This window comes from Streptomyces sp. NPDC088252, assembly GCF_044740965.1.
Classification (GTDB): domain Bacteria; phylum Actinomycetota; class Actinomycetes; order Streptomycetales; family Streptomycetaceae; genus Streptomyces.
The window spans coordinates 284,993-341,462 of record NZ_JBIURS010000010.1; the positions used below are offsets into that span (position 1 = coordinate 284,993).

The 56,470-nt window shown below is 70.9% G+C and carries 44 protein-coding genes (1 of these 44 only partly in view); 37 read left to right on the top strand and 7 right to left on the bottom strand.

Annotated features, from left to right (window positions below):
* From ACIOHC_RS22615 to ACIOHC_RS22695, 17 genes are all read left to right on the top strand, one after another.
* Window positions 1-460, top strand: partial view of a TIGR00730 family Rossman fold protein gene (locus tag ACIOHC_RS22615; RefSeq protein ID WP_365690975.1) — the 3' portion only. 80 nt of this gene lie to the left of the window's left edge; 460 of the gene's 540 nt are visible here — the last part of the coding sequence; its start codon lies off the left edge, out of view; it ends in the stop codon at window positions 458-460.
* A gap of 27 nt (window positions 461-487) precedes the next feature.
* Window positions 488-1,177: an SDR family oxidoreductase gene (locus ACIOHC_RS22620; RefSeq protein WP_351074567.1), complete on the top strand. Its 690-nt coding sequence runs from the start codon at window positions 488-490 to the stop codon at window positions 1,175-1,177.
* Between the two features lie 142 nt (window positions 1,178-1,319).
* Window positions 1,320-2,345, top strand: coding sequence for a methionine synthase (locus ACIOHC_RS22625; protein ID WP_351074565.1), 1,026 nt, complete (start codon window positions 1,320-1,322; stop codon window positions 2,343-2,345).
* Window positions 2,346-2,375: 30 nt separating this feature from the next.
* Window positions 2,376-4,568 (top strand): NAD-dependent DNA ligase LigA, encoded by a 2,193-nt coding sequence (gene ligA / locus ACIOHC_RS22630; RefSeq protein WP_351074563.1) that lies wholly within the window; start codon window positions 2,376-2,378, stop codon window positions 4,566-4,568.
* 393 nt (window positions 4,569-4,961) lie between these two features.
* A complete protein-coding gene (locus ACIOHC_RS22635) occupies window positions 4,962-7,127 on the top strand; it encodes a bifunctional diguanylate cyclase/phosphodiesterase (RefSeq protein ID WP_351074562.1) in 2,166 nt (721 codons plus the stop codon).
* 304 nt (window positions 7,128-7,431) lie between these two features.
* A complete protein-coding gene (gatC, locus tag ACIOHC_RS22640; protein ID WP_015036350.1) occupies window positions 7,432-7,728 on the top strand; it encodes an Asp-tRNA(Asn)/Glu-tRNA(Gln) amidotransferase subunit GatC in 297 nt (98 codons plus the stop codon).
* 5 nt (window positions 7,729-7,733) lie between these two features.
* Window positions 7,734-9,236: an Asp-tRNA(Asn)/Glu-tRNA(Gln) amidotransferase subunit GatA gene (gene gatA / locus ACIOHC_RS22645; RefSeq protein ID WP_351074560.1), complete on the top strand. Its 1,503-nt coding sequence runs from the start codon at window positions 7,734-7,736 to the stop codon at window positions 9,234-9,236.
* Complete coding sequence (locus tag ACIOHC_RS22650) at window positions 9,233-9,472, top strand: hypothetical protein (protein WP_351074559.1); 240 nt, start codon at window positions 9,233-9,235, stop codon at window positions 9,470-9,472. Before gatA ends, ACIOHC_RS22650 begins: the two co-directional genes overlap by 4 nt.
* Window positions 9,473-9,487: 15 nt before the next feature.
* Window positions 9,488-10,996 carry an Asp-tRNA(Asn)/Glu-tRNA(Gln) amidotransferase subunit GatB gene (gene gatB / locus ACIOHC_RS22655; RefSeq protein WP_365690974.1) on the top strand — a complete coding sequence of 503 codons (1,509 nt, stop codon included), beginning with the start codon at window positions 9,488-9,490 and terminating at the stop codon, window positions 10,994-10,996.
* Window positions 10,997-11,098: 102 nt separating this feature from the next.
* A complete protein-coding gene (locus ACIOHC_RS22660; protein ID WP_401843749.1) occupies window positions 11,099-12,358 on the top strand; it encodes an SLC13 family permease in 1,260 nt (419 codons plus the stop codon).
* Window positions 12,359-12,490: 132 nt separating this feature from the next.
* On the top strand, window positions 12,491-14,617 hold the full coding sequence (locus tag ACIOHC_RS22665) for a phosphocholine-specific phospholipase C (RefSeq protein WP_351074555.1): 2,127 nt from the start codon (window positions 12,491-12,493) through the stop codon (window positions 14,615-14,617).
* Window positions 14,618-14,715: 98 nt separating this feature from the next.
* Window positions 14,716-16,179 carry a hypothetical protein gene (locus ACIOHC_RS22670; protein ID WP_351074554.1) on the top strand — a complete coding sequence of 488 codons (1,464 nt, stop codon included), beginning with the start codon at window positions 14,716-14,718 and terminating at the stop codon, window positions 16,177-16,179.
* A 288-nt stretch (window positions 16,180-16,467) separates the two neighbouring features.
* Complete coding sequence (locus ACIOHC_RS22675; protein WP_401843710.1) at window positions 16,468-18,714, top strand: MMPL family transporter; 2,247 nt, start codon at window positions 16,468-16,470, stop codon at window positions 18,712-18,714.
* Window positions 18,714-19,268, top strand: coding sequence for a GNAT family protein (locus ACIOHC_RS22680; protein WP_365690972.1), 555 nt, complete (start codon window positions 18,714-18,716; stop codon window positions 19,266-19,268). The genes ACIOHC_RS22675 and ACIOHC_RS22680 overlap by 1 nt, the downstream gene beginning before the upstream one ends.
* A gap of 87 nt (window positions 19,269-19,355) precedes the next feature.
* Window positions 19,356-20,114, top strand: a complete 759-nt coding sequence (locus ACIOHC_RS22685) for a hypothetical protein (RefSeq protein WP_401843713.1) — start codon at window positions 19,356-19,358, stop codon at window positions 20,112-20,114.
* 280 nt (window positions 20,115-20,394) lie between these two features.
* Window positions 20,395-20,580, top strand: coding sequence for a hypothetical protein (locus tag ACIOHC_RS22690; RefSeq protein ID WP_351074548.1), 186 nt, complete (start codon window positions 20,395-20,397; stop codon window positions 20,578-20,580).
* A 70-nt stretch (window positions 20,581-20,650) separates the two neighbouring features.
* Window positions 20,651-23,809, top strand: coding sequence for an AAA family ATPase (locus ACIOHC_RS22695; RefSeq protein ID WP_401843752.1), 3,159 nt, complete (start codon window positions 20,651-20,653; stop codon window positions 23,807-23,809).
* A gap of 58 nt (window positions 23,810-23,867) precedes the next feature.
* Here the strand turns inward: ACIOHC_RS22695 and ACIOHC_RS22700 are convergent, their stop codons facing one another.
* The 3 genes from ACIOHC_RS22700 to ACIOHC_RS22710 form a co-directional block, all read right to left on the bottom strand.
* Window positions 23,868-24,272: a DUF6191 domain-containing protein gene (locus ACIOHC_RS22700; RefSeq protein ID WP_401843715.1), complete on the bottom strand. Its 405-nt coding sequence runs from the start codon at window positions 24,270-24,272 to the stop codon at window positions 23,868-23,870.
* 22 nt (window positions 24,273-24,294) lie between these two features.
* Window positions 24,295-25,467 carry a PQQ-dependent sugar dehydrogenase gene (locus ACIOHC_RS22705; protein ID WP_351080838.1) on the bottom strand — a complete coding sequence of 391 codons (1,173 nt, stop codon included), beginning with the start codon at window positions 25,465-25,467 and terminating at the stop codon, window positions 24,295-24,297.
* Between the two features lie 181 nt (window positions 25,468-25,648).
* The gene (locus ACIOHC_RS22710; RefSeq protein WP_351080828.1) at window positions 25,649-26,641 is read right to left on the bottom strand and encodes an aldo/keto reductase; all 993 of its coding nucleotides are present in this window, start codon (window positions 26,639-26,641) and stop codon (window positions 25,649-25,651) included.
* Between the two features lie 283 nt (window positions 26,642-26,924).
* Between ACIOHC_RS22710 and ACIOHC_RS22715 the strand changes: the two genes are divergently transcribed.
* From ACIOHC_RS22715 to ACIOHC_RS22745, 7 genes are all read left to right on the top strand, one after another.
* Window positions 26,925-27,875 (top strand): 2-hydroxyacid dehydrogenase, encoded by a 951-nt coding sequence (locus tag ACIOHC_RS22715; protein ID WP_351080826.1) that lies wholly within the window; start codon window positions 26,925-26,927, stop codon window positions 27,873-27,875.
* Between the two features lie 407 nt (window positions 27,876-28,282).
* Entirely contained in the window at window positions 28,283-31,120 is a 2,838-nt protein-coding gene (locus tag ACIOHC_RS22720) for an EAL domain-containing protein (protein ID WP_365690966.1), read from the top strand.
* 217 nt (window positions 31,121-31,337) lie between these two features.
* The gene (locus ACIOHC_RS22725; RefSeq protein WP_351080822.1) at window positions 31,338-33,194 is read left to right on the top strand and encodes an acetolactate synthase large subunit; all 1,857 of its coding nucleotides are present in this window, start codon (window positions 31,338-31,340) and stop codon (window positions 33,192-33,194) included.
* Window positions 33,195-33,216: 22 nt separating this feature from the next.
* The gene (gene ilvN, locus ACIOHC_RS22730) at window positions 33,217-33,744 is read left to right on the top strand and encodes an acetolactate synthase small subunit (RefSeq protein ID WP_351080820.1); all 528 of its coding nucleotides are present in this window, start codon (window positions 33,217-33,219) and stop codon (window positions 33,742-33,744) included.
* Window positions 33,745-33,894: 150 nt separating this feature from the next.
* Entirely contained in the window at window positions 33,895-34,896 is a 1,002-nt protein-coding gene (ilvC, locus tag ACIOHC_RS22735) for a ketol-acid reductoisomerase (protein WP_037690024.1), read from the top strand.
* A gap of 274 nt (window positions 34,897-35,170) precedes the next feature.
* Window positions 35,171-36,763, top strand: a complete 1,593-nt coding sequence (gene serA / locus ACIOHC_RS22740) for a phosphoglycerate dehydrogenase (protein ID WP_351080818.1) — start codon at window positions 35,171-35,173, stop codon at window positions 36,761-36,763.
* Between the two features lie 78 nt (window positions 36,764-36,841).
* Window positions 36,842-37,429: a TetR/AcrR family transcriptional regulator gene (locus tag ACIOHC_RS22745; RefSeq protein ID WP_351080816.1), complete on the top strand. Its 588-nt coding sequence runs from the start codon at window positions 36,842-36,844 to the stop codon at window positions 37,427-37,429.
* Window positions 37,430-37,660: 231 nt separating this feature from the next.
* Here ACIOHC_RS22745 and ACIOHC_RS22750 read toward each other — a convergent pair whose 3' ends face one another.
* Window positions 37,661-38,803 (bottom strand): helix-turn-helix domain-containing protein, encoded by a 1,143-nt coding sequence (locus ACIOHC_RS22750; protein WP_351080814.1) that lies wholly within the window; start codon window positions 38,801-38,803, stop codon window positions 37,661-37,663.
* A gap of 179 nt (window positions 38,804-38,982) precedes the next feature.
* Between ACIOHC_RS22750 and ACIOHC_RS22755 the strand changes: the two genes are divergently transcribed.
* The gene (locus tag ACIOHC_RS22755; protein ID WP_351080812.1) at window positions 38,983-39,909 is read left to right on the top strand and encodes a proline dehydrogenase family protein; all 927 of its coding nucleotides are present in this window, start codon (window positions 38,983-38,985) and stop codon (window positions 39,907-39,909) included.
* 47 nt (window positions 39,910-39,956) lie between these two features.
* Window positions 39,957-41,588 (top strand): L-glutamate gamma-semialdehyde dehydrogenase, encoded by a 1,632-nt coding sequence (gene pruA, locus ACIOHC_RS22760; protein ID WP_365690961.1) that lies wholly within the window; start codon window positions 39,957-39,959, stop codon window positions 41,586-41,588.
* Between the two features lie 112 nt (window positions 41,589-41,700).
* On the opposite strand, the gene ACIOHC_RS22765 is transcribed toward pruA, so the two are convergent.
* Complete coding sequence (locus tag ACIOHC_RS22765) at window positions 41,701-42,411, bottom strand: nitroreductase family protein (protein ID WP_351080808.1); 711 nt, start codon at window positions 42,409-42,411, stop codon at window positions 41,701-41,703.
* 223 nt (window positions 42,412-42,634) lie between these two features.
* On the opposite strand from ACIOHC_RS22765, the gene ACIOHC_RS22770 reads away from it, so the two are divergent.
* Window positions 42,635-43,189, top strand: a complete 555-nt coding sequence (locus ACIOHC_RS22770; protein ID WP_389636681.1) for a GNAT family N-acetyltransferase — start codon at window positions 42,635-42,637, stop codon at window positions 43,187-43,189.
* A gap of 60 nt (window positions 43,190-43,249) precedes the next feature.
* On the opposite strand, the gene ACIOHC_RS22775 is transcribed toward ACIOHC_RS22770, so the two are convergent.
* Window positions 43,250-44,113: an NAD(P)-dependent oxidoreductase gene (locus tag ACIOHC_RS22775; protein WP_351080836.1), complete on the bottom strand. Its 864-nt coding sequence runs from the start codon at window positions 44,111-44,113 to the stop codon at window positions 43,250-43,252.
* Window positions 44,114-44,260: 147 nt separating this feature from the next.
* Here ACIOHC_RS22775 and ACIOHC_RS22780 point away from each other — a divergent pair, with 147 nt between their 5' ends.
* Window positions 44,261-45,106: a helix-turn-helix transcriptional regulator gene (locus ACIOHC_RS22780; RefSeq protein WP_351080804.1), complete on the top strand. Its 846-nt coding sequence runs from the start codon at window positions 44,261-44,263 to the stop codon at window positions 45,104-45,106.
* Between the two features lie 456 nt (window positions 45,107-45,562).
* Window positions 45,563-45,691, top strand: coding sequence for a hypothetical protein (locus ACIOHC_RS22785; RefSeq protein WP_351080802.1), 129 nt, complete (start codon window positions 45,563-45,565; stop codon window positions 45,689-45,691).
* Between the two features lie 166 nt (window positions 45,692-45,857).
* Here ACIOHC_RS22785 and ACIOHC_RS22790 read toward each other — a convergent pair whose 3' ends face one another.
* Window positions 45,858-46,328, bottom strand: a complete 471-nt coding sequence (locus ACIOHC_RS22790) for a hypothetical protein (protein ID WP_389636680.1) — start codon at window positions 46,326-46,328, stop codon at window positions 45,858-45,860.
* Between the two features lie 129 nt (window positions 46,329-46,457).
* Here ACIOHC_RS22790 and ACIOHC_RS22795 point away from each other — a divergent pair, with 129 nt between their 5' ends.
* The 8 genes from ACIOHC_RS22795 (at window position 46,458) to cimA (ending at window position 56,324) form a co-directional block, all read left to right on the top strand.
* Window positions 46,458-47,501, top strand: coding sequence for a 3-isopropylmalate dehydrogenase (locus ACIOHC_RS22795; RefSeq protein WP_351080798.1), 1,044 nt, complete (start codon window positions 46,458-46,460; stop codon window positions 47,499-47,501).
* Between the two features lie 236 nt (window positions 47,502-47,737).
* Window positions 47,738-48,826, top strand: a complete 1,089-nt coding sequence (locus ACIOHC_RS22800; RefSeq protein ID WP_351080796.1) for a branched-chain amino acid aminotransferase — start codon at window positions 47,738-47,740, stop codon at window positions 48,824-48,826.
* 172 nt (window positions 48,827-48,998) lie between these two features.
* Window positions 48,999-49,679 (top strand): urease subunit gamma, encoded by a 681-nt coding sequence (ureA, locus tag ACIOHC_RS22805; RefSeq protein WP_376273244.1) that lies wholly within the window; start codon window positions 48,999-49,001, stop codon window positions 49,677-49,679.
* Window positions 49,676-51,364: an urease subunit alpha gene (locus ACIOHC_RS22810; RefSeq protein ID WP_401843728.1), complete on the top strand. Its 1,689-nt coding sequence runs from the start codon at window positions 49,676-49,678 to the stop codon at window positions 51,362-51,364. The genes ureA and ACIOHC_RS22810 overlap by 4 nt, the downstream gene beginning before the upstream one ends.
* 18 nt (window positions 51,365-51,382) lie before the next feature.
* Window positions 51,383-52,396: an agmatine deiminase family protein gene (locus tag ACIOHC_RS22815; protein WP_351080792.1), complete on the top strand. Its 1,014-nt coding sequence runs from the start codon at window positions 51,383-51,385 to the stop codon at window positions 52,394-52,396.
* Window positions 52,397-52,399: 3 nt separating this feature from the next.
* Window positions 52,400-53,023: a TetR/AcrR family transcriptional regulator gene (locus tag ACIOHC_RS22820; RefSeq protein ID WP_401843730.1), complete on the top strand. Its 624-nt coding sequence runs from the start codon at window positions 52,400-52,402 to the stop codon at window positions 53,021-53,023.
* An 81-nt stretch (window positions 53,024-53,104) separates the two neighbouring features.
* Window positions 53,105-54,439 (top strand): MFS transporter, encoded by a 1,335-nt coding sequence (locus tag ACIOHC_RS22825; protein WP_351080789.1) that lies wholly within the window; start codon window positions 53,105-53,107, stop codon window positions 54,437-54,439.
* A gap of 277 nt (window positions 54,440-54,716) precedes the next feature.
* Window positions 54,717-56,324 (top strand): citramalate synthase, encoded by a 1,608-nt coding sequence (gene cimA / locus ACIOHC_RS22830; RefSeq protein ID WP_351080787.1) that lies wholly within the window; start codon window positions 54,717-54,719, stop codon window positions 56,322-56,324.
* Window positions 56,325-56,470: the final 146 nt, after the last annotated feature.

Here is a 56,470-nt window from a genome sequence, read left to right on the forward strand (position 1 = left end):
CGGCAGGGGCGGCCACACGCTGGTCTGGGGAGGGTCGGAGAGCGGCCTGATGAAGGTCGTCGCCGACGGGGTGCAGGAATCGGGCGGCCGGTTGGTCGGGGTGTCGGTCGACTTCCTGGCCGCCAAGGCCCGGAGCAACGCGGACGAGATGGTGATCGCGCGCGATCTCGCCGAGCGCAAGGCGCTGCTCCTGGAGAAGGCGGACGCGGTCGTGATCATGGTGGGCGGTACCGGGACGCTCGACGAGGCGACCGAGATCCTGGAGCTCAAGAAGCACGGCAAGCACGACAAGCCGGTCGTCCTGCTCAACACGGCGGGCTTCTACGACGGGCTCCGCCAGCAGTTCCAGCGGATGGAGGACGAGGGTTTCCTGCCCCTCCCGCTGACCGACCTGGTGTTCTTCGCGAAGGACGGCGTGGGCGCCCTGGCCTACCTGGAGGAGTGGTCCGGCCTGCGGTGACGCGATGACGGGTGAGATCATGGCGGGATGTCCACCCATGTCATCACCGGCGCCGGCTCCGGCATCGGCGCAGCCGTCACCCGTCGTCTACTGGAGCGCGGCGACGAGGCCGTGCTGCTGGCCCGTGACGCCGGCCGCGCGAAGGAGCTGGCCGCGCTCCACCCCGGCGCCCGTACGCTCGTCGGTGACCTCTCCAACCCGGACCGGCTCTCCTGGGCGTTCGCCCAGCAGGCGATGCCGGAGCGGGTCGACTCGCTGTTGCACGTCGCGGGCGTCGTCGAGCTCGGCAGGGTCGGTGACCTCACGCCCAAGGCGTGGCACTTCCAGCTGAACGCCAACCTGGTCGCACCCGCCGAGCTGACCAGGCTCTTCCTGCCGCAGCTGCGCGTCTCCCAGGGCCATGTGCTCTTCGTGAACTCGGGTGCCGGCCTCGCCGCGCACGCCGAGTGGAGCGCGTACGCCGCGAGCAAGCACGGCCTGAAGGCGCTCGCCGACTCGTTGCGCCAGGAGGAGCACGCCAATGGCGTCCGGGTGACCTCCGTCTACCCGGGGCGCACCGCCAGCCCCATGCAGGCCAAGGTCCACCAGCAGGAGGGCAAGGAGTACGACGCCTCCCGCTGGATCGACCCGGAGTCGATCGCCACCACCATCCTGATGGCCATCGACCTCCCGCGCGACGCGGAGGTCAACGACCTCACGGTGCGCCCCGGGCACTGAGCCCTGGGACCCGGCGGTGCCGGGGTGTCGCGCGCGATGCCGTCCCCAGGAGCCCCGGGCCGCCTCGTGGGGGCCGGACCGCCCTCGCCCGTGACGGGCCGCCCCGCGACGGGCGCGGGCGCTCGGACCGTAGGCTTCCCACGTGAGCGACAAGAGCAAGTTCAGCGGGTGCCCGGCCACCGGGATCGGTTCCATGCCCGGGGGAGACGCACGGGAGGCGGCGAAGACCGTCACCGGGTCCTTCGGGGACGGCGAGGGCCTGCCGCATCTGGCGGAACTGCCGGCCCGCGGGCCCGGTGCGGACATGATCGGGCGGACCATCGGGCTCCTCGTCGACCTGTACGGGCATGTCGAGCCCAGCGGCTGGCGGATCAGCGACCGGCCCGGACGCGACACCCGCCGGGCCAGGTCCTGGCTCGGCGAGGACCTCGACGCGCTGGAGGAGTTCACCCAGGGCTACGAGGGGCCGCTCAAGGTCCAGGCCGTCGGGCCCTGGACCCTGGCCGCCGCGCTGGAACGGCGGGGCGGCGAGGCCGCGCTCGGGGACCCGGGGGCCTGCCGGGACCTGGCGGGCTCACTGGCCGAGGGGCTCCGCGACCACCTCGGCGAGGTACGGCGCAGGGTGCCCGGCGCCGAGGTGATCCTCCAGCTCGACGAACCGTCACTGACCGCCGTACTGCGCGGACGGATCAGGACGGCGAGCGGGTACCGCACCCACCGGGCCGTCGACCGCCAGATCGTGGAGGGGACCCTGCGCGATGTCCTGGCCGCGGGCGGGGACGGGGCGACGGTGGTGCACACCTGCGCGCCCGAGGTGCCGTTCGGGCTGTTGCGCCGGGCGGGGGCCGACGGCATCTCCTTCGACTTCTCGTTGCTCACCGAGCGTGACGAGGAAGCGATCGGGGAAGCGGTCGAGGGCGGCACCCAGCTCTTCCTCGGGGTGGTGCCGGGCACCGACCCGGCCTCGGGCGCATTGTCCGACCCGGGAGGTAGCGTCATGGGTGTCAGGACGCTGTGGCGCAGGCTGGGGCTGAATCCGGGGACTCTGTCGCAGTCCGTGGTGATCACCCCTTCGTGCGGGCTCGCGGGTGCCTCGCCCGCGTACGCGCGCGCCGCGCTCGCCCACTGCGTCCGGGCCGCGAGATCGCTCGCAGACAACCCTGAGTAACGGGGCAACGGGTAACGGGAGGACGAGACGATGGCCGGCGAACAGCAGATGGCGGTGCCCGCACAGGCCCGGGAGCAGCACGCGCTCCTGGCCGAGCAGATCGAGGAGCACCGCTTCCGGTACTACGTGAACGACCAGCCGGTCGTGAGCGATGCCGAGTTCGACCGGCTGATGCGTGGGCTGGAGGCCCTGGAGGAGACGTATCCGCAGTTGCGTACGCCGGATTCGCCGACGCAGAAGGTCGCGGGGCCGTACCAGACGCAGTTCACCTCCGTCGAGCACCGCGAGCGGATGCTCTCACTGGACAACGCCTTCAGCGACGTCGAGTTGGCGTCCTGGGGCGAGCGGATCGCCAAGGACGTCGGCACCACCGACTACCACTTCCTGTGCGAGCTGAAGGTCGACGGTCTCGCGGTCAACCTCACCTACGAGCACGGGCGGCTGACCCGGGCGGCGACCCGTGGTGACGGCCGTACCGGCGAGGACATCACCCCCAATGTCCGCACGATCGCCGAGATCCCGCACCGGCTGAAGGGCGACCGTGTCCCGGCGCTGGTCGAGATCCGCGGTGAGGTCTTCTTCCCGATGGAAGCCTTCGAGGAGCTCAACGCCCGGCTCGTCGAGGCCGAGGACAAGCCCTTCGCCAACCCGCGCAACGCGGCGGCCGGTTCGCTGCGTCAGAAGGACCCGAAGGTCACCGCCACCCGCCCGCTGCACATGGTGGTGCACGGCATCGGCGCCCGTGAGGGCTTCGACATCGACTGCCTCTCGCACGCCTACGAGCTGCTCCACGAGTGGGGTCTGCCCACCGCCAGGCACAACAAGGTGGTGGCCTCCCTGGACGAGGTACGGGAGTTCATCGCGTACTTCGGCGAGAACCGGCACTCCGTGGAGCACGAGATCGACGGCGTCGTCGTCAAGCTGGACGAGATCCCGCTCCAGGGCCGACTGGGCTCCACCTCGCGCGCACCGCGCTGGGCGATCGCGTGGAAGTACCCGCCGGAGGAGGTCAACACCAAGCTGGTCAACATCCGGGTCGGCGTCGGACGCACCGGGCGGGTCACGCCGTACGCGCAGGTCGAGCCGGTCGAGGTGGCGGGTTCCGAGGTCGAGTTCGCCACCCTGCACAACCAGAACGTGGTGAAGGCGAAGGGCGTCCTCATCGGGGACACGGTGGTGCTCCGCAAGGCCGGCGACGTGATCCCGGAGATCCTCGGTCCGGTCGTCGATCTGCGCGACGGCACCGAGCGGGCGTTCGTGATGCCGACGCACTGTCCCGAGTGCGGCACGGAGCTGCGGCCCATGAAGGAGGCCGACATCGATGTCCGCTGCCCCAACGCGCGTTCCTGCCCGGCACAGTTGCGCGAGCGCCTCGCCTATCTCGCGGGTCGTAAGAGCCTCGACATCGATCACTTCGGCTATGTCGCGGCAGCGGCTCTGACGAAGCCCTTGGAGCCCGCCGAGCCACCGCTGCGCGACGAGGGCGATCTCTTCGGTCTGACCGTCGAGCAGTTGCTGCCGATCCGGGCCTATGTCCTGGACCAGGACAGCGGATTGCCCAAGCGCGACCCGAAGACCGGCGAGGAGAAGACCGCGTGGGTCTTCGCCAACCAGCAGGGCGAGCCGAAGAAGAACGCCCTCGCCATGCTCGACGCCGTGGCCGCGGCCAAGGAAGCCCCGTTGGCCCGGATTCTCACCGGCCTCTCCATCCGTCATGTGGGCCCGATCGCGGCCGAGGAGCTGGCCCGTCAGTTCCGCTCCATCGACCGGATCGACGAGGCGTCCGAGAAGGAACTGGCCGAGGCCGACGGGGTCGGTTCCACCATCGCCGCCTCGGTGAAGCAGTGGTTCGCCGAGGACTGGCACCGGGAGATCCTGCGCAAGTGGCGGGAGGCCGGAGTCCGGATGGAGGACGAGGGGCCGGGGGAGGACGTGGGTCCGCGCCCGCTCGAAGGCCTCACCGTCGTCGTCACCGGCACGCTGTCCGGACACACCAGGGACGGCGCGAAGGACGCGCTCCAGAGCCGGGGGGCGAAGGTGACGGGATCCGTCTCGAAGAAGACCTCTTTCGTGGTCGTCGGTGACAACCCCGGTTCGAAGTACGACAAGGCGATGCAACTGAAGGTGCCCGTGCTGGACGAGGGCGGTTTCGCCGTGCTGCTCGAAGAGGGGCCTGACGCGGCGCGCGCCGCGGCCGTGACTGTCGGGGAACCTGCGGAATAGGACAGATCGCTGACCGAAAACAGGCGGAATATGGCGGGATCTTCGCGGAAGAATTAACGCAATGGGACAGATCCCCGTCGGAGAACCCCACATCGTGATCGATCGATGGGTGAACAGTGAACAAGGGTGTACAGAAAGGGTGTAGGGGGACGGACGGGGGCAGAGGTCGTCGCCGGTGGATCGGGTTCACCCGATCGGCGCATAGCAGATGCTGACGGACGGTTGGTTCGCATTCGGGCAAGAGCTGTAGAGCGCTGCCCGTGGAAGCGTTCCGCGGCCTACTGTTGAGAGATGCAACTGCCGTGCCCGGCCGCGAGGTGGGAAATCGGGTCGTGGTGGCATGGAGCTGAACCATCAGGCGACATCGGCACCGCCGGCTGTGAGAGGGACGGAATGAAACCGACCGAGAGCGCCGCACCGGTGTCGCGGCTGCAAGGTTTCGTCGGCCTCACGCCCAAAGTGGGTGCCGTCTTCGTGGTGATCGCCGTTGTTCAGCTCACGACCGGTTTCTACCGGACCGTGAGCGAGGGACGCGCGCTCTTCCCCGACGGCAGGGTCGGGTGGTCCCTGGCCGTCCTCACCGGAATCGTCGTCGGCCACCTGGTCGCGCTCGGACGCGACCGATGGTGGGGCGGCACCGGTTCCGGGGCCGCCCTCACTCTCGCCGTGCTGCTCCTCTACGGCTGGGTGCCCGCCGGTCTGGTCAGCCTGGTCGTCGTCGTCCTCGTCGGCGCGGCCCGCAGACACCGCTGGTGGCAGGGGCTGCTGCACGGCGCCGTGGACATCCTGGGGATAGGCGCGGCGGCCCTGGTGCTCGCCGCGTTCGGCGACGTCCAGACCGTCGAATCGCCCTGGCGGCCACTCGACTGGGGCATCGCCGCCGTCCCCGAGGTCCTTCTGGCCGCCTCCACCTATCTTCTGGTCACCCGGGTCCTGCTGTGGTACGCACGGGCACCCCAGGGCGGCGGACTGCCCACCGTCGCCCGCACCGCGCTGCTGCGCCAGGGCCTCGTCGCGGTCGCCCTCCTCGGCATCGCACCGTTGATCTGCGTGGTGGCGATGGCCATGCCCGTACTCCTGCCGCTCTTCGCGGTCCCCCTGATCGCCCTGGACTCCACCCTCTGGATAGCCCGCGCGCGGGCCGAGGAGCAGCTGCGCGACCCGCTGACCGGACTGCCCAACCGGCAGTGGCTGCTGGAGCGCACCTGGACGGCCCTGGAGGACGCCGCGTCCGTCGGCGCCAGATCCGCTCTCGTCCTGATCGACCTCGACCGGTTCCGTGCGGTCAACGACACCCTCGGGCATCTGGCGGGGGACCGGCTGCTGCTGCAGATAGCGGAACGCCTGCGACTCGCGCTCCCACGGGGGGCGGAGGCCGCGCGGCTCGGCGGTGACGAATTCGCGGTGCTCCTGCCGACCGCGGACTCGACCACCAGCGCCCAGCGGGTCGCCCGCCACCTCGTCGCCGAACTGTCCTCCCCGCTGGACCTCGACGGTCTGACCCTGGTGCTGGAGGCCAGCGCCGGGGTCGCCGTCCACCCGGACCACGCGCTGGACGCCGAAGGGCTGCTCAGGCGCGCGGACGTGGCGATGTACCAGGCCAAGCGCGACCGTACGGGTGTCGAGGTGTACGAGTCGAAGCGGGACAGCAACACCCCGGACCGGCTCGGGCTGCTCGGTGATCTGCGGCGCGCGCTGGACGCCGGCGAGGTGGAGCTCCACTACCAGCCGAAGGTCCGCTTCGACGGACAGGTGGCCGGCCTCGAAGCGCTGGTCCGCTGGGTGCATCCGGAGCGCGGGCGGGTCCCCCCGGACGAGTTCATCGCCATCGCGGAGTCGTCCGGCCTGATGCCGCACCTGACGGAGTACGTCCTGGAGACGGCGCTGGCGCAGGTCGCCCGGTGGCGGGCGCAGGGGCTGTTCGTGCCCGTGGCGGTCAACGTCTCCCCGCGCGACGTGCACACTCCCGGATTCGCGGGCGGTGTGGCGGCCCGGCTCGCCCGGCACGGCGTCCCGGCCGGGGCACTGCAGCTGGAGATAACGGAACATGTGCTGCTGGAGGACCCGCAGCGGGCCGCCGACACCCTCGCCGGGCTGACCGGGCACGGCGTGAAGATGTCCCTCGACGACTTCGGCACGGGGTACTCCTCGCTGGTCCATCTGCGTCGGCTGCCCGTCAGCGAGCTGAAGATCGACCGCTCGTTCGTGGCCCGTCTGGCCGTGGACAACGAGGACGCGGAGATCGTCCGCTGCACCATCGACCTGGCCCACTCGCTCGGCCTGCTGGTCGTCGCCGAGGGGGTCGAGGACGACGAGACCTGGGAGCGGCTGCGGGATCTGCGGTGCGATGCGGTGCAGGGGTGGCTGGTCGCCGCGGCCATGCCGCCGCAGGAGGCGACGGCCTGGCTGCGGGCGCGGGGCGAGCACGGCTGGCGTCGGCCGGCGGAGCTGGCCGCGGCTGCGGCGGCGGCCGCCGCCGCGGCAGCCGCGGGCGCGAAGCCCGAGCTGGAGCAGCGGGCGTCCGGGCGGGCGGTCAAGCCGAGGCCCGCGACGACGTGAGCGCGGGGCACCGGCCCGGCGCCGAACCACTCGCCGGGCGCGAGGCCGCTACCGACGTGAGCGCGGGGCACCGGCCTGCGTCGAACCCCATGCCGGGCGCGACGCGGCGACGGTGCGAGCGCGGGGGACGGGGGCGCGCGATCCGGAGGCGCGTACCCGGGTGTCGGCGGCCGTTGTGCCGCCCGATCCCGGGCGGACCCGAATCCGGCGTCCGACCAGGGCGTTCGCCCGGGTGGCGGGAGCGGCCGCGGCCGACACCATAGGATTGGGCCAAAACCACACACCAACCCCTGAGGATCGCTGCATGCCTGGCATCACGCGCGAGGAGGTCGCCCACCTCGCCCGGCTGGCGCGTCTGGAGCTGAAGGGCGAAGAGCTCGATCACTTCGCCGGTCAGCTCGACGACATCATCGGCGCGGTCGCCCGCGTCTCCGAGGTCGCCGACCAAGACGTACCGCCGACCTCCCACCCGCTGCCGCTGACCAACGTCATGCGCGCGGACGAGGTCCGTCCGTCGCTCACCCCCGAGCAGGCGCTCTCCGGCGCCCCGGCCCAGGAGCAGCAGCGTTTCAAGGTGCCGCAGATCCTGGGGGAGGACTAACAGCCATGACGGACAACAGCACCATCATCAAGCTCACCGCGGCCGAGATCGCCGAGAAGATCGCGTCCGGCGAGCTCACGGCCGTCCAGGTCACCGAGGCCCATCTGGCCCGGATCGACGCGGTCGACGAGAAGGTCCATGCCTTCCTGCACATCGACCGCGAGGGGGCGCTCGCGCAGGCCCGTGCCGTCGACGCGAAGAAGGCCGCCGGCGAGAAGCTGGGCCCGCTGGCCGGTGTCCCGCTGGCGCTGAAGGACATCTTCACCACGGAGGGCATGCCGACCACCGTCGGTTCCAAGATCCTCGAAGGCTGGATCCCGCCGTACGACGCGACCCTCACCAAGAGGCTGAAGGCCGCCGACGTCGTGATCCTCGGCAAGACCAACATGGACGAGTTCGCCATGGGGTCCTCCACCGAGAACAGTGCCTACGGCCCGACCGGCAACCCGTGGGACCTCACCCGTATCCCGGGCGGTTCCGGCGGCGGCTCCTCGGCCGCGCTCGCGTCGTACGAGGCCCCGCTCGCCATCGGCACGGACACCGGCGGTTCCATCCGCCAGCCCGCCGCCGTCACCGGCACCGTCGGCGTCAAGCCCACCTACGGCGGCGTCTCCCGCTACGGCATGGTGGCGTTCTCCAGCTCCCTGGACCAGGGCGGCCCCTGCGCCCGTACCGTTCTGGACGCGGCCCTGCTGCACGAGGTGATCGCCGGGCACGACCCGATGGACTCGACGTCCATCGACGCCCCGGTCCCGCCGGTCGTCGAGGCCGCCCGCAACGGCAGCGTCGAGGGCATGCGCGTCGGAGTCGTCAAGCAGTTCGCCGGTGAGGGCTACCAGGCCGGTGTCGTCCAGCGCTTCAACGAGTCGGTCGAGCTGCTGAAGTCGCTCGGTGCCACGATCGTCGAGCTGGACTGCCCCTCCTTCGACCTCGCGCTGTCGGCGTACTACCTGATCGCGCCGTCCGAGTGCTCCTCCAACCTGGCCCGCTTCGACGCCATGCGTTACGGCCTGCGCGTCGGCGACGACGGCACGAGGTCCGCCGAGGACGTCACCGCGCTCACCCGTGAGGCCGGCTTCGGTGACGAGGTCAAGCGCCGCGTCATCCTCGGTACGTACGCGCTCAGCTCCGGCTACTACGACGCGTACTACGGCTCGGCACAGAAGGTCCGCACCCTCATCACGCAGGACTTCGAGAAGGCCTTCGAGCAGGTCGACGTGATCGTCTCCCCGACGACGCCCACCACCGCCTTCCCGATCGGCGAGCGCGCCGACGACCCGATGGCGATGTATCTCGCGGACCTGTGCACCATTCCGACCAACCTCGCCGGGAACTCCGCCATGTCGCTGCCCTGCGGCCTGGCCCCGGAGGACGGTCTGCCGGTCGGACTGCAGATCATCGCCCCCGCCATGAAGGACGACCGTCTCTACAAGGTCGGAGCCGCCGTCGAGGCAGCCTTCGTGGAAAAGTGGGGACACCCGCTGCTGGAGGAGGCTCCGTCACTGTGAGCGCACTGACCAAGGCCAAGGGCTTCAAGAAGTCCAAGACCGGTACGTACCTGTCCATCGGCACCACCGCCTTCGGAGCGGTGGGCGTCATCAAGCAGGCCAGGAAGGCCCGCGTCGAGCACGACACGCTCCAACTGATCGACGCCGTTGTCTCCGCCGCCGCCATCGCCACCGGTCTCGCCCTGCTGCTGCGCGAACTCAAGCGCCTCGGCGATGACGACGTACTGCTGGGCTGAGAGGGAAGTTTCACCGTGACTGTCACCGACCTGGTGTCGTACGAGGACGCGCTCGCGTCCTACGACCCCGTCATGGGCCTGGAGGTCCATGTCGAGCTCGGCACCAAGACCAAGATGTTCTGCGGCTGCTCGACCGAGCTCAAGCAGGACGCCAACTCCCAGACCTGCCCGGTCTGTCTCGGCCTGCCCGGCGCGCTGCCGGTCGTCAACGAGATCGGCGTCGAGTCCGCCATCAAGATCGGTCTCGCGCTGAACTGCGAGATCGCCGAGTGGTGCCGCTTCGCCCGGAAGAACTACTTCTATCCGGACATGCCGAAGAACTTCCAGACCTCCCAGTACGACGAGCCGATCGCCTACAACGGCTATCTGGACGTCCAGTTGGAGGACGGGGAGATCTTCCGGGTGCAGATCGAGCGTGCCCACATGGAGGAGGACACCGGCAAGTCGACCCACGTCGGCGGTGCCACCGGCCGTATCCAGGGCGCGTCCCACTCCCTGCTCGACTACAACCGCGCCGGCATCCCGCTCATCGAGATCGTCACCAAGCCGATCGAGGGAGCGGGCGCACGCGCCCCCGAGGTCGCCAAGGCGTACGTCGCCGAGCTCCGCGAGCTCATCAAGGCGCTCGGCGTCTCCGAGGCCCGGATGGAAATGGGCCAGATGCGCTGCGACGTCAACCTGTCGCTGCGCCCCAACGGCACCGAGACGTTCGGCACGCGCTCCGAGACGAAGAACGTGAACTCGCTGCGTTCCGTCGAGCGCGCCGCCCGCTTCGAGATCCAGCGCCACGCCGCGGTGCTGAGCTCGGGCGGCACGGTCGTGCAGGAGACCCGGCACTTCCACGAGGAGGACGGCTCCACCACGGCCGGCCGCATCAAGGACAACGCCGAGGACTACCGCTACTTCCCCGAGCCCGACCTGGTGCCGGTCGCCCCGGCCCGTGAGTGGGTCGAGGAGCTCCGCAAGGGACTCCCCGAGATGCCGCGGGTGCGCCGCAACCGGCTGAAGGAGGAGTGGGGTGTCTCCGAGCACGACATGCAGTCCATCCTCAACGCGGGCGCGGTCGACCTGATCGTCGCCACGACCGACGCGGGCGCCCCCTCGGACCAGGCGCGCAAGTGGTGGATGGGCGAGCTGGCCCGTAACGCCAACGAGACCGGCCGCGGCCTCGACGAGCTGCCGATCACCCCGGTGCAGGTCGCCAGGGTGGCCGAGCTCGTCACCTCGGGCGACCTCAACGACAAGCTGGCACGCCAGGTGATCGAGGGCGTCCTCGCGGGTGAGGGCGACCCGGACACCGTCGTCGAGAAGCGCGGCCTGAAGGTCGTCTCCGACGAGGGCGCGCTGGGCGCCGCCGTGGACGAGGCCATCGCCGCCAACGCGGCCATCGCGGACAAGATCCGCGGCGGCAAGGTCGCGGCCGCGGGCGCGCTCGTCGGCGCGGTCATGAAGGCCACCCGCGGCCAGGCGGACGCGGCCCGGGTGCGTGAGCTGATCCTGGAGAAGCTCGGCGTCGAGGGCTGATCCCGGCCCCTGCGCGGGCGGTTTCCGCACGTCCTTGAAGGGGCGGCGCATCCGTGGGACGGGTGCGCCGCCCCTTCACCCGTCCAGAGAGTCCCCGGTCCGCTGAACACCATCACTGCCGAGATCGTCTCCGTCGTGCTCCTGCTCGGCGTACTGGCCTTCGCCGTCGTACGCCCCCGGGGGCTGCCGGAGGCGACCGTCGCCGTACCCGCGGCCGTGCTGGTGACCGCGGCCGGTGCGGTCCCCTGGTCCCAGGCCCGTGATCAGGTGGACAGCCTGCTGCCGGTCGTCGGCTTCCTCGCGGCGATCCTGGTGCTGGCCCAGCTCTGTGCGGACGAAGGGCTGTTCACGGCCGCCGGTGACCTGGTCGCACGGGCCTGCGGCGGCCGGACCGGCCCTCTGCTCGGCGGCGTCTTCGTCCTCGCCTCGGTGATCACCGCCGTGCTCAGCCTCGACGCGACGGTGGTTCTGCTGACCCCCGTCGTCCTCGCCACCGCCGCCCGCGTCGGCGCCCGGCCCCGCCCGCACGTCTACGCCTGTGCGCACCTGGCCAACTCGGCCTCCCTGCTGCTGCCGGTATCCAATCTCACCAACCTCCTGGCGTTCACCGCGAGCGGCCTCTCCTTCACCCGCTTCGCCGCGCTGATGGCCCTGCCGTGGCTGGCCGCCGTCGCCGTCGAGTACGTCGTCTTCCGCCGGGTCTTCGCCGCCGATCTGGCAGCCGGCGCGTATCCGCCGAAGCCGCAGGAGGAGCGTCCCGACGCCCCCGTCTTCACGCTCGTCGTCCTCGCCCTGACCCTGGGCGGCTTCGTCGTCACCTCGTTCGCGGGCGTGGAACCGCTGTGGGCGGCGCTGGCCGGTGCCGGGGTGCTGGCGGTCCGTGCGCTGGTGCGGCGCGAGACCACGGTGAAGGGCCTCGTCCGCTCCGCGAACCCGCTGTTCTGCCTGTTCGTGCTGGCGCTGGGCGTCGTGGTCGAGGCCGTGGTCGACAACGGCCTCGGCACCGGCGTCGAAACCTTCCTGCCGGACGGCTCGTCACTTCCCGCCCTGCTGGCGGTGGCCGCGGTGGCGGCCGTGCTCGCCAACCTGATCAACAACCTGCCCGCGATCCTCGCCCTGCTCCCGGTCGTCGCGGCGGCCGGTCCCGGACCGGTCCTCGCGGCCCTGATCGGGGTGAACCTCGGCCCGAACCTCACCTACGTCGGCTCGCTCGCCACCCTGCTCTGGCGCCGCATCCTGCACAGCCACGGTGCCGCGCCCGACCTCGGCCGCTTCACCCGGCTCGGGCTGCTGACCGTACCGGCGACACTCGGCGTGTCGACCCTCGCGCTGTGGGGGGCGCTGCGGCTGATCGGGGTGTGATCCGTCCCGGAGCGCGGTTGGACTTTCCCGGCCGACCTGTTGGACGTTCACCACGGGGCCGTACGAAATCCTTCCCGGCGCCACCTGGCTTGATTAGTTTCCGGGCTGTACGACCGGACTCGGGAGGCTCACTTGACCACGGACATTTCACGGCGGCGGCTCTTCGCGCTCGGCGGCGGTGCGCTCGGCGTCGCGGCGGCGGGATCGCTGCTGCCGCCGTCGCTGCAGGCAGCGATGGCCGCGCAGCCGGCGCACTCGGCGGGGTCCGGTGGCGGCGACGGGCTCGGGGCCATCAAGCATGTGGTGATCCTGATGCAGGAGAATCGTTCCTTCGATCATTACTTCGGGACGCTCCGGGGCGTACGCGGCTTCGGTGACCGCAACGCCGTCGAGCTTCCCTCCGGCAAGCCGGTCTTCGAGCAGCCCGCCGCGGCGGGCACCTCCGTGCTGCCGTTCCCGGTGCGCGACGCCGCCGAGACGCAGAAGAAGGACCTCCAGTACATCGGCGCGCTCGACCACTCCTGGAGCGGTGGCGGCAAGGCATGGGCCGGGGGGTGGATGAACGGCTGGGTGACCGCGAAGACGGCCGCCACCATGGCGTACTACGACCGCCGTGACATCCCGCTGCACTACGAACTGGCCGACACCTTCACGGTCTGCGACGCCTACCACTCCTCCATCCACTCCTCGACCAGCCCCAACCGCAACCACCTGTGGAGCGGGAAGACGGGCAACGAGGCGAACGGCAAGCGGGCCGTCGGGAACGACGCGTACGACGAGGGCACGCACCCCGGCTACGGCTGGGGCACGTACGCGGAGCGGCTGGAGAGGGCCGGGCACAGCTGGCGTACGTACACCGAGTGGGAGAACTTCACCGACAACCAGATCGAGTTCTTCGCCACCTTCAAGGCGATCGCCCGCAAGGCACTCGCGAAGACCGGCGGCCATACGTACATGGAGTCGTTCTACTCCGCGATACGGGACGCCGGTGCCGCGGAGCGGGAGCGGCTGTTCGGTCTGCTCGAAGAGGGTGTCGCCACCCTGGACAAGGCCGAACGCAGCCTCTTCGAGCGGGCGCTGCGCCGGGTGGAGACCGGAACGCTGGCCGATGAGTTCGCCAAGGACGTGGCGGCGGGGACGCTGCCCGAGGTCTCGTATCTGGTGCCGTCGGCCGTCGACTCCGAGCACCCGAGCGTCTCCTCGCCGATCCACAGCGCGACGATCGTCTACAAGGTCCTGGACGCGCTGGGCAAGCACCCCGACGTGTGGCGCCACACCGTCGTCCTCATCAACTACGACGAGAACGACGGCTTCTTCGACCACGTGCCGCCGCCGGTCGCACCGCCCGAGGTCACGGAGGAGCAGTGGGAGGGCAAGCCCACCGGTCTCGGGATGCGGGTGCCGCTGCTCGTCGTGTCGCCGTGGACCGTCGGCGGTTACGTCTGCTCCGAGGTCTTCGACCACACCTCCGTGATCCGTTTCCTGGAACGCTGGACCGGGGTGAAGGAGCCGAACATCAGTGACTGGCGGCGCACCGTCACCGGTGATCTGACCTCCGCCTTCGACTTCACGCGCGGGCGTCGCCGGCCGGAGGTGGAACAGCCGGGCGTCATCCCGCCGTTCAGCGGACGCTGGGCGCCGAAGCCGCCGCTCGTGCAGCAGATGCCGGTACAGGAGCCCGGGGCGCGCCCGGCCCGTGCGCTGCCGTACCAGCCGGACGCCCAGGCGAAGCTGGTGGACGGGGCGGTGCGGGTGGCCCTCAGCAACACGGGGCGCTCGTCCGCACACTTCGCGCTGTACCCGTACGCGGGTGAGTTCCCCGCTCCGCAGCACCGGGACGTAACGGGCACCGCACAATGGACGGTGCCGATCACCGGTGCGGCGTACCGGTTCACGGTGACGGGACCGAACGGCTTCCGGCGCGAGTTCGCCGGGCCCGGGAAGGACGGTGTCTCCGCCGGGGCCGAGGTCGCCTCGCGGATCGACGCGCACGAGCGGGACCTGCACCTCACCCTGCGCAACACGGGACGGACCACGCTCACCTTCACCGTACGGCCGCTCGGATACGTCGAAGAGGCGGATCTGCGGGACTGGACCAGGAAGGTCAAGGTCAAGCCCGGCCGCAGCCGTACGGTGGTGCACTCGGCGGCCGACGCGCACGGCTGGTACGACCTGGCCGTCACCGTCGACGGGGACGACGCCTTCCGCCGCAGGCTGATGGGGCACATCGAGAACGGCCGGGTGAGCGTCTCCGGCTGACGGCTGACGGGCCGGCAGGTCCGGTCGGCGGGGCCCTTTGCGTACGGGAGTTCGATGCTCGACGGAACCGCCGGAGCGCGGGCCGCGTTTCCTCGATCATGAGTGAACTGATCGAGAAATGGGCCGGGGTCGCGCCGGACGCCGCTCCCGAGGAGGCGGACCCCGTCGTTCTGGAGTGCGCCCGCCTGCTCGCCGCCGAACCGGGCGGCGAGCAGGCGGTCCAGCTCACCCTCGGTCTGGTGCACATGGCGCCGTACGTCCTCGGACGGCGCGGCGCTCCCGTCGAGCGGGCCGTGGTGGACGCGCTCGCCGCCGCGGCGAAGGCCCTGGACGCGCGGTTCCCGGGGGCCGACGGCTGCGGGCACGCGGCTCACCCGTACACCGGGACCCTGGAGAGGTGGGACACGGACGCGAGCGCGCTGCGCGACGCGCCGGACGTCCGGGTTCCGCTCGCCCCGGACGGGGCCGAGACCTGCCCGCGCAACGCCGCCGGCTGGGCGCGGACAGCCGCCGATGTGATCCTGCCGGGCAGTGTGGAGGGCATTCCCGACATCGTCCCGGAGGACCACCGGAGCAGCATCAGCAGCCTGGGGAGCGTGCTCAACGACTATCCGAACGGCGATCCGTTCCGGGACCTGGACGTCCATGCCATGCCGCCTGCCACCCTCTCGCGGGCCGCTCTCGCCGGCTATGTCGTCGTCGCCCACGCCAACTGCTGGTACGCGGCGTCGGGCCGGGTCAGGCAGCGGTCGCTGCTCGACGACATGATCGAGGGCCTGGAGTCCGTACTGCAGCTGCTGCCGGACACGGCGTGCGCGCACGGCGACGGCGAGCACCCGGCGCTGAGCTCCGGCAGCGACCAGCAGGCCGCCGAGGGCATCCACCTGCAGAGCCCCGGCGGCCGGGCGCTCCTGCGCGAGGAGCACGAGGACGGATACGGTGCCTCGCTGGAGGCATGGACCTGCACCACCTTCCTGCGCGCCCTCGCCGTCGAGGCCCGTGACCATCTGCGCGGGGCGGTCGACGCACTCTTCGGCACCCGGGAGACGGCCCATCTGGACGCGGTGTACCTGCGCCCCGACGGCCGCCTCGACATCGGACCGCTGAGCGAGCGCCATGTCCCGTTCAAGGACGAGAACGCCTCCGCGGAAGCGGCGCTCTGGGCGGCCAGGCGGTACGAGGAGCTCGGCCCCGACGGACCGGCGCTCGACCGGTCCGTGCTGCTGCTCCTGATGGGAACGGCGGCCGAGTCCCTGGAACTGCCGTACGGGGCGGCCCGGGAGATCCTTGATGTCCTGCGTACCGCTGTCGCCACCCCGCCCGGCGAGGCGTGCGCCCACGACGACGGCCACGCGCCCCGGTACGAGCGCACCGCCGACCGCATGGCCCGCATCGCGCACCTCTACGCCCCCGACATCTGCCCCGCCCCCGACCCGGCCTCCGACAGCGGGCCGCTGGCCTGCCCCGTCCACCTGGCGGAGGTCGTGGCGAAGGGCATGGCGGAGATCGAGGAGCGGTTCGAGGCGGAACCGGAGGCGGAGGAGGAGCGGCTGACCGGCTGAGAGCCGGTCGCCGGGGTGGGGCCCGATACGGCGGTGCGCGACGAGGTCGAGGCGGGGCCCGACGCCTCGTGCGTCCGGAGGCCACGGTCCCCAAAGGTCGTCGCGCGTCCGGAGGCCACGCGAGCCGGGAATCCGCGGTGTGTCCCGAAGCCATTGTGAGTATGGCCACGAAAGGGACAAATGATCACCAACGGCTGCCAGAGTGGCAGTTCTCAGGTCATGTGTTCTTTGCGGACAATTCATGTTTTGTTCCGCTGATGAGCCGCGAACCCTCAGGGAGCACATCCGTTGGCTGCCATTGCCCGCTGGTGCATCAGGCACCGCCTCGTCGCCGTTCTCATCTGGCTCCTCGCCCTCGGCGGTGCGGCCACCGCGGCGGGCTTCGCGGGTTCCGCGTACTCCAACGACTACGAGGCGCCCGGTACGGAGTCCGGCCGGGCCGCCGAGCTCCTCAAGAACGGCTTCACGGACCTCGGCGGTGACACCGACACCATCGTCTGGCACACCACCGACTCCACCGTGCGGGCCGCCGATGTCCGCCAGACGATGACCCGGACCCTGCATGAGGTCGAGGCACTGCCCGGCGTCGGAGCCGTCACCGGGCCGTACGGGGAGTCCGGAGCCGGGCAGATCAGCGAGGACGGACACACCGCCTACGCCACGGTCACCTTCGACCATCAGTCCGAAGACATCCCAGTGCAGCAGGCGCAGGCAGTCGTCGACACCGCGAAGGCGGCCGCGGGCGACCATCTCCAGGTGGAACTGGGCGGCTCGGCCGTGGCCCTCACCGATGCGCCTTCCGTCCACTTCAGTGAGGCCATCGGGGTCGTCGTCGCGGCGGTCGTGCTGTTCCTGGCCTTCGGCTCGCTCGCCGCCAGCATCCTGCCCATCGCCACCGCCCTCGTCTCCGTCGGAACGGCGTACGCGGGCATCGTGCTGCTCGGCCATGTGATGACCGTCGCCGACTTCGCACCCATGCTGGGCATGCTGATAGGGCTCGGCGTGGGTATCGACTATGCGCTGTTCATCGTCACCCGGCATCGCACCGGCCTGCGCAGAGGCATGACGGTCACCGAGGCGGCGCGGAACGCCGTCGCGACGACCGGGCGGGCCGTCGTCTTCGCCGGAGCCACCGTCTGCGTCGCACTGCTCGGCATGCTGATCCTGCGGCTCGGCTTCCTCAATGGTGTGGCGGTCGCCGCCTCGCTCACCGTCGTCCTGACCGTGGCCGCCTCCGTGACCCTGCTGCCCGCCCTGCTGTCCTTCATCGGCATGCGGGCGTTGAGCCGGCGTGAGCGCAGACAACTCGCCGAACGCGGGCCGCAGCCCGAACTGCCCACCGGCTTCGCCGCCCGCTGGTCCGCCTTCGTCGAACGCCACCCCAAGCTGCTCGGGGCGTGCGCCGCCGTGGTGATGCTGGTCCTGGCGCTGCCCACGTTCTCCCTGCATCTGGGCACCTCCGACCAGGGCAACAACCCCTCGTCGTCGACCACCCGGCAGGCGTACGACCTGCTGGCCGACGGATTCGGCCCCGGGGTCAACGGCCCGTTGACGATCGCCGCGAAGCTCGACGGCGCGGGCGACCGGCTCGCGATGGACGGCCTGCCGGCCACGCTGCGGGCCACCCACGGGGTGGCCTCGGTCGGCCCGGTCACGTACAACGCCGACGGCGGTACGGCCTTCGTCACCGTCGTACCGAAGTCGTCCCCGCAGTCGCAGGAGACCAGCGCGCTCGTCGACCGGCTGCGCACGGACGTCCTCCCACGGGCCGAGGCGAACACCTCGCTCCGGGCCCATGTGGGCGGGGTGACGGCCAGCTACGACGACTTCGCCCGGATCATCATCGGCAAACTTCCGCTCTTCGTCGGTGTCGTCATAGGGCTCGGCTGTCTGCTCCTGCTGATGGCCTTCCGGTCGATCGGTATCCCGCTGAAGGCCGCCGCGATGAACGTGGCGGCGGTCGCCTCCTCGTTCGGAGTCGTCGTCGCGATCTTCCAGTGGGGGTGGGGGAGCGAGCTGCTGGGACTGGGCAGTTCCGGTCCCATCGAGCCGTTCCTTCCGGTGATCATGGTGTCCGTGCTCTTCGGGCTCTCCATGGACTACCAGGTGTTCCTGGTGGGGCGGATGTACGAGGAGTGGCTGGAGACCGGCGACAACAGACGGGCGGTCCGGGTCGGCCTCGCCGAGACCAGCCGCGTGATCAACTCCGCGGCCGTGATCATGATTTCGGTCTTCCTCGCGTTCGTCCTCAGCGGGGACCGGGTCATCGCCATGTTCGGCATCGCGTTGGCCGCGGCCGTGGCACTCGACGCCTTCGTTCTCCGCACCCTGCTGGTCCCCGCGGTCATGCATCTGCTGGGCGGCGCGAACTGGTGGCTGCCGGGCTGGCTGGACCGGCGGCTGCCGCGGATCAGCATCGAGTCCCCCGACTGCCGCGCGCCGCGTGCGAAGATCCCACAGGCCGCACAACCGGTGGATCCGGTGGACGTGGCGCAGTCGGCGCACGCGGTGGAAGCGGTTCGAGAAGGAGCATGATGTTCGCGATATCCCTGGGCGACGACGGAGCCGAACTGCGGCCGTTGGAGATCTGGCAGGCGGAGGAGTTCCTCGCCCACGTGGACCGGGCCCGCGAGCTCGTCGATCCCTGGATCGCCTTCGCCTCCTTCGCCACCGACCTGGACTCGGCGCGTGCCCTGCTCCGGCGGTACGCGGAGAAGCAGGCGGCCGACACGGGACGGCTCTACGGCATCTGGCTGGACGGCACCCTCGTCGGCGGCGTCCTTTTCCGGGTCTTCGACACGGAGTCCGGGAACTGCGAGGTCGGCTGCTGGCTGGAACCGGCGGCGCAAGGGCGCGGGCTGATCACCCGGGCGGCTCGGAAGCTGATCGACTGGGCGGTGTTCGAGCGCGGCATGCACCGCGTGGAGTGGGACGCGTCCGCCGCGAACACCCGCAGCATCGCCGTGGCCGAGCGGCTCGGCATGAAGCGGGACGGGGTCATACGCGAGAACTACCTGTATCGCGGCGAGCGGCACGACTCGGAGATCTGGTCCGTGCTGGCACCGGAGTGGCGGGCACGGAACGCCTGACGGCGGCCGGAGGGGTCGCGACGGGCTGAGGGCGGCCGGAGGCGGGCGTTAAGAGGGTTCTCATCCGGGCCGCCTAGCGTGCGGGACATGAACCCCAGGACTCCCACCAGCCCCACTGACCTCACTACCCCCACCGGCCCCGTTGCTTCCGATACCGAGAAGACGGGTGCCGAGGAGACCGCCCACGAGGACACGGCGCACAGCCTCGACAAGGGAGCGGCCGAAGCCGGGGGAGCGCGCGCGGTGGCCGCCGGAGACACGGCGGCGGCCGCCGCCCCGGAGCCCGCGCAGGATCTCGGCCCGGACGCCGGACCCGGGGAATCAGGCCCCACGGACGGCGACCGCAAGGACCCGGGCCTCAAGGGCTCCGAGTCCGAGAGCTCCGAGTTCACGGACTTCGAGATCGAGGACTCCGGGTTCGAGGACTCCGACAAGGGGCCGTCCGGTCGCGGCGCGGCCGCCGCGGCCGTGGCCGCCGCCGGTCTCGGCGTCGTCGCGCTCAGCGGGTCCTGGACCGGCAAGATCGCCGCCGAGCGCGAGACCCTCATCGGGCAGATCAAGACCTCGACCGGCGGTTCCGCGGCCCAGCAGATCTCCGAGATCTACGGCGACGCCTGGCACGCCACGGCGCTGGTCAACGGCCTCTTCGCGCTGCTCGCCGTCCTGGTCGGCGTCTTCGCCCTGGTACGCCCGGCCTTCGGCGCGCCCTCCCCGCACCCGCAGCCCGGCTGGGTGCGGGCCGTGGCGACCGCCGGCATCGCGCTCGGCGTCCTCGGTGTGGTGCTCTCCATCGGTATGTACTTCGACCTCATCGTGTCCCTGCCGACCACGGCCATCAGCAAGTGAGTACGCACCGCCCCGGACCCTGAGGTCTTCTGTTCGGATCATGCCGGGCTCGCGTGCCCGATCGCTGATCCGGCCTGGTCCGAACGGAAGGCCCTAAGGCATCGAGCCGGCATGCCCCGCGCCGTATGCGGCGGTGTCCGCACCCGGCTAAGGCCCCCCGGCCCCAGAAGATGCGGAACTCGCCCGATGTGGCGGCACCCCCTGGCAGACGAGAGTGGGAGCACGGCAGAGGCACTGCCGCCCCCAGGCCCGAACGGGCCGTCGTCCTCAGGGAGAAGACATGTACACGCTCGAACTGCACCAGGTGAAAGCGGCCGAACTGCTGCGCCGGGCCGAGCGGGAGCGGCTCGCCGGGGAAGCACGCCGCGCCCGCCGGGCCGCTCGCCGGACCGCCCGGGATGCCGTGCGCAAGGAGGCGGAGAGGCCGGTGAGTACGGACAGGGACCGGTTCGTCCACGCCGCGTAGCGGCCGTGTGACGGCCGTCGTCATGTCGGACGAACCGATTCCGTTGCCCGGACCGTCGGACCCGTGTGCGATGCTCGGCGACGTGGAGACCAGGTCCGTCAGTCCGGTGTTCGTCGGCCGCGCAGGTGAATTCGCCTCGCTCGTCGACGCGCTCACCCGCGTCGGCGCCGAGGGCACCGGCCGGGCCGACCACCCCGGCGGCGAGCCGCAGGCGCTGCTCGTCGGGGGCGAGGCGGGGGTCGGAAAGACCCGGCTGGTCGAGGAGTTCCTCGCGGCGGCGGTGCGCCGCGAGGCCGTCGTCGCCGTCGGCGGCTGTGTCGAGATCGGCGCCGACGGTCTGCCCTACGCCCCGTTCTCCACGGCCCTGCGCGCCCTGCGCCGTACCCTGCCCGACGAGATGGCCGCGGCCTGTGCCGGTCAGGAGGGCGAACTCGCCCGGCTGCTCCCCGAACTCGGCGAGGCCGACCGGGACGCGACCGACGAGCACAGCACCGCCCGACTCTTCGAACTCACCGCCAGACTCCTGGAGCGCATCTCCGCGCAGCGCGCGATCGTTCTCGTCCTGGAGGACCTGCACTGGGCCGATGCCTCCACCCGGCATCTCCTGGCCTACCTCTTCCGCACCGTGCGCAGCGGGCGCCTCGTCGTGATCGGCACCTACCGCTCCGACGACATCCACCGCCGCCACCCCTTGCGCCCCCTCATCGCCGAACTGGACCGGCTCCGTACCGTCCGCCGGATCGAACTCGCCCGTTTCAACCGGGCCGAGGTCTGCCGCCAGCTCACCGGCATCCTCGCCGCCACCCCCGAGGCCGCCCTCGTGGACGAGATCTTCGAACGCTCCGACGGCAACGCCTTCTTCGTCGAGGAACTCGCCTGCAGTCTGGAGAGCGGCGACCGCTCCCGGCTCTCCGACTCACTGCGCGACCTCCTGCTCGTCCGCGTCGAAGCGCTCCCCGAGGACGCGCAGAAGATCGCCCGGATCGTGGCCGAGGGCGGTTCCGCCGTCGAGTACGAACTGCTCGCCGCGGTCGCGGGCCTGGGCGAGGACGAGCTCATCGGGGCGCTGCGGGCGGCCGTCGGCGCCAATCTGCTGCTCACCACCCCGGAGGGCAACGGCTACCGCTTCCGGCACTCCCTGGTCCGCGAAGCCGTCAGTGACGATCTGCTGCCCGGCGAGCGCTCCCGGCTCAACCGGCGGTACGCGGAAGCGCTGGAGATCGACCCCGCACTGGTCCGCGCCGGTGAACGCGCCACCCGGCTCGCCAGCTACTGGTACGGCGCGCACGACGCGGCCAAGGCCCTGCCCGCCGTACTGAAGGCCTCGGTCGAGGCCCGTCGGCGCTACGCCTTCTCCGAGCAACTCCGTCTGCTGGAGCGGGCGATGGAGCTGTGGGACGACGCTCCCGACAGCGTGCGCCGCACCCTGCGCCCCATCGACTACGCCGAGGGCTACCCGGCCTGCGGCTGCGACCCCGAGACCACCCCGCTGCGCTATATCGACCTGATGGCCGAGGCCACCGTCGCCGCCCGGTTCGGCGGCGAACGCGAACGCGCCCTGGCCATCGCCAAGAAGGCCATGCGCGTTCTCGACGGCGAGGACGACCCGCTGCGTGCGGCCTGGTTCTGGGTCCAGCGCTCCCGGCTGATGCAGGACCTCACCCGTGGTGACGGATGGCAGGAACTGGCCAACGCCCAGGAGTTGGTCCGGGGCCTGCCCCCGTCCGTCGTCCATGCCGACGTCCTGATGAGCGTGGCGGGCTGGGGCGCCCTGCACCGGCCGGGCCCCGAGACGCTGCGCGCCGTCGACCGTGCCGTGGAGTACGCCCGACTCGTCGGCGACGAGTACATCGAACTGCACGCCAGACTGACCCGTGGCTGGCTCACCGCCGACGCGGGTGGTGTCGACGAGGGCATCGCCGAGATGTACGCGGTCCGCGACCGCGCCGACGAACTGCACCTGGTCGGCATCATGAGCCGGGCCGGCATCAACCTCCCCTCCACCCTCGAAGCCATGGGGCGCTCCCTGGAAGCCGTGGCGGCCGCCGACCACGGCATCGAGATCAGCCGCAGCCACGGCATCGTCGACATGGAGGCATGGGTCCGCTGCAACCAGGCGACCTCGCTCTTCTCCCTCGGTCACTGGGACGAGAGCCGGGCCACCACCGACGCGGCGGCCCGCGCCGCCCAGTCCAGCAAGGCGCAGGGGTTCGTCGCCGCACGCCGTACCGAACTGGCCCTCGTCCGGGGTGACCTGGCCGAGGCCGAGTTCCAACTCGCCCTGACCCGGCGCTATTTCGGATCACGTGACCCGCAGCCGCAGCTCCTCATCTCCCCCGTGCGCCATGCCATGGCCCTCGCCGTGCAACAGGGCAGGCTTTCCGAGGCGCGGGCCGCGTTCGAGGCCCAGGCGAAGGAGGGCTTCCCGCCCGGCACCCAGCGCTATGCGCTGCCGCTGCTCCATGTCGCCGCCGCCGCCGAGGCCGACGCCCGGGGTCTGCCCGCCGCCGAACCCGGCCGTCCCGCGATCCTCGCGAGCATCCGGACCCACCTGAAGCGGCTGCCGATGCTCATCCCCATCTGGGCCGCCTACGGTCTCCTGGTCGACGCCGAACTGGCCAGGGCCGAGGGCCTCGACACCCCCGACCACTGGTCCCGCGCCGCCGCCGCCTTCGCCCCTCTGCAACGCCCGTACGAGCTGGCCCAGATCCGTCACCGCTGGGCCGAGGCCCTCCTCATCGCCTCCGGCGACCGGTCCGCGGTCACCACGCTGCTGCGCGACGCCCACCGGACCGCCCGGCGGCTCGACGCACGCCCGTTGACCGAGGCCATCGAGTTGCTGGCCGGCCGGGCCCGTGTCACGCTCACCCCGCCCGACCGGACCCCGGCATCCGGCACGACGCACGAGATGCCCGCCGCCGTCACCGTCCCCGCCCGGGACGGCGGCTCCGACGAGGCCATGGACCGCGAGCAGACCGAGGACCACCTGCGCGAGGCGGCCGCGGCGGCGGTGGAGTCCTTCGGGCTGACACGACGCGAACAGGATGTGCACCGTCTGGTCGCCGCCGGTCACACCAACCGCAGAATCGCCGAGGAGCTCTACATATCGCCCAAGACCGCGAGCGTGCACGTCTCGAACATCCTCGCCAAGCTCGGCGTCGCCAGCCGCGGCGAGGCGGCCGCGCTGGCCCACCGGCTGCGCCTGTACCCGACGGGGAGCGCCCCCTGACCCCGGGAGCGCCTCCCGGTCCTGGAACGGCCCCGGGGCGCCCGGCCCGATTCCCCGGTCAGGGAGCCGCGCCCCGGCCACCACCGTCCTCCTGCGGCGATGCATCCGGGCCGGCCCTCTGTGACCGCGCGTCCGGAAGGACCTTCCACCGCCTGACCGGAACGGCCCCCGGAGCGCTTGACGCATCGGGCCCGGACGCCTCGTCCGGAGCGTTTGCGGCCCGGTCCTGGCCGGATGGCGTCCCACCACCGGCCTCGGGACCACCGCCGGTGCCGGGGCTCCTGTCGGCACCGGTACCGGAGGCCCTGACGATCACCTTTCCGGAGGCCAGGTCTATCGGCCCGCGCCCCGGGTCGCCGACGCCGAGGTCCACCCGGGTCAGCTCCAGGCGCTTCTGCTCCTCGGCGGCATGCCTGCGGCCCGGCGCGAAGAGTTCCTCGAAGAAGTTGAACACCCGTCGCACGCCCTTTCACCTGCTGTAGCCGCTACCGCACCTCCAGCACCAGGATCCTGTCGTCTCCCGGCTTCGGGGTGCCACGGGTGTCCGTATTGCTCGTGACGAGCCAGAGCCTGTTGCCGCCCGCGGTGAGCACGGTGCGCAGACGGCCGTACTTCCCCCTGAGGAACGCTTGCGGGGCCGCCAGGGGTTCCCCGTCCCCCTTGCCGGACAACGGAATCCGCCAAAGCCGCTCACCGCGCAGAGCCGCCATCCAGATCGAGCCCTCGGCGAACGCGATCCCGCTCGGAGACGCCTCGGACGGCTTCCACTGTGCCACGGGATCGATGAAACCCTTCTTCCCCGCCTTGCCCTCGACCTCCGGCCAGCCGTAGTTCCCTCCCGACACGATCCGGTTCAGCTCGTCCCAGGTGTCCTGCCCGAATTCGGATGCCCACAACTGCTCGTGCCCGTCCCAGGCCAGCCCCTCCACATTGCGGTGTCCGTACGAATACACCACGGAGTCGGCCTCCGGATTGCCGTGCAGCGGCAGACCGTCGGGGGTCATCCGCAGGATCTTGCCGGCCAGCGACTTCTTGTCCTGCGCGAGCTCGCGGTCCCCCGTCTCCCCGGTGCCCGCGTACAGCATGTGGTCCGGGCCGAAGGCGATCCGCCCGCCGTTGTGGATCGAGCCCTTCGGGATGCCCCGGAGGATCGTGTCCGGGGCACCCAGCAGCCGGCCCGGCGTGGTGCCGTTCTCGTCGTACTGCATGCGTGCGATGCGGTTGTCGGACGCGGTCGTGAAGTACGCGTACACCAGATGGTCCGAACCGTACGTGGGGGAGACCGCGATGCCCAGCAGCCCGCCCTCGCCGCCCGGTGACACCCCGGGCACGGCGCCCAGCAGTGTCTTCTTGCCGTTCTTCGCGTCGATCCGGGTGATCGTGCCCTTGTCGCGCGAGGAGACCAGCAGATCGCCGCCGGGCAGCTCGGCCAGCCCCCACGGCGAGTCGAGACCCTCGGTGAGCGTGGAGACCACCTTCACCGAGCCCTTCGCGGGCGGCAGGTCGGTCGACGGGGACGGGGCGGCCGACGGGCCAGAGGCGGTCGGCGAGGGGCGGGACGCCGACGGCATGCCTCCGCCGCCGGCCGGACCGGCCACGCCGTTGTCCGGGGAGCACCCCGCGGCCAGCACCAGCGTGCCCGCCGCCAACGCGGCCACCGCCCCCCGGCGCCCGCCTCGGCGACGCCCCACGGGGCCTCGTACAGATCCGAACAGAACACCGCGCACAGCATCGATCCCTTCGACGGCCAGCCGACTACTGTTCTTACACCGCGGCCCCGCCCCGGGTTCCCGTGCGCGCCGAGTTTCTCCATGGGCGATCACGAAGACGGTCCGCTGATCAGTCCCACGACCCCCGCGCCGCGGGCAGCCGGGAGATCTCCACCAGATCCTGCGCGGTCAGCGTCAGCCCGGCCGCCCCCGCGTTCTCCACCGCCCAGTGCTCCCGCTTGGTCCCGGGCACCGGCACCACGTGCGACCCCTGCCGAAGCACCCAGGCGAGTGCCACCTGTGCGGCGGTCGCCCCGTGGCGCTCGGCGATCCGCCGCAGGCCGACCACCACCGGCTGGTTCGCCGCCATCATCTCGGCCGTGAACCGCGGATGCCTGGCCCGCAGGTCCTGCGGTTCGAAGCCCTGTCCAGGGGTCAGTGTCCCCGTCAGATATCCGTTCCCCAGGGGCATCGCCGCCAGCAGCCCCACGCCCCGCGCCGAGCACCACGGAAGCAGTGACTCCAGCGCCTCCGGGGACCAGACCGAGAGCTCGGCCTGCACCGCGCTCACCGGGAAGACCTGCTGCACCCGATCCAGCTGACGGATCGTTTCGTCATACATGCGGGCACCCGGCCGACGTGAGGCCCGCGCCCCGACGGCACAGAGCCCGAGCGCCCGCACCTTGCCGGCGGTCACCAGCTCCGCCATCGCGCCCCAGGTCTCCTCCACCGGCACCTCGGGATCGGCCCGGTGCAGCTGGTACAGATCGATCACATCGGTCTGGAGCCGCCGCAGCGAGGCGTCGCAGGCCCGCCGCACATAGCCGGGGCGGCCGTTGGCGACGATGTGCTGATCGCCCACCAGCAGCCCGCACTTGGTGGAGACGAAGGCCTCGGACCTGCGGCCCTTCAACGCCCGGCCCACCAGCAGCTCATTGGTGAAGGGGCCGTACATGTCGGCCGTGTCGAGCAGTTGCACCCCCGCGTCGAGCGCGGCGTGCACCGCTCGCAACGCACGGTCACCGCGCTGCTGCGAGGCGCTGTACGCCCAGCTCATCGGCATACAGCCAAGGCCGACCGCACCCACGGCGAGCGCCGCCGCCCCGAGACTCCTGCGCTCCAACTCCCCGAACCTTTCCTAGGTCCCGCCGTCGCGGGACCACAACGCACCCCCAACGTAGCCTCTGCCGACCGCGACCCCGCGCGCAGCCTCCCGGCGATCACGGCAGTTACGGCCTGCTGCACGATGGAGAGTGGATCGGCGAGCGGCGTCATGCGGCTTCGGATCCGAGGCGGAGGAGGGAGGCGACGCGGAGCGTCGTCGACCGACGACAACGCCGGAGGCGAAGCCGCATCGCGCCGGGAGCCCGCTCGCTGTCGTGGACCAGGCCGTTAGCCTCCTGACCATGACTTCGAAGAAGATTCCCGACGTATGGCTGCCTCTTCCCGCCGATGAGATCGAAGGACTCCCCGACGGTTTCGACTACCGGTTCTGGGACGGCGAGCGGGACTACCCCGCCGACCCGGCCGACTGCGCGTTCTACGTGGTGCCGTACATGAAGGGTTCCGAGATCGCGGTCCGTCCGCTCGCCGACATGACACGGGTGCGGGTCGTGCAGACGCTCACCGCGGGCATCGACCATGTCGAGCCGGGCCTCGGCCTGCTGCCGGCCGGGGTGCGGCTGTGCAATGCCAAGGGGGTCCACGAGGCGTCGACCGCGGAGCTCGCGCTCGCCCTGATCCTCGCCTCCCTGCGCGGCTTCCCCGGGTTCGTCCACGGCCAGGCCAAGGAGGAGTGGCGGGCCGGCTTCTACCCCGCCCTCGCCGACAAGTCCGTACTGATCGTGGGGTACGGATCGATCGGCGCCGCCATCGAGGACAGGCTCGCGCCGTTCGAGTGTGCGCGGGTGGCGCGCGTCGCGCGCTCCGCACGGGCGACAGCGCGCGGCCCCGTACGCGCACTCGACGATCTGCCCGCACTCCTGCCCGAGGCCGACGTCGTCGTGCTGTCCACCCCGTTGAATCCCTCCACACAAGGGCTGGTGGGCGCGGAGTTCCTCGCCGCGATGCCGGACGGGGCGCTGCTCGTGAACGTCGCACGGGGCGGTGTCGTCGACACCGGGGCGCTGCTCCTCGAACTCGGATCAGGGCGGCTGCGCGCCGCCCTGGACGTCACCGACCCCGAACCCCTGCCCGCCGGCCACCCCCTCTGGCATGCTCCGAACGTCCTGATCACTCCGCACGTGGGTGGCAGTTCCTCGGCGTTCCTGCCGCGCGCCAAGCGTCTGGTGGCCGGGCAGCTGAATCGATTCGCCTCGGGCGAGCCGGTGCGGAACGTCGTACGCGTCATGGACTGACCACGCTGCGAGTCCGAACGGATGCGCACAGTGCCGACAATCCCCTTCTTCGTCACTGAGTGTATATAAGCTATGTCCCTGCGTGACTGGTCTGGTGTATCGTCCCGAAAGGGGCGCTGCGCCGAGGAGGGGACGGCGCCGGGGAGGACGCAACACACGAGGGGGCGACGGGCGATGTACGGCCGATGGGCGAACGATCCGGTACCGCGGAGTGGTCGACGGCGACCGGGGTGTGCTCCGGTTCTCCCCCCGTCCGCCCGCGCGGTGGGTGTCGCGGCGTCTTGCGCGGCGCGCCGTCCGCGTGCCGCGGGCGCCCGGACGGGCCCGGTGGCGCGCCGGGTGCGGGTGCCGGGTGTCGTGACGTGGACGGCGGATCCGGAGCGGGCCCCGGCGTGGGGTGCGCCCCGATGAGCGCGCCGGCCGGAGCGCTCGGGGCGTTCCTCTCCCGGCGGTCGACCGTCGGCGGCGCGTCCGCACTGGTTCCGCAGATCCTGCTCGGCCTCGTCTGCGGCGGGTACGCGGTGGGGGCCGCCCTCGGCTGGGGTTCCTCGGAACTGGCACTCTTCATGGGGGACTTCGGCCTCAGCGCCGCCGCGCTGATCGCGGCCGTCTCCTGCTTTCTCTACGCGCGGTCCGCCGGCGACCGGTTCCGGCCCGCCTGGCTGCTGTTCTCGATCTCCTCGTTCATGGCCGCCGGGGGCAACGCGGTCTGGGGCTGGTACGAGGTGGTGCTCGGGCGCTCGGTGCCCAGCCCCTCCCTCGCCGATGTCTTCTTCCTCTGCTTCGCCCCTCCCGCCATCGTCGGGCTGCTCGTCCTCGCCAAACGCCCCGTCACCCGGGCCGGCTGGGTCTGTCTCGCCCTGGACTCCTGGCTGATCGGCGGCTCGCTGCTCACGCTCTCCTGGAGCCTCGCCCTCGCCCACACCGCCCACCTCGTGGACGCCGAAGGGGCGAGCGTGGCCCGCGCGGCGCTCTCGCTGGCCTACCCGCTGCTCGACATCGTGCTGGTCTCCATGGTGCTGGCCCTGCACTTCCGGCGGTCCAACGCCAACCGCTCCGCGGTGAACACCGCCATCGTCGCCCTCGCCCTGACGGTCCTGTGCGACGCCCTGTTCACCTCTCCGCTGCTGCGCCAGAGCTATCACTCCGGCCAACTGCTGGACGCAGGCTGGTTCGGCGGTTCCCTGCTCCTCGCGTACGCGCCCTGGGGCGCCCACAGCACGGCGGACGACGCTCTCCCGCCGCGCGACGCGCCCCGCCCGACCAGCCGCCCCATCGCGGGATCGCTGGCCGCGCTGACGCCGTATCTCGCCGCCGCCGTCTGCACCCTCGGCATTCTCTACAACGTCATCGAGGGTCGCCGAGTGGACCGCGTCGTGGTCTTCACCGGCTGCACGGTGGTGCTCGCCCTGGTCGTCCGGCAGGGCATCATGCTTGTCGACAACATCGCCCTCACCCAGGAACTGGCGCAGAAGGAGAACCACTTCCGCTCCCTGGTGCAGGGGTCCAGCGACGTCATCATGATCGCCGCCCCGACCGGCGTCCTGCGGTACGTGAGCCCCGCCGCCGCCGGGGTGTACGGGCGTGACGCCGACGACCTGGTCGGCGCCGAACTCGCCTCGATCATCCACCCCGAGGATCTGGGACGAGTGGTCCACGAGGTGCGCCGGTTCCTCGCCGCCCCTCCGGGCGAGGAACCCGCCACCCGGATCGAGTGCCGCTTCAGATCCGGTACGGGGGACTGGCTCAACGTCGAGTCCACGGTCAACCGCCATCAGGGCGGGCTGATCCTCAACAGCCGCGATGTCACCGAACGGGTGCGGTTGCAGGCGCAGTTGCAGCACAACGCCGAGCACGACCCGCTCACCGACCTGCCCAACCGCGCCCTGTTCACCCAGCGGGTCCGCCAGGCCCTCGGCGGCCGCCGCTCCGGCGACCCCGGCACCGCCGTGCTCTTCATCGACCTCGACGGCTTCAAGGCGGTCAACGACCGCCTCGGCCACCAGGCGGGCGACGAGCTCCTCATCCAGGCCGCCCGCCGCCTCCACGAGTCCGTGCGGGCCGGTGACACCGCGGCCCGCCTCGGCGGGGACGAATTCGCGGCCATCATCCTCGGCGACGGTACCCGTGACCAGTCCGCCCGGGAATGCCAGGTCCACGAGATCGCCGACCGGCTGCGCCTGACCCTCTCCCAGCCGTACCGCGTCAGTGCCGGTGAGGTCCGGGTCGCCGCGTCCATCGGGGTCGCCTTCGCCGAACCCGGCATCACCCCCAGCGACCTCATGCGCAACGCCGACCTCGCCATGTACCGCGCCAAGGCGAGCGGCAAGGACCGCGTCGAGCTGTACGCCCCGCAGATGCAGGCCGAAGTCGTCCGCCGCTCCGAGCTGGCGGCCCGGCTGCGCACCGCCCTGCGCGACGGCGAGTTCGCCCTGCTCCATCAGCCCGTGGTGCATCTCGCCAGTGGCACCGTCGTCGCCGTCGCCGCACAGGCCCGCTGGCGTTCGGCGCAGGGGATCCTGTTCACCCCGGCCGAATTCCTCCGCGTCGCCGAGGACAGCGACCGCACCGCCGAGCTCGGCCGCTGGCTCCTCGAAGAGGCCGTCGAGCAGGCCGCCGACCGGGCCAGGGCCGGGCACCCGGTCTCCGTCGCCGTGCGGCTCTCCGCCCGCAGGCTCCTCGACAAGGGGATGCCGTTCGGTTCCATCGAGGCGCTGCTCACCCGGCACAGCCTGCCCTCAGGTGCCCTGATGATCGAGGTGTCCGACAGCGACCCCCGGATCTCCTTCGACGAACTCGAACAGCGCCTCGTCGCGCTCCGCCGGCTCGGCGTCCGCATCGCGCTCGACGGCTTCGGCAGCGGCTACGCGGCGATCAACGCCCTGCGCCGGCTCCCCATCGACGTACTGAAGCTGGATCGCGGTCTCGTCGAGGGAGTCGTGGAATCCGCCCGACTGCACAAGATCACCAGCGGCCTCCTGCGTATCGCCTGCGACCTCGGCATGCAGTCCGTGGCCGACGGGGTCGACGTACCGGAACAGGTCCTCGCGCTGCGCGCCATGGGCTGTACGCACGGTCAGGGAATGGCCTTCTCCGGGCCGCTCGACGAGTACCGGCTGCGCCGTGCCCTGGCCCGGGGCGAGTTCCCGGTGCCCGGCAGCGCCGCCGCCCAGCCGGTGCTGGCCGGTGGCTCGATCCCCCGCCTCAGCGGCTCACATTCTGAGACGCCCGTCCCACCCACTTGACACGCCGTGTGCGTCGGAGAGAGGGTCATTGCCATGCGCACCCGAATTCTCGTACTTGGAAAGCGCGTCGGCTGAAGCTGAGTCCCTCGTAGACACTCTGCAGACCACTCCGACGCGCTCCCCTCGCTTGCCTCACGGCACGAGGGGTTTTTTGTTGCACTGGAACCACGCAAAACGTCGCAAAACACCCGCAAGAACCCTCAGCTTCGAGAAGAGAATGCCGATGACCGAGCAGGCCACCGGGGCCCACCATCCCCAGCCGCGGGCCCGTAACGGCGGATCGTCCGCCGCCACCGTTGAGCACGTCACGGGTGCGCAGTCCCTCATCCGGTCTCTTGAGGAAGTGGGTGCCGACACGGTATTCGGCATTCCCGGCGGCGCCATCCTTCCGGCGTACGACCCGATGATGGACTCCACCCGGGTCCGTCATGTGCTGGTCCGCCACGAGCAGGGCGCGGGACACGCCGCCACCGGCTACGCGCAGGCCACCGGCAAGGTCGGCGTCTGCATGGCTACCTCGGGCCCCGGCGCCACCAACCTGGTCACGCCGATCGCCGACGCCCACATGGACTCCGTCCCGCTGGTCGCGATCACCGGCCAGGTCGCCTCCAAGGCCATCGGCACGGACGCGTTCCAGGAAGCCGACATCTGCGGCATCACCATGCCGGTCACCAAACACAACTTCCTGGTCACCAAGGCCGAGGACATCCCGCACACCATCGCCGAGGCCTTCCACATCGCCTCCACCGGCCGTCCGGGCCCCGTCCTCGTCGACATCGCCAAGGACGCCCTCCAGGCGCAGACCACGTTCAGCTGGCCGCCCACCCAGGACCTGCCCGGCTACCGCCCGGTCACCAAGCCGCACGCCAAGCAGATCCGTGAAGCCGCCAAGCTGATCACCCAGGCCAGGCGCCCGGTGCTCTACGTCGGCGGCGGTGTCATCAAGGCGGGGGCCACCGCCGAACTGAAGGTCCTCGCCGAGCTCACCGGAGCGCCCGTCACCACCACACTGATGGCGCTCGGCGCATTCCCCGACAGCCACCCGCTGCACGTCGGAATGCCGGGCATGCACGGTGCGGTCACCGCCGTCACCGCGCTGCAGAAGGCCGACCTGATCGTCGCCCTCGGAGCCCGCTTCGACGACCGCGTCACCGGCAGGCTGGACAGCTTCGCCCCGTACGCCAAGATCGTCCACGCCGACATCGACCCGGCCGAGATCGGCAAGAACCGCGCCGCCGACGTCCCGATCGTGGGCGATGCCCGCGAGGTCCTGGCCGATCTGGTCCAGGCCGTCCAGGCCGAGCACAACGACGGTCACGTCGGTGACTACGCCGCATGGTGGAAGGACCTCAACCGCTGGCGCGACACCTACCCGCTCGGCTATGACCAGCCCGAGGACGGCAGCCTCTCGCCGCAGCAGGTCATCCAACGCATCGGACAGCTCGCCCCCGAGGGCACGATCTTCGCGGCGGGCGTCGGCCAGCACCAGATGTGGGCCTCGCACTTCATCCAGTACGAGCAGCCCGCCACCTGGCTGAACTCCGGCGGTGCCGGAACGATGGGCTACGCGGTCCCGGCCGCGATGGGCGCCAAGGCCGGCATGCCGGACCGCACGGTCTGGGCGATCGACGGCGACGGCTGCTTCCAGATGACCAACCAGGAACTCACCACCTGCGCGCTCAACAACATCCCGATCAAGGTCGCCATCATCAACAACGGCGCGCTCGGGATGGTCCGCCAGTGGCAGACCCTGTTCTACAACCAGCGGTACTCCAACACCGTGCTGCACTCCGGTGCCGATACCGAGGGCGTCCCGGCGAAGGGCACCCGCGTCCCCGACTTCGTCAAGCTGTCCGAGGCCATGGGCTGCCACGCGATCCGCTGCGAGGATCCGGCCGAGCTGGACAAGGTCATCGAAGAGGCCAATTCCATCAACGACCGCCCCGTCGTGATCGACTTCATCGTCCACGAGGACGCCATGGTGTGGCCGATGGTCGCCGCAGGCACCTCCAACGACGAGGTCATGGCCGCCCGCGGGGTCCGCCCCGACTTCGGCGACAACGAAGACGACTGAGAGACAGAGAGAGACCGACTCCATGTCCACCAAGCACACGCTCTCCGTCCTGGTCGAGAACAAGCCCGGTGTCCTCGCCCGGATCACCGCGCTGTTCTCCCGCCGCGGCTTCAACATCGACTCGCTCGCGGTCGGCACCACCGAACACCCCGACATCTCGCGCATCACCATCGTCGTCAGTGTCGAGGACCTGCCTCTTGAGCAGGTGACCAAGCAGCTCAACAAGCTGGTGAACGTCCTCAAGATCGTCGAACTGGAGCCGACCGCTGCGATCCAGCGTGAGCTCGTCCTGGTGAAGGTCCGCGCAGACAACGAGACCCGCTCCCAGATCGTCGAGATCGTCCAGCTGTTCCGCGCCAAGACCGTGGACGTCTCCCCGGAGGCCGTCACGATCGAGGCGACCGGCGGCGCCGACAAACTGGAGGCCATGCTCAAGATGCTGGAGCAGTACGGCATCAAGGAGCTGGTCCAGTCCGGCACCATCGCCATAGGGCGCGGCGCGCGCTCGATCACCGACCGTTCGCTGCGCGCCCTCGACCGCACGGCCTAGCCCCGCACGGCCCAGCCCCGCACGGGCCCGGCCCGCTGCTGCGGCACCGGGGCGCCGCCCCTCGCCGCCCGTATGGCGAGACCCGAAAACGCATCTCAAGCACCCCGCCGTACGGTGGGACGCAACACCTGCACACCAAGGAGAGACCCAGTGGCCGAGCTGTTCTACGACGACGATGCCGACCTGTCCATCATCCAGGGCCGCAAGGTCGCGGTCATCGGCTACGGCAGCCAGGGCCACGCCCACGCGCTGTCGCTGCGTGACTCGGGTGTCGACGTCCGTGTCGGTCTGCACGAGGGCTCCAAGTCGAAGGCCAAGGCCGAGGAGCAGGGCCTGCGCGTGGTGACCCCGTCCGAGGCCGCAGCCGAGGCCGACGTCATCATGATCCTCGTCCCGGACCCGATCCAGGCCCAGGTCTACGAGGAGTCCATCAAGGACAACCTCAAGGACGGCGACGCGCTGTTCTTCGGCCACGGCCTGAACATCCGCTTCGACTTCATCAAGCCGCCGGCCAACGTCGACGTCTGCATGGTCGCCCCGAAGGGTCCGGGCCACCTGGTCCGCCGTCAGTACGAGGAGGGCCGCGGCGTTCCCTGCATCGTGGCCGTCGAGCAGGACGCCTCGGGGAACGGCCTGGCGCTCGCCCTGTCGTACGCGAAGGGCATCGGCGGCACCCGCGCCGGCGTCATCAAGACGACCTTCACCGAGGAGACCGAGACCGACCTCTTCGGTGAGCAGGCCGTGCTCTGCGGCGGTACCGCCGCTCTGGTCAAGGCCGGTTTCGAGACCCTGACCGAGGCCGGTTACCAGCCGGAGATCGCGTACTTCGAGTGCCTGCACGAGCTGAAGCTCATCGTGGACCTCATGTACGAGGGCGGCCTGGAGAAGATGCGCTGGTCCATCTCGGAGACCGCCGAGTGGGGCGACTACGTCACCGGCCCGCGGATCATCACGGACGCCACCAAGGCGGAGATGAAGAAGGTCCTCGCGGAGATCCAGGACGGCACCTTCGCCAAGAACTGGATGGCCGAGTACCACAACGGTCTGCCCAAGTACAACGAGTACAAGAAGGCGGACAGCGACCACCTCCTGGAGACCACCGGCCGCGAGCTGCGCAAGCTCATGAGCTGGGTCAACGACGAGGACGCGTAACACCGACACCCCCGGGGGGCGGGTCCGAGGACCTGCCCCCCCGGGGCGTTTTCCTTCACCGCTGGAAGAGGCGGCGCCGTACGTGTGTACAAGTCGTCCACCCCCGTGTGGGTGATCCTTCCATCGGGGCGCAGTATGCGCCCTGGCGCATGACTACACTTCTCCACACATACACGCGTCAGGCCCACAGTGTCGTGCGTCTTCCACGCGGCAAGCCCCTCCACCGCCTGCGGCCGTCGGGACGGCCGTCCGCACTGGACCTGTGAGGACTCACGTGAGCTCGAAACCTGTCGTACTCATCGCTGAAGAGCTGTCGCCTGCCACGGTTGACGCCCTGGGTCCGGATTTCGAAATCCGGCACTGCAACGGCGCGGACCGCGCCGAACTCCTCCCCGTGATCGCCGACGTCGACGCCATCCTGGTGCGCTCCGCCACCAAGGTCGACGCCGAGGCCATCGCCGCCGCGAAGAAGCTCAAGGTCGTCGCCCGGGCCGGCGTCGGTCTGGACAACGTCGACGTCTCCGCCGCCACCAAGGCCGGCGTGATGGTCGTCAACGCACCAACGTCCAACATCGTCACCGCCGCCGAGCTGGCCTGCGGTCTGCTGGTCGCCACCGCGCGCAACATCCCGCAGGCCAACACCGCCCTCAAGAACGGTGAGTGGAAGCGCTCCAAGTACACCGGCGTCGAGCTGAGCGAGAAGACCCTCGGCGTCGTCGGCCTCGGCCGCATCGGTGTCCTGGTCGCACAGCGCATGTCGGCCTTCGGCATGAAGATCGTCGCGTACGACCCCTATGTGCAACCCGCGCGCGCCGCCCAGATGGGTGTCAAGCTGCTCGCGCTGGACGAGCTGCTGGAGGTCGCGGACTTCATCACCGTGCACCTGCCCAAGACTCCCGAGACGATCGGCCTGATCGGCCACGAGGCGCTGCACAAGGTGAAGCCCTCGGTGCGCATCGTCAACGCCGCGCGCGGTGGCATCGTCGACGAGGAGGCGCTCGCCTCCGCCCTCAAGGAGGGCCGGGTCGCCGGCGCCGGTCTCGACGTGTACGCGAAGGAGCCCTGCACGGACTCCCCGCTGTTCGAGTTCGACCAGGTGGTCTGCACCCCGCACCTCGGCGCCTCCACCGACGAGGCCCAGGAGAAGGCGGGCATCGCGGTCGCCAAGTCCGTACGGCTGGCCCTCGCCGGTGAGCTCGTGCCGGACGCGGTCAACGTCCAGGGCGGCGTGATCGCCGAGGACGTGCGTCCGGGCCTGCCGCTCGCCGAGAAGCTCGGCCGGATCTTCACCGCGCTCGCGGGCGAGGTCGCGGTCCGCCTCGACGTCGAGGTGTACGGCGAGATCACCCAGCACGACGTCAAGGTGCTCGAACTCTCCGCGCTCAAGGGCGTCTTCGAGGACGTCGTCGACGAGACCGTGTCCTATGTCAACGCGCCGCTCTTCGCGCAGGAGCGCGGTGTCGAGGTCCGCCTCACGACCAGCTCCGAGTCGCCGGACCACCGCAATATGGTCACCGTGCGCGGCACGCTCTCGGACGGCGAGGAGATCTCGGTCTCCGGCACGCTCGCCGGGCCCAAGCACCTCCAGAAGATCGTCGCCGTCGGCGAGTACGACGTGGACCTGGCGCTGGCCGACCACATGGTGGTGCTGCGTTACGAGGACCGTCCCGGTGTCGTCGGCACGGTCGGCCGGATTCTCGGCGAGGCCGGTCTGAACATCGCGGGCATGCAGGTCTCGCGGACGGGCGCGGGCGGCGAGGCGCTGGTCGTGCTCACCGTCGACGACGACGTCCCGTCGTCGGTGCTCGCCGAGATCGCCACGGAGATCGGTGCCGCGTCGGCCCGCACGGTGAACCTGACCGACTGACGGCCCCCTGGCCTCGCGTACCCGGTATCTAGACGTACGTTTTACACGAACGTCTGTGTGCCGGGTACGCTGCTTTCCATGGGACATCGTGAGGATCTGCTCGAAGGCGCCAAGCGCTGCCTGCTGGACAAGGGGTACGCCCGGACGACCGCCCGTGACATCGTGGCCGCCTCCGGTACGAATCTCGCCTCCATCGGCTACCACTACGGTTCGAAGGAGGCTCTGCTCAATCTCGCCTTCCTCAAGGTGACGGAGGAGTGGGGCGATGTGCTCACCGAGCAGCCGGACGAGGTCGCGGAAGCCGACGGCGGGCCCCGGTCGCCGCTGGACCAGTTCCGCGACACCTGGGAGCGGGTGATCGAGAGCTATGAGCAGACCCGTTCCGTCTGGCAGCTCCAGATGGAGGTCGTCTCCCGGATCGACCAGGACCCCGAGCTGAAGAAGGCTCTGGTGGGTCCGCAGCGCGAGGGCCGTGACGGGCTCGCCGAGAACATGCTCGGCATCGACCCGGAGACGGACCCGGAGAAGGCGCGGGTGGCGGGGCTGTTCTGCCAGGCGCTGCTCGCCGGGGTGATGGTGCAGTGGCTGATGGACAGTGACTCGGCACCTTCCGCCCAGGACCTGACGGACGGACTGAAGGCGGTCCTTGAGGGGCGGGTGCAGTAGCGGGGGCGTATGCGGGCAGGGTCTGCGGCAGCGGCTTCGTCGTCGGGTGCCGGGCGGGCGCGCAGGCGCCGGTGCCGGGGCGGCGGCGGGCCCGGCCCCGTTCCCGCCGGGCGGGTGGGGAGATGTGCCGGTGCCGGGTCGGCGCACCCGGTGCGGTGATCCAGCCCATGTCCCGTGCGTACCAGGTGAGTCGGAAGCGGGTCGCGGCCCCCGCCCGTAAGGCGCGCCGGGTCAGAGCCGCGCGCCCTTGAGCGCCATGTGCAGCAGCAGCCGGTCCTCGCCGTCGTTCAGATCGAGGCCGGTGAGCCGCTCGACCCGGGAGAGCCGGTAGTAGAGCGTCTGGCGGTGGATGCCGAGTGCGGCGGCCGTCCGGGACGCCTGGCCCGCGCAGTCGAGGAACACCTCGGCGGTGCGGGCCAGATCCCTGTGCGACGGGGTGAGCAGGGCGCGGACCGCAGGGTCGGCGTGCGCCTGGGCGGGGAGAGCGGTCAGCATCCGGTAGGGGCCGATCGCCGACCACTCGGCGACCGGGCCGAAGCGGGCCTCGGCCGCCGCCGCGCGGGCCGCGGCCGAGGCCTCGTGCCAGGCCCCGGCCAGGTCCGCCAGCCCCCGCCGGGGCACCGCGACCCCGGCGGTGGCGTCCCGGCCCGCGCCGGCACGCAGCCGGTCCGCGGCGCTGAGCGCCGGGTCGAGGACATCGGTGGAGCGCAGCCGGATCAGCGCGGCCAGCGAGGGGGCCCGGGCCGCCTCCGGAGCGGGGATCGAGGACAGCGCGGCCGCCGCCGACACCGTGCGGACCGACGGCGGATCGTCCGGCCACGGGGTCACGCACACCACCGTGTGCAGCCCCTCCGCGTCCCGGCCCAGCGCCTCCTGCAACGCGGCCACCGCCATGTCGCGCTGCCAGCCCCGCGCGGCGGTGAGGACCGCACCGAACTCCCGGGACAGGTCCGTGCCCGCCCGCGCCTCGTCGGAGAGCAGCCCCCCGATCCGGGCCGCCACCTCCATCGCCGCCGCCAGCTGCTCGTCCGTCGGCCCGGGGTCCGCGTCGAGCAGCCACACGTATCCGAGCACGACCCCCCGATGGCGCACCGGCAGACAGATCCGGTCCCGGAACACCCCGGCCTCCGGGGCGGCCGGAATCCGCACCGGGCCGGTGGCGCGGGCGATGCCGAAGCCCTCGAACCAGGCGCGGACCGCGGGTGTTGAGCGCCGGGTCAGGATCGAGCGGGTGCGGACCGGGTCCATCGCCGTGTCGTCGTCGCTGTCGTGCGCACCGAAGGCGACCAGGCCGAAATCCCGGTTCTCCAGCGTCGCGGGGGCGCCGAGCAGCCCGGAGATCTCGTCGACCAGCTCCTGGTAATCGCCCTTCACCCGGTCATTCTCGCACCCCTTCAGACATATGTCTGAGAACCCGGGAACGGATGCGTGACAGCTGTCGATGGCACACGATCGGAGGGATCCTTAGATTTCACGGTGGTTCTCCGTGCTGTACCGCTTTGTTCCCCCTCTGCCGGTACGGCCTTCGTTCGTACTTTCCGTGGAGGTGCCCCGTGCTGGGTCCCGTGATTCTCGCCGCGTCCCGCAGCGACAGGATGCGCCGTTTCATCTCGGCCGCACCTGGCACCAAGCAGGTCGTCGACCGGTTCATCGCCGGTGAGACCGTCGACCAGGTCGTCCGGGTCATCGAGGACGCCGCCGACAAGGGTCTCGAAGTCACCCTCGACGTGGTCGGCGAGGACATCACCACCCCCGAGCAGGCCGCCGCCGCCCGCGACGCCTACCTCGAACTGGTCGACCGTCTCAAGGACCTGGGCCTGGGCACCAGGGCCGAGATGTCCGTCAAGCTCTCGATGTTCGGCCAGTCGCTGGACGGGGGCCACGAGCTGGCGCTCGCCAACGTCCGCCCGGTCGTCGAGGCCGCCGCCGCGATCGGCACCACGGTCACGCTGGACGCAGAGGATCACACCACCCTCGACTCGATGTTCGCCATCCACGAGGAGCTGCGGAAGGACTTCCCGCAGACCGGCTGCGTGATCCAGGCCTACCTGTTCCGCACCGAGGAGGACGCCCGCCGCCTGGCCGCCGCCGGCAGCCGCGTCCGCATCGTGAAGGGCGCCTACAAGGAGCCCGCCTCCGTCGCGTACCAGGACAAGGCCGAGATCGACAAGGCGTACGTCCGCATCCTGAAGACCCTGATGGAGGGCGAGGGCTACCCGATGATCGGGTCGCACGACCCGCGTCTGATCGCCATCTCCCAGGAGCTGGCCCGCAAGGCAGGGCGCAAGCTGGACGAGTACGAGTTCCAGATGCTGTACGGCATCCGCAGCGACGAGCACGTCCGGCTCGCGGCCGAGGGCCACCGGATGCGCGTCTACACGGCATACGGCACCGACTGGTACGGCTACTTCATGCGCCGTCTCGCGGAGAAGCCGGCGAACCTGCTGTTCTTCGGCCGCTCCATCCTCACCAAGGGCTGACCTGCCCGGCTGACCCTCACCCCCTGACACAAGGAGACAAGGCACTCATGGACGCTGTGACCCAGGTCCCCGCGCCGGTCAACGAGCCGGTCCACTCCTACGCCCCGGGCTCCCCGGAGCGCGCCCGCCTGGAGGCGAAGCTCAAGGAGCTCGGCCAGAACCCGATCGACCTTCCGATGACCATCGGCGGCGAGAAGCGGATGGGCGGCGGCGAGCGCTTCGACGTCGTGCAGCCGCACAACCACAAGGCCGTCATCGGTACGTTCGCCGCTGCCACGCAGCAGGACGCCCAGGACGCGATCGACGCCGCGCTGGCCGCCGCCCCGGCCTGGCGCGCGATGTCCTTCGACGACCGCGCCGCGATCATCCTGCGCGCCGCCGAGCTGCTGTCCGGCCCCTGGCGCGAGACGCTGGCCGCGTCCACGATGCTCGGTCAGTCCAAGACCGCCCAGCAGGCCGAGATCGACACCCCCTGCGAGCTCGTCGACTTCTGGCGCTTCAATGTGCACTACGCGCGCCAGATCCTCGCCGAGCAGCCCCCGGCCAACTCGCCGGGCGTGTGGAACCGCATGGACCACCGCCCGCTGGAGGGCTTCGTCTACGCGATCACGCCGTTCAACTTCACGGCCATCGCGGGCAACCTGCCCACCGCCCCCGCCCTCATGGGCAACGTCGTGGTGTGGAAGCCGTCCCCGACGCAGACCCACGCCGCCGTGCTGCTGATGCAGCTCCTGGAAGAGGCGGGCCTGCCCAAGGGCGTCATCAACCTGGTGACGGGCGACGGCATCGCCGTCTCCGAGGTGGCCCTGAACCACCGCGACCTGGCCGGTATCCACTTCACCGGCTCGACCCCCACCTTCCAGCACCTGTGGAAGACGGTCGGCAACAACATCGCCAACTACCGCACCTACCCGCGGCTCGTCGGCGAGACCGGCGGCAAGGACTTCGTCGTCGCCCACCCGTCGGCCGACCACGCCGTCCTGAAGACCGCGCTGACCCGTGGCTCCTTCGAGTTCCAGGGCCAGAAGTGCTCGGCCTCGTCCCGTGCGTACGTCCCCGCCTCCATCTGGAACTCCGGTTTCAAGGAGAGGTTCGCCGCCGAGGTCGACTCCATCACCATGGGTGACGTCACCGACCTGTCGAACTTCATCGGCGCCGTCATCGACGAGCGTTCGTTCGCCAAGAACAAGGCCGCGATCGACCGCGCCAAGTCGGACCCGTCCTGCACGATCATCGCGGGCGGCACGTACGACGACTCGGTGGGCTACTTCGTCCGTCCGACCGTCATCGAGTGCACCGACGCCTCGAACGAGGTCTTCACGACCGAGTACTTCGGCCCGATCCTCGCCGTGCACGTCTACGAGGACGACAAGTACGACGAGATGCTGGAGCAGATGGAGTCGGTCTCCGACTACGCGCTGACCGGTTCCGTCATCGCGAACGACCGCGCCGCGGCCGCGCACACCATGGAGAAGCTGCGGTACGCCGCGGGCAACTTCTACATCAACGACAAGTCGACCGGCGCCGTCGTCGGCCAGCAGCCCTTCGGCGGCGGCCGTGCCTCGGGTACCAACGACAAGGCCGGTGCCCCGCAGAACCTGCAGCGCTGGACCCTGACCCGGGCCATCAAGGAGACGCTGGTTCCGCCGACCGACTACACCTACCCCCACCAGGGCTGACCCCTCCGGGGCGCCGTATCCCGGCGCCCCGCCACGAGTCCCGCCTCCCGCCCGGTTCCCCTGCCGGCCGGGAGGCGGTTTCCATCGGGGACCGGCGCTCGGACCGGCGGGTTCAGATCTCCACGAGCACCTGGTCCAGGGACTTCCGCACCAGGCCGGGCACCTCGCAGTCGTCCGCGGGATACCCGACCGGGATCACCGCGAACGCCTTCTCGTTCTCCGGGCGGTCCAGCACCTCCCGCAGGAACCGCATCGGGCTCGGCGTGTGGATCAGCGCGGCCAGGCCCGCCAGGTGCAGGGCCGAGAGCAGCACCCCGACCGCGATCCCGACGGACTCGTCGACGTAGTAGTGCTTGCGCCGGGTGCCGTCCTCGCCCATCCAGTACCGCTGCTGGAACACCACGACGAGGGCCGGGGCATCCGTCATGTGCGCCTTGACGGAATCCGTGCCCAGCGGCCGCAGCGCCGCCAGCCACTCCTCGCCGAGCCTGCCGTCGTAGCTGATCCGCTCCTCGTGCTCGGCCGCCTCCCGGATGCGCCGCCGCACCTCGGGGTCCTTGACCAGGACGAACGTCCACGGCTGCTGATGGGCGCCCGACGGGGCGGTCGCGGCGCAGGCGATCGCGTCCTTCACGACCTGCTCCGGCACGGGATCTGCGGAGAACCGGCGTACGGTTCTGCGCTCGTCCATCCGGCGTCGCAACTCCGCGGAACGGGAAAGGGACTCATCGGCCGGGGCCCGCTCGGGACGGTAGGGGACCGGCCGGTACGGCTCTCCATGGGTGGGATTCCACCGCGGGGGCAGGGCTGTGGTGTCAGACATGTCGGCAGTGTGGCGTCGACGGCAGGTCCGGACCAGGGGGTCGTCGGACAGAAACGGCGCGTCCGGCCGGTCGGTGTCCGCGGAGCGGGCAGGTCATGGGCCCGTACCGGGGGCCCGGGGCGGGGAGGCCGTTCCAGGGGCCGACTCCCGTGCGGCGCACGGCCCCCGGCGCGCGACGGCTACGGGCCCCCCGGCGGCCGTGGTGTCCGGGAGGATGGTGCGCATGACCGAGCCGATCGACCCGATCCTGCGCACCACGCACACCCACCGGCTGACTCCCGCCGACCTCGACGAGATCCGCGCCCTCCTGGACACGGCCTTCGAGGGGGAGTTCAGCGCCGACGACTGGGACCACGCCCTCGGCGGCGTCCACGCCCTCGTGCGGGACGACAGCGGGCTCCTCGCGCACGGCAGCGTCGTCCAGCGCCGGGTGATCCACGAGGACCGCTCGTACCGGGTCGGCTACGTGGAGGCCGTGGCCGTCCGCGCCGACCGGCGCCGGGAGGGGCTCGGCGGGCGGGTGATGGCCGCGCTGGAACAGGTCGTCGACGGGGCGTACGTCTTCGGGGCCCTGTCCGCGTCGGCCGCAGGGGCGGCGCTGTACGCGGGACGCGGCTGGCAGGTGTGGCCGGGACGGATCGCCGTGCAGGGAAGGCACGGGGTGGAGATGCTGCCGGACGAGGAGGGCAGCACCTACGTCCGCGGTCGGGCCGGCCGCGCACTGCCCGGGGTGTCCGGGACCCTCGTCTTCGACTGGCGGGACGGGGACGTGCTCTGAGCGGAGCCCGCCCGTCGCCGGAGCCCGCACTCCGGCGCCCCACGACCCGCGGCCGGCTCCCTACAGCGCGCCCGCGTCCCGGGCCGTCCACACCGACGGATACAGCGGCCGGTAGCCCAGCTCGTCGCGGGCCCGAGCGGTCGACATCAGTCCGTACCAGGGGTCGGGGTCGACCCGGTCCGCCAGTTCGGCCGGCACCGGCACCCCGTTGAGCCGGTGCAGCTCCACCGCCGTGACCGGGGCGTCGTCCGAGAAGTTGTAGCGGCGGCCGGCCAGGCCGGGAGCGAACAGCAGTCGCAACAGGGCCTGCGCGATGTCCGCGTGATGCACCATCGCCAGACGCTGTGTCGCGGCCCAGCCGCCCACCCACTGCATCGACTGCGCGAGGTGCGGGTCACCCTCCCCGTACACGAAGGGCAGGACGGCGATCCGGACATCGAGCCCGTGCTCGCGGTGCAGGGCGAGAAGGCCCTCCTCGGCGGCCGCCTTGGACTGCGCGTACGCACCCCACATGGGGCCGCCGGGCACCGTCGCGTCGTCCTCCGTGAGCGGCCTGCCGCGCCCCGTACCGTACGCGAGATTGGTGCTGACCTGGACGAACCTGCCCGTGCCCGCCTTCACCGCCGCCCGTGCGAGCAGCAGGGCCGCGTCACGGTTGACCGCCCACATCTCGTCGTCCGGCACCTCCCGGAACGCCGCCGCGATGTTCGCCACCGCATCCGTCCCGGCCACCGCCTTCGCCACGTCCTCGGGGTCCCGCAGATCGCCCACGACGACCTCCGCTCCCAGCGCCGCGTACCGCTCTCCCCGCTTGGCGTCCCTGACGATCACCCGGACCGTGTCGCCGGCCGCGGTCCGCTTGAGCAGCCGGGGGACGAAACGCCGTCCGACCTCGCCCGTCACGCCCGTCACCAGAGTCAGCATCATCGGTTCCTTCCGTCCGTCACCGCCGTGTGCCGGCGGCCTGTCGTGATCACTCTGCGGCGGGCCGGGGAGCGGCGGGAGAGACGCGGTCATCCAGGGACCGGCTCTCCCTGGATACGGGATCGGGCCTTCGACGATGATGTGCGCGTGGACCTCGACAGAACCGAACTCGCCGACTTCCTGCGCCGCTGCCGCGCCCGCCTCGAACCGGCCGACGTCGGCCTCACCGCGGGCTCCCGCAGGCGTACGCCGGGGCTGCGGCGGGAGGAGGTCGCCCAGCTCACCGGTGCGTCCGTGGACCACTACACGCGCCTGGAGCAGAGCCGCGGTTCGCGCCCCTCGCGCCAGATGCTGTCCGCGCTGGCGCGGGCGCTGCGGCTGAGCGAGGACGAGCGCGACCATCTCTTCCATCTGGCGGGGGAGGAACCTCCGCGCGACCGGCACGGACCCACGCAGCATGTGCGTCCCGGTCTGCTGATGGTCCTCGACCGGCTGCACGACGCGCCCGCCCAGGTCTTCAGCGACCGGGGCGAGATACTGGCGCAGAACGCCATGGCCGTCGCACTGGTCGGTGAGAAACGGCCGGGGCACAACGTCGTCCGGTCCTGGTTCACCGAACCGGCCGCGCGGACGCTCTTCCCGCCCGAGGACCACGAGACGCACTCCCGCATCCATGTGGCCCAGCTCCGCGCCGTGTCCGCGGCCCGTCCCGACGACGCCCGGCTGGGCGCCCTGGTCGGGGAACTGCGCGCGGCGAGCGCGGAGTTCGAGGCGTTGTGGACGGAGCATCGGGTGGCGCTGCGGCGCGCGGAGCACAAGCGGTTCCTGCATCCGGTCGTCGGACTCCTGGACCTGGAGTGCGAGGTGCTGCTCAGCGCGGCCTGCGGGCAGAGGCTGGTCATCCATACGGCGCGGCCGGGCAGCGAGGCCCACGAGCGGCTGCGACTGCTGCGCGTGGTGGGGGTGCAGGAGTTCGGTCAGCGCGTGGGATGAGTCCCGGGGGCGCTCCCGATGACGTCCCGTGGTCCCGGCATGGCGATCAGGCAGGTGTCGTCACCCGAAGCAGCACCAGAGACGGTCAGGATCACCGCTCCCAAGCCGGGGCGTCCGACGTGCTGGATCGGCCATGTCACCGCCTCTGAGCAGGCACGATCGCTCACACTCCGGGCCCAGGTCCGGGAACTGCGGGCGGTCAGCCGTAAACCTCCGTCTCAGATAGTAGGAAGTCCGAGTAATTGTGGAGACAGACCGGCCGGACTGCCTTAGCTTTGTAGAAGCCGAACGTCTCGCTAGATCCAGCGACTGGCGGTCGTGAGCGCGCGCCCCGTGCAGGCAACCCCTGCGGCGCCCGCTTCCCGCCCCTTCCGGCGCCTCGAAATCCCGATCTCGAAATCACTTTCACGGTTTTTCGATCTCGAAATCCTCGCGATCTCAAGGAGTCGATCCACCATGGCCGAGACGACTGTCCGCCGCGTCCGTCACACCCACCGTCCGACCCAGTCGGAGCGCAAGAACGCCGCCGCCGCCCTGCAGCGGGCCCTCGACCGCCGGGACAACGGCGGCTCCACGGGCCACTGAGACGGGTCGCCTGCACGGGGCGTCGGTACGAGGCGTCGGTACGAGCCGCCTGTACGAAGTGCTTGCACGAGTCGCCGAGAGACCGGCGGCGCCCCCTCGACCGGCTGCCGGGCCGGTCGGCGGGACCGGCCCGGGGAGCGCCGCTCCGCCGACCCTCGGCGGGCGCTCAGCCGCGGCTGATCTCGAAGTGGTCGATCCGTTCGCCCGACTCGGCGAGCGCGGCCCCGTTCAGCTCGGGCGTGGTGAGGTGGCGCACCTCCGCGTCGATCCGGTGGCTCAGCGCCCACGGCTTGAGGCCGGTGCGGATGTACGGTCGCTCTACGGCGAACGGGACCTGCCAATAGACCGCCATCTGCGTCTTCGGGTCGGCCCCGTACGCCAGGTGCCGGCCGAACGGCGCCACCAACGAACCGTCCACCTGGGTGGAGGTGCGACGCGAGGTGAGGACGGTACCGGCGGCGTGGGCGGGCGGGGTGGCGAGAGAGGTGCCGAGACCGGCACCGGCGACGGCCGCGGTCGCCACGCCCGCACGGAGCGCGCCACGCCGGGTCAGCCGGGTACGCAGATATTCGTGCTGCTCGGCCATGCTCATGCGACCGGCGAGTTTCTCGGGAATTCCGAAACGGGGGATGTCCATGGGGCAGAACATCCACCCGCCGCCCGACGCCGTCCCATCGAGTGGGTGAACGGTACACGCACAGCTCCCCATGTGTCCGTATGGTGGACGTGACGTGTCATGGGGTGGGACGCGCAGTAAGGTGCGGACATGTCTCGCAGCATCAATCTCGCAGTGATCCCCGGTGACGGTATCGGCCAGGAGGTCGTGGCCCAGGGCCTCAAGGTCCTCAACGCTGTTCTCCCGCAGGATGTGAAGCTGGAGACCAAGGAGTACGACCTCGGCGCCCGGCGCTGGCACCGTACCGGCGAAACCCTTCCGGACGCGGAACTGGCAGCCCTCAAGGGCCACGACGCCATCCTGCTCGGCGCGATCGGTGACCCCTCCGTGCCCTCCGGTGTCCTGGAGCGCGGGCTCCTGCTGAAGCTGCGGTTCGCCTTCGACCACTTCATCAACCTGCGGCCGTCGAAGCTGTTCCCGAACACCGCGACCCCGCTGGCCGGCCGCCCGGACATCGACTTCGTCGTCGTCCGCGAGGGCACCGAGGGCCCGTACACCGGCAACGGCGGTTCGCTGCGCACCGGTACGTCGGCCGAGGTCGCCACCGAGGTCAGCGTGAACACCGCGTACGGCGTCGAGCGCGTCGTCCGTGACGCCTTCGAGCGGGCGAACTCCCGCCCGCGCAAGAAGCTGACGCTGGTCCACAAGAACAACGTCCTCGTGTACGCGGGCCACATGTGGAAGAACATCTTCGACCGGGTCGCGACCGAGTATCCCGAGGTCCACACCGACTATCTGCACGTCGACGCCGCGACGATCTTCTTCGTCACCCAGCCGGAGCGCTTCGACGTCATCGTCACCGACAACCTCTTCGGTGACATCCTCACCGACCTCGCCGCTGCCGTGACCGGCGGCATCGGCCTGGCCGCGTCCGGCAACATCAACCCGACGGGCACCTTCCCGTCGATGTTCGAGCCGGTCCACGGCTCTGCCCCCGACATCGCGGGCCAGGGCAAGGCCGACCCGACCGCCACGGTTCTCTCCGTCGCCCTCCTGCTGCGCCACCTCGGCTACGAGGCCGAGGCCGTGCGCATCGAGGACGCCGTCTCCGCCGACCTCGCGGAGCGCGACGGTGCGACGACCCGTACGACCGATCAGATCGGCGACGCGCTCGCGGTACGAGTAGCGAGCTGACCCGACGACTCCGTTTCGAAGCCGCCGGGTCGCAATCGCACCCGGCGGCTTCTCCTGTGCGGCCCCGGATGCAACCATCGACCACGGACCGCATTCGCGTCATTTCGTGCACGGCCACCCGGGAGCGATAATCGAACGGGGCCGTCGCTCGCACTGAAGCTCGGACGTCCTAGCACCTGCCCGGCAGGAGCGGCGCGAGCGCGGTCCAACACACACGACGTGAAGGACACGCACTCATGACGACGCCCACGATCGAGCTCAAGCCCTCCTCGAATCCGCTGTCCGACGCGGAGCGCGAGGCGATCCTGGTCAAGCCCGGATTCGGCCGCTACTTCACCGATCACATGGTGACGATCAAGTGGACCGAAGGCCGCGGCTGGCACGACGCCCAGCTCGTCCCGTACGCACCGCTGTCGATCGACCCCGCCAACATGACCCTGCACTACGCGCAGGAGATCTTCGAGGGCCTCAAGGCCTACCGCCAGCCCGACGGCTCGGTCGCCACGTTCCGTCCCGAGGCCAACGCCAAGCGCTTCCAGGCGTCCGCGCACCGGCTCGCCATGCCGGAACTGCCCGTCGAGACGTTCATCGCGGCCTGTGACGCGCTCGTCCAGCAGGACAAGGCGTGGGTTCCGACCCACGGCGGCGAGGAGTCGCTCTACCTGCGCCCGTTCATGATCGCGACCGAGGTCGGTCTCGGGGTGAAGCCCGCCAACGAGTACCTGTTCCTGGTGATCGCCTCGCCCGCCGGCGCGTACTTCCCCGGTGGCGTCAAGCCGGTCTCGATCTGGCTCTCGGAGGACCGGGTGCGGGCCGTCCCCGGCGGCATGGGCGACGCCAAGACCGGCGGCAACTACGCCGCGTCCCTGCTCGCCCAGGCCGAGGCCACCGCGAAGGGCTGCGACCAGGTCGCGTACCTCGACGCGGTCGAGCACAAGTGGGTCGAGGAACTCGGTGGGATGAACCTGTACTTCGTGTACGGGAACAAGATCATCACCCCGGCCCTGACCGGCTCGCTGCTCGCCGGCGTCACCCGTGACTCGCTGCTCAAGGTCGCCCGCGACCTCGGCTACGAGTCCGAGGAGGGCCGTGTCTCGATCGACCAGTGGCGGGCCGACACCGAGAACGGCACCCTCACCGAGGTCTTCGCCTGCGGCACCGCCGCCGTCATCACCCCCGTCGGCACCGTCAAGTCCGCGGGCGGCGAGTGGGCCCAGAGCGACGGCGTGCCCGGCGAGGTCACGGTGAAGCTGCGCGAGCGCCTGCTCGACATCCAGCGCGGCATCGCCGAGGACACCCACGGCTGGATGCACCCGCTCGGCTGATTTCTTTTCCGCACACGACGAAGGCCGCGCCCGGTTCCCTGCCGGGCGCGGCCTTCGTCGTGTGCCCGAAGCGGTCGCACTGTTGGAGCGCTGCTCAAAAGTGACGCGATCGAACTTTTGCTCACCCCTGTCTCGCGGTTAGAGTGTTGCTCTAAACAGGAGGTGTTCTGGCGTGCGACTGACCCCGACGGAACGTGACCGGCTGCTGCTGTTCAATGCCGCCGAACTGGCTCGGGCCCGCCGCGCCCGAGGGCTGAGGCTGAACGTGCCCGAGGCGACCGCTCTGATCGCGGACACGGTCTGCGAGGCGGCCCGCGACGGGCGCAGGCTCGCGGAGGCCATCGAGGCGGGGCGGTCCGTGCTCGGGCCCGACGACGTGCTGCCCGGGGTCGCCGACGTCGTGACCGAGGTCCATGTGGAGGCCGTCTTCGACGACGGTTCGCGGCTCGCCGTGGTCTCCCGGCCCCTGGGCGACGGGCTCGGCGACGACGCGCCCGGCGCCGTCGTCCCCGGCCCCGCCACGCCCGAGCCGGAGCCTGCGGCGCGGCTGACCGTCCACAACACGGCGACCGTCCCGGTCTCCGTCACGTCGCACTTCCACTTCTTCGAGGCCAACCCGCGGCTCGACTTCGACCGGGCCGCGGCGTACGGGATGCGGCTGTGCGTCCCCGCCGGGTCCTCCGTCCGCTTCGGGCCGGGGGAGTCGGTCGAGGTCGGTCTCGTGCCCATCGGCGGTGACCGGATCGCCGTCGGGTTCGCCGGTCTGGTGGACGGGCCGCTCGACGCGCCCGGCGCACGCGAGGAGGCCCTGCGGCGCGCCGCGGCCTGTGGATATCTGGGAGCCGAGCGATGAGCATCGATCCGTACGAGTACGCCTCCGTGCACGGCCCGCGCGCCGGGGACCGGGTCAGGCTCGGTGACTCCGGGCTGACCGTCCGCGTGGAGTCCGACGCGCAGCGGTACGGCGAGGAGTTCCTCGCCGGATTCGGCAAGACCGCCCGCGACGGGCTGCACCTCAAGGCCGCGGCCGTCCGGGACACCTGCGACGTCGTCATCAGCAATGTGCTGGTCATCGACGCCGTGCAGGGCATCCGCAAGGTGTCGATCGGTATCCGCGAGGGCCGGATCGCGGCCGTCGGACGGGCCGGCAATCCCGACACGCTGGACGGTGTCGACGTCGTCGTCGGCACGGGGACGACCATCGTCTCCGGTGAGGGAATGATCGCGACGGCGGGCGCCGTCGACACCCATGTCCATCTGCTCTCGCCACGGATCATGGAGGCCTCGCTCGCCTCCGGCGTCACCACGATCATCGGCCAGGAGTTCGGCCCGGTCTGGGGTGTCGGCGTCAACTCGCCGTGGGCCCTGCGCCACGCCTTCAACGCCTTCGACGCCTGGCCGGTCAACATCGGCTTCCTGGGCCGCGGTTCGTCCTCCCACCAGGCCCCGCTGGTCGAGGCGCTCGCGGAGGGCGGGGCCTGCGGCTTCAAGGTCCACGAGGACATGGGCGCCCACACCCGCGCCCTGGACACCGCGCTGCGGGTCGCCGAGGAGCACGACGTGCAGGTCGCCCTGCACAGCGACGGGCTGAACGAGTGCCTGTCGGTCGAGGACACCCTGCGGGTCCTGGAGGGCCGCACCATCCACGCCTTCCACATCGAGGGCTGCGGCGGCGGTCACGTCCCCAACGTCCTGAAGATGGCGGGCGTCGAGAACGTCATCGGCTCGTCCACCAATCCCACACTGCCCTTCGGCCGGGACGCCGTCGCCGAGCACTACGGGATGATCGTCTCCGTCCACGACCTCAAGACGGACCTGCCGGGCGACGCGGCCATGGCCCGCGACCGCATCCGCGCCGGGACGATGGGCGCCGAGGACGTCCTGCACGATCTGGGTGCCATCGGCATCACCTCCTCCGACGCGCAGGGCATGGGACGGGCCGGCGAGACGGTGCGCCGCACCTTCGCGATGGCCGGGAAGATGAAGGCCGAGTTCGGCCCGATGGACGGCGACGGTCCCGCGGACGACAACGCCCGGGTGCTGCGCTACATCGCGAAGCTCACCATCAACCCCGCCATCGCCCACGGCCTCTCGCACGAGATCGGCTCCATCGAGATCGGGAAGCTCGCCGACCTCGTGCTGTGGCGTCCGGAGTTCTTCGGCGCGAAACCACAGCTCGTGCTGAAGTCCGGCTTCCCGGCGTACGGAGTCACGGGCGACCCGAACGCCGCCACCGACACCTGCGAACCCCTCGTCCTCGGGCCGCAGTTCGGGGCGTACGGAGCCACCGCGGCCGATCTCTCCGTGGCCTTCGTCTCGCAGGCCGCCACCCAGCTCGGCGCCGACCTGATGCCCACGCGCCGACGCCGTGTCGGGGTGCGCGACACCCGCGGCATCGGCCCCGGCGACCTCGTCCACAACTCCCGCACCGGAGAGGTCGCCGTGGACGCCCGCAGCGGCCTGGTCACCCTGGACGGCGATCCGCTGCGCTCCGAGCCCGCCGACTCCGTCTCCCTCAACCGCCTCTACTTCCTCTGACGCCCCCTAGGACACTTCATGACCTTCCGCATGCCGCCCGAGTGGGCCCCGCACGAACGCACCTGGATGGCCTGGCCGGGCCCCAACCCCACCTTCGACACCGACGCCGAACTGGACGAGGCGCGCGCCGCCTGGGCCACTGTCGCCCGCGCGGTCCGCCGCTTCGAACCCGTGACGATGCTCGTCGGCCCCGGTCAGGAGGACAGCGCCCGCGCCCTCCTCGGCCCGGACATCGAGCTGGCCGTCCGCCCGCTCGACGACGCCTGGATGCGGGACATCGGTCCCACCTTCGTCACCGACGGGCACCGACTGGCCGCGGTCGACTGGACGTTCAACGGCTGGGGCGCCCAGGACTGGGCCCGCTGGGAGCACGACCGGCACATCGCCCGCTCCGTCGCCGAGCTCGCCGCCGTCCCCGTGCACAGCTCCCCGCTCGTCAACGAGGGCGGCGCCATCCACGTCGACGGCGAGGGCACCGTCCTGCTCACCGAGACCGTCCAGCTCGGCAAGGAACGCAACCCCGAGTGGAGCCGCGCGCAGGTCGAGGCCGAGATCCACGCCCGGCTCGGCACCGAGAAGGCCATCTGGCTGCCCCGCGGGCTGGCCGGTGACTACGGGATGTACGGCACCCTCGGTCATGTCGACATCGTCGCCGCCTTCGTCCGCCCCGGCACGGTCGTCGCCCATGTCCAGCCGGACCCGGCCCACCCCGACCACGAGATCACCCGGGAGACCGTCCGCGTCCTGCGCGCCGCGACCGACGCCAGGGGCCGCTCCCTGAACGTCGTGGAGGTCCTGGCACCCACCGTGCTGGAGGCCGACGGCGAGTGGGTCGACTACTCCTACATCAATCACTACCTCTGCAACGACGGCGTGATCCTCTGCGCCTTCGACGACCCGCGCGACAAGGAAGCGGCGGCCGTCTTCGGCGAGCTGTTCCCCGACCGTACGGTGACGCTCGTCGACGCACGTACGATCTTTGCCGGCGGTGGAGGCATCCACTGCATCACCCAGCAGCAGCCGAAGGTCTGAACCGTGCCCCCCGCTCCACGCCGTCGCAACACCGCCCCGCCCCGCGAGGAACTGCTGGCCGCCGCCATGGCCACCATCGCCGAACGGGGTCTGGACGGCCTCACGATGGCCGGTCTCGGCCGTGAGGTCGGCATGAGCAGCGGACATCTCCTCTACTACTTCCGCACCAAGGACGAGCTGCTGCTCCAGGCCCTGGAGTGGAGCGAGGGACGGCTCGGCGCACAGCGGCGCACCCTGCTGTCCGGGCGGGTGACGGTGCGCGAACGGCTGGACGCGTACATCGATCTGTACCTTCCCGACGGTCACCGAGATCCGCACTGGACGCTCTGGCTGGAGGTCTGGAACCGTTCGCGGAGCGCGGACGACGACGCACGCGCCCGGCAGGCCGCGATCGAGGGCGCCTGGCACCGCGACCTGGTGGCGCTGCTGGCCGAGGGCGCCTCGCGCGGCGAGTTCCGTACGGTCGACGCCGAGCGGTTCGCGACCCGGCTGCGCGCCCTGCTCGACGGGTTCAGCGTCCATGTCGCCGTCGGCATCCCCGGCACCGGACGCTCTCAAGTCCTCGAACAGGTCAGGGAGTTCATCGACGATTCGCTCATCGCCGCGGAGCCGCACCCACCGCGGTGAACGAAACGAACGTAAGTACGCGTGATCGTTGCGCGCCCGGCCCTTGTTGTGCTCCCGGCTGTTCGGGCACGGTGACGGACCATGGGACGAGAGCAGTGGAAGAAGATCTGGGTCGGCTCGGCGGGCAACATGGTCGAGTGGTTCGACTGGTTCGTGTACGCGACCTTCGCGGTCTACTTCGCGGATTCGTTCTTCCCCGAAGGCAATGAGACCGCCAATCTCATGAACACCATGGGCATCTTCGCCGTCGGCTTCTTCATGAGGCCGGTCGGCGGCTGGATGCTCGGCCGCATCGGTGACCGCAGGGGCCGCAAGGCGGCGCTCACCCTCACCGTCACCCTCATGTCGGCCTCCGCGATCCTCATCGCCGTCGCGCCGACGTACGACGTCGCGGGATACGGCGGGGTGGCCGTCCTGCTGGTGGCCAGGCTGCTCCAGGGCCTCTCCGTCGGGGGCGAGTACGCCGCCAGCGCCACCTATCTGACCGAGGCGTCCGCGCCCCACCGGCGCGGCTTCGCCTCCAGCTTCCAGTACGTGTCCATGACCGCGGGCCAGCTCATCGGCCTCGGCCTCCAGATCGTCCTGCAGCGCAACATGTCCGACGCGGCGCTGCACAGCTGGGGCTGGCGCATCCCGTTCATCGTCGGCGCGCTCGGCGCCGCGGTCGTCTTCTATCTGCGCCGCTCCATGCTGGAGACCGAGGTGTACGCGGAGTCCGGCGCCGCCGAGCAGGCGGACCGCGGCACGCTGAAGGCGCTGTGGCAGCACAAGCGCGAGGCGTTCCTGGTGATGGCGCTGACCATGGGCGGGACCGTGGCGTACTACACGTACACGACGTACCTCACCAAGTTCCTTTCCAAGAGTGCGGGCATGGAGAAGTCCACCGCCTCGCTCGTCAGCTTCTGCGCCCTGTTCGTCTTCATGTGCATCCAGCCCCTGGCCGGTCTGCTCTCCGACCGGATCGGCCGCCGCCCGCTGCTGATCACCTTCGCGATCGGCTCCACCTTCCTGACCGTGCCGATCATGACGATGCTCAGGCACGCCGGCACCTTCTGGCCCGCCTTCGGCCTGGCGCTGCTCGCCCTGGTCGTCGTCACCGGGTACACCTCGATCAACGCCTGTGTGAAGGCCGAGCTCTTCCCGACCGGCGTCCGGGCCCTGGGCGTCGCCCTCCCGTACGCCATCGCCAACGCGCTCTTCGGCGGCACCGCCGAATACGTGGCGCTCTGGTTCAAGAAGGCGGGCGTCGAGTCCGGGTTCTACTGGTACGTGGCGGGCTGCGCCGCGGTCTCCCTGGTCGTCTACCTGACCATGCGCGAGACCCGCGACATCGACCTGGGCCGGGTCGGCGCCGACGAGTCCGCGCACGGGCGGACGGAGCCGTCCGGCGCGACGAGTGCGACGCCCGCATCCTGAGACGGGGCACGGCACGGAGGCGGCCCTGTGCAAGACTGCTTCCGTGTCCTCGTTCGTCATGATTATTGGCAACAGGCGCGCCGGTCCGCAGTGACCGTCCGTACCACCATGTACGGCACGGCCACCGTGCCCCAGACCCGCGCGCAGACCTCTCGCACCCGCGAGGGGTTTTTTCGTTTTCCGGCCCTCACCTCGGCCGGGACGAGGCGCGCGGGATGATGGGGGCAAGTGGAGCCTGAACGTCCGGATCCACTCATCCGACAGGAGTCAGACCAGCATGACCACCAAGGCCAAGGCCACCGACGACAGTTTCCATGTCTTCGACACCACGCTGCGCGACGGCGCCCAGCGTGAAGGCATCAACCTGACGGTCGCGGACAAGCTGACCATCGCCCGGCACCTGGACAACTTCGGCGTGGGCTTCATCGAGGGAGGCTGGCCCGGCGCCAACCCCCGCGACACCGAGTTCTTCGCCCGTGCCCAGCGGGAGATCGAGTTCGAGAACGCCGAGCTGGTCGCCTTCGGTGCGACCCGCAGGGCCGGCGGCAAGGCCTCCGAGGACCCGCAGGTCAAGGCCTTGTTGGAGTCCGGCGCCCCCGTGATCACGCTGGTCGCGAAGTCCCACGACCGCCATGTGGAGCTCGCGCTGCGCACCACCCTCGAAGAGAACCTGGAGATGGTCCGCGACACCGTCTCCTTCCTTCGCGAGCAGGGCCGCCGGGTCTTCGTGGACTGCGAGCACTTCTTCGACGGCTACCGCGCCAATCCCGAGTACGCCAAGTCCGTCGTCCGCGTCGCCCACGAGGCCGGCGCCGACGTCGTGATCCTCTGCGACACCAACGGCGGCATGCTTCCCGCCCAGGTCCAGGCCGTCGTCTCCACCGTGCTCGCCGACACCGGCGCCCGGCTCGGCATCCACGCCCAGGACGACACCGGCTGCGCCGTCGCCAACACCCTCGCCGCCGTCGACGCGGGCGCCACCCACGTCCAGTGCACCGCCAACGGATACGGCGAGCGGGTCGGCAACGCCAACCTCTTCCCCGTCGTCGCCGCCCTGGAACTGAAGTACGGCAAGACCGTCCTGCCCGAGGGCGCCCTCGCCGACATGACCCGCGTCTCGCACGCGATCGCCGAGGTCGTCAACCTGACGCCCTCCACCCACCAGCCCTATGTGGGTGTTTCCGCCTTCGCCCACAAGGCCGGACTGCACGCTTCCGCGATCAAGGTCGACCCCGACCTCTACCAGCACATCGATCCCGCGCTGGTCGGCAACACCATGCGGATGCTGGTCTCCGACATGGCCGGCCGTGCCTCCATCGAGCTCAAGGGCAAGGAGCTCGGCATCGACCTCGGCGGCGACCGCGAACTCGTCGGCCGGGTCGTCGAGCGCGTCAAGGAACGCGAGCTCAAGGGCTACACGTACGAGGCCGCCGACGCCTCCTTCGAGCTGCTGCTGCGCGCCGAGGCCGAGGGGCGGGTACGCCGCTACTTCCGCACCGAGTCCTGGCGTGCCATCGTCGAGGACCGCCCCGACGGCACGCACGCCAACGAGGCGACCGTGAAGCTCTGGGCCAAGGGCGAGCGCATCGTCGCCACCGCCGAGGGCAACGGCCCGGTCAACGCGCTCGACCGGGCTCTGCGCGTCGCCCTGGAGCGGATCTACCCGCAGCTCGCCAAGCTGGAGCTGGTCGACTACAAGGTCCGCATCCTCGAAGGCCGCACCGGCACCGAGTCCACCACCCGAGTCCTCATCACCACGGGCGACGGCAACGGCGACTGGGCGACGGTCGGCGTCGCGGAGAACGTCATCGCGGCGTCCTGGCAGGCGCTGGAGGACGCCTACACGTACGGGCTGCGGCGGGCCGGGATCGAGCCGACGGAGTAGACGCCGTTCGTCCTCGGTCGTGGGGGGGGGGCCCGGCCCCCCCCCCCCCCCCCCCCCCGCGGCCGCCCCCCCCCCCCCCCGGGTGGGGGCGCCCCCGCCCCGGCCCGGAGGGGGGCCGGGGCCCCCGGCGCCCGCCCCCGCCGGGG

Bases quoted from the DNA above. Each gene is read 5' to 3' on its own strand.
- ACIOHC_RS22620 (WP_351074567.1), top strand. From the start codon at position 488: ATGTCCACCCATGTCATCACCGGCGCCGGCTCCGGCATCGGCGCAGCC.
- ligA (WP_351074563.1), top strand. From the start codon at position 2,376: ATGGCCGGCGAACAGCAGATGGCGGTGCCCGCACAGGCCCGGGAGCAG.
- ACIOHC_RS22635 (WP_351074562.1), top strand. From the start codon at position 4,962: ATGAAACCGACCGAGAGCGCCGCACCGGTGTCGCGGCTGCAAGGTTTC.
- gatC (WP_015036350.1), top strand. From the start codon at position 7,432: ATGCCTGGCATCACGCGCGAGGAGGTCGCCCACCTCGCCCGGCTGGCG.
- gatA (WP_351074560.1), top strand. From the start codon at position 7,734: ATGACGGACAACAGCACCATCATCAAGCTCACCGCGGCCGAGATCGCC.
- ACIOHC_RS22670 (WP_351074554.1), top strand. From the start codon at position 14,716: ATGAGTGAACTGATCGAGAAATGGGCCGGGGTCGCGCCGGACGCCGCT.
- ACIOHC_RS22680 (WP_365690972.1), top strand. From the start codon at position 18,714: ATGTTCGCGATATCCCTGGGCGACGACGGAGCCGAACTGCGGCCGTTG.
- ACIOHC_RS22685 (WP_401843713.1), top strand. From the start codon at position 19,356: ATGAACCCCAGGACTCCCACCAGCCCCACTGACCTCACTACCCCCACC.
- ACIOHC_RS22690 (WP_351074548.1), top strand. From the start codon at position 20,395: ATGTACACGCTCGAACTGCACCAGGTGAAAGCGGCCGAACTGCTGCGC.
- ACIOHC_RS22695 (WP_401843752.1), top strand. From the start codon at position 20,651: ATGCTCGGCGACGTGGAGACCAGGTCCGTCAGTCCGGTGTTCGTCGGC.
- ACIOHC_RS22715 (WP_351080826.1), top strand. From the start codon at position 26,925: ATGACTTCGAAGAAGATTCCCGACGTATGGCTGCCTCTTCCCGCCGAT.
- ACIOHC_RS22720 (WP_365690966.1), top strand. From the start codon at position 28,283: ATGAGCGCGCCGGCCGGAGCGCTCGGGGCGTTCCTCTCCCGGCGGTCG.
- ACIOHC_RS22725 (WP_351080822.1), top strand. From the start codon at position 31,338: ATGCCGATGACCGAGCAGGCCACCGGGGCCCACCATCCCCAGCCGCGG.
- ilvN (WP_351080820.1), top strand. From the start codon at position 33,217: ATGTCCACCAAGCACACGCTCTCCGTCCTGGTCGAGAACAAGCCCGGT.
- ACIOHC_RS22745 (WP_351080816.1), top strand. From the start codon at position 36,842: ATGGGACATCGTGAGGATCTGCTCGAAGGCGCCAAGCGCTGCCTGCTG.
- pruA (WP_365690961.1), top strand. From the start codon at position 39,957: ATGGACGCTGTGACCCAGGTCCCCGCGCCGGTCAACGAGCCGGTCCAC.
- ACIOHC_RS22765 (WP_351080808.1), bottom strand. From the start codon at position 42,411: ATGTCTGACACCACAGCCCTGCCCCCGCGGTGGAATCCCACCCATGGA.
- ACIOHC_RS22770 (WP_389636681.1), top strand. From the start codon at position 42,635: ATGACCGAGCCGATCGACCCGATCCTGCGCACCACGCACACCCACCGG.
- ACIOHC_RS22775 (WP_351080836.1), bottom strand. From the start codon at position 44,113: ATGCTGACTCTGGTGACGGGCGTGACGGGCGAGGTCGGACGGCGTTTC.
- ACIOHC_RS22785 (WP_351080802.1), top strand. From the start codon at position 45,563: ATGGCCGAGACGACTGTCCGCCGCGTCCGTCACACCCACCGTCCGACC.
- ACIOHC_RS22790 (WP_389636680.1), bottom strand. From the start codon at position 46,328: ATGGACATCCCCCGTTTCGGAATTCCCGAGAAACTCGCCGGTCGCATG.
- ACIOHC_RS22795 (WP_351080798.1), top strand. From the start codon at position 46,458: ATGTCTCGCAGCATCAATCTCGCAGTGATCCCCGGTGACGGTATCGGC.
- ACIOHC_RS22800 (WP_351080796.1), top strand. From the start codon at position 47,738: ATGACGACGCCCACGATCGAGCTCAAGCCCTCCTCGAATCCGCTGTCC.
- ACIOHC_RS22810 (WP_401843728.1), top strand. From the start codon at position 49,676: ATGAGCATCGATCCGTACGAGTACGCCTCCGTGCACGGCCCGCGCGCC.
- ACIOHC_RS22815 (WP_351080792.1), top strand. From the start codon at position 51,383: ATGACCTTCCGCATGCCGCCCGAGTGGGCCCCGCACGAACGCACCTGG.
- ACIOHC_RS22825 (WP_351080789.1), top strand. From the start codon at position 53,105: ATGGGACGAGAGCAGTGGAAGAAGATCTGGGTCGGCTCGGCGGGCAAC.
- cimA (WP_351080787.1), top strand. From the start codon at position 54,717: ATGACCACCAAGGCCAAGGCCACCGACGACAGTTTCCATGTCTTCGAC.